We start from the raw sequence: 54508 nt of genomic DNA on the forward strand, positions 1-54508 counted from the left end.
TTCCAGCGCATAGGCGGCGATCTGGGTCAGCCGCTTGGGCAACTGTTCGGCGCGCTGCGCAATCAGAGCACGCAACGCCTGATAGTCTTTTGGGCCGCGATCCTGGTCATTCATGGGATTCAGCGCTCATTCTTCCGCCAATCTTGTTTTAGGCCTTGACGCAGAAAACCAGAAATGGAATAAAAATTCCACATAAAATTTTGAATGCACCATTTGTTCCAAATTTGAGGAACTGGACAGGGAGGAAACCAAGCCATGTCCGAAGTGACCGGTCAAGCGATCGAGCCTTTGCTCGAGGCGCGCGACATCAAGAAGTACTTCGGCGCCATCACGGCGCTCAACGGGGTGAGCTTCCATGTCTCCGCCGGCGAGGCGCTGGGCGTCGTCGGCGACAATGGCGCCGGCAAGTCGACACTGATGAAGATCCTGTCGGGCCTCTACAAGCCGAGCGAAGGCTCGCTGTTCTTCCAGGGCCAGCCGGTGCGGTTCGACTCGCCGCGTGACGCGCGCCAGATGGGCATCGAGATGGTCTATCAGGACTTCGCGCTCGCTGGAAACATGCCGATCTACGAGAACATCTATCTCGGCCGCGAGCCGGGCCGCAAATTCGCAGGCATCACCATCATCGACCGCGAACAGGCGCGGCAGATGGCGAAGGACCACCTCGACAAGCTGAAGATCCATGTGAAGTCGATCGACCAGACCGTCGAGGGCTTGTCCGGCGGGCAACGCCAGGCGGTGGCCATCGCCCGCGCGACGGCGTTCGACGCCAAGGTCGTCATCATGGACGAGCCGACCGCGGCCCTTGCCATCAAGGAAGTCGGCAAGGTGCTCGACCTGATCAAGACGCTGAAGGAGCATGGCGTCGCGGTCATCATCATCTCGCACCGCATGGACGACATCTTCTATGCCTGCGACCGCGTGATGGCGCTCTACCAGGGCACCAACTTTGCCGAAGCGCCGCTCGACAAGACCCACCGAAACGAGGTGATCGGCTGGATCATGGGCACCAAGGGCCACACCGAAGCACTGGCGCACGACAAGGTTCACTGAGTTATGATCAGCAACAATCCCAGACTCGCCAGCTTCCTCGAACACTACGGCATTGTCGTCATCGTCGTCGTCATGATGGTGCTGCTTTACGCCTCGCGTCCAGACGTCTTCCTGACGCTCGCCAACCTCACCAACATCATCAAGCAGAACGCCTCGCTGGCGCTTTTGGCGCTCGGCATGTTCGTGGTCATCGTGACCGCCGGCATCGACCTTTCCGTGGGATCGGTGATGGCGCTTGCCATGATGTGCCTGGCGGTGGCCGCGAAGGCGGGCGTGCCGTGGCCGATCGTCATCCTGATCGGACCGGCAGTCGGCATCGCCTGCGGCCTGGTCAACGGCTTCGGCCTGACCATCCTGCGCCTCCCGCACCCCTTCATCATGACGCTCGGCACGCTGAACGTCGCACGCGGCCTGTCCAGCCTGATCACCAACGGCGCGCCGGTCTCCGGCCTCGGCCCGCAGGTGCGCTATCTCGGTCAGGCCAACTACGATTTTGGCATCTTCCCGCCGCCGACCGGCCTGCCGGCCAGCCTGTTCGTGGTCGTCATCTGCGCCGCCGCCTTGTGGTTCTTCCTCAACCGCACCTCGCTCGGCCGCCACATCTTCGCCATCGGCGGCAACCCGCACGCCGCCCGCGTCTCCGGCATCAATGTCGACCGCGTGCTGGTCTATGTCTACGCGATCAGCGGCTTCTTCGCCGGGCTTGCCGGATTGCTGCTTGCGGGCCGCACCGATTCCGGCTTTCCGCTGGCCGGCCAGAACGCCGAACTCGACGCAATCGCCGCAGTGATCATCGGCGGCGCCTCCTTCTTCGGCGGGCGCGGCACCATTCTGGGCGTGCTTGCCGGCGTACTGATCATGGGGCTGATGCGCAACGGCCTCAACCTCAACAACATCAGTCCGTTCTGGCAGCAGATCCTGATAGGCCTGGTTATCATCCTTGCCGTCTACATCGACGTCATCCGACGGCGTGCAGCGGTGCGGACTTAAGTTTAGCATAGCCATGCCCGGCGCCGTCTCCGCGCCGGGCATGGCCCGTTTATCGGAGACGAACTGTTCCTTGGGAGGAAAGCAATGAAACGATTGATCCTGGCCAGCACCGCGTTGGCGATGATGATGGGCAGCACCTTGGCCGCCGACAAGTTCCTGGTCGACATGAAGGGCCCCGGCGCCGGCAACCCGTTCTGGGCGGCGGTGGAAGCCGGCGCGATGGAAAAGGGCAAGGAGCTCGGCGTCGAGGTGGTGGTGATGTCACCGCCGGCCGAATCCGACGTCGCCGCGCAGATCGCGCAGATAGAAGACATGATCACCCAGGGTCTCGCCGGCATTGCGCTGGCGCCGACGGATCCGAATGCGCTCGCTCCGGTGGTCGATGCCGCCAAGGCCAAGAACATCCCGGTGGTGTTCGTTGACACCAAGGGCACCAATGAAGGCATCACCTTCATCGGCACCGACAATGCCGCCGGCGCCAAGCTTGCCGCCGACTACATCTGCGGCAAGATCGAGAAAGGCTCGGAAGTCGCCATCCTGCAGGGCATCATCACGCAGTCGACAGGCCAGGCTCGCGCCACCGGCGCCAAGTCCGGCCTCGAAGGCTGCGGCCTGAAGGTGGTCGCCGAACAGACCGGCGAATGGGACCGCGCCAAGGGCCAGGCCGCGATGGAAAACATCATCACCGGCAACCCCAACATCAAGGCGGTGTTCGCCTCCAACGACAACATGGCGCTGGGCGCTGTTGAAGCGCTGAAATCGGCCGGCAAGCTGGCCGACGTCATGGTCGTCGGCTTCGACGCCAATCCGGATGCGGCAGCCTCGGTTCTGGCCGGCGAAATGACCGCGACGGTCGCGCAGGCCCCGAAGAACATGGGCGGCTTCGGCATCCAGGCGCTGGTCGACCTGAAGGCCGGCAAGACCATCGAAGCCGTCATCGATACCGGCACCGTGCTGGTCGATAAGAGCAACGCCGAGCAGTACAAATAGGCGTCAGCTTCTGGGAGCGGCCGGAGCCGTGCCGGGCTCCGGCCGTTTTCTATCCTGGCGATGAAGGAGACAGAATGGAATCGATCGGCGTCGGGCTCATCGGGACAGGCTTCATGGGCAAGGCCCATGCTATCGCCTGGAATGCCGTAAAACCGGTCTTCGGCGACGTGCCGTCGATCAGGCTGGCGCATCTTGGTGAAACCAGCGACGAACTCGCCAGCCTGAAGGCGGTCGAGTTCGGTTTTGCAAAATCGTCCGGCGACTGGCGCAAAGTGATCGCCGACCCGGAAGTCGACGTCGTCTCAATCACCACCCCCAACAGGTTCCACGCCGAAATGGCAATCGCAGCCCTCAAGGCAGGCAAGCATGTCTGGTGCGAAAAGCCGATGGCGCCAAAGCTCGCCGAGGCTGAAACCATGCTTGCCGCGCAGCGCCGCTCGGGCAAGGTCGCCGTGCTCGGCTACAACTATATCCAGAACCCGGCGATACGGCACATCAGGAAGCTGCTCGACGAGGACACGATCGGCGCCGTGAACCACGTCCGCATCGAGATGGACGAGGATTTCATGGCCGATCCGGCCGCCCCCTTCCAGCAGCGGCACGAAGCCGTGAACGGCTGGGGCGCCATCGACGATTTCGGCGTGCATCCGCTGTCGCTTGTCCGCACACTGTTTGGTAGTGTTGCCCGCGTCATGTGCGACATGGCGAAACCCTACCCGACGCGCAAGACCGAGAATGGCGACCGCGACGTCGAGGTCTACGACATCGCGACGATCCTGATGCGGCTGGAGAACGGCGCCTCGGGACTGATCGCGCTCAGCCGCACCGCCTGGGGCCGCAAGGGCCGCATCGCCATCCAGATCGTCGGCGCCAAGGGCTCGATCCTCTACGATCAGGAGCGGATGAACGAATTCCAGCTCTACGTGACCTCGGACCGCGCCACCGAACAGGGGTTCCGCACCGTGCTGACAGCTCCGCACCACAAGCCCTACGACCGGTTCGTTCCCGCCGCAGGACACAGTCTCGGTTTCAACGATCTGAAGATCATCGAGTGCCGGCAATTGATCGGCCGCATGCGCGGCGAGGAGACGGCTGCGATCACCTTCGACGAGGGCATCCTGATCGAGCGCACTGTCGCGGCGATGGCGCGGTCGTTCGAGGAAGGTTGCTGGATCGACATCTGATCCGGTCGCAGCCAGCAGGGCCGGCCCAACGAAACAGGGCCTGTTCTGGAACAGGCCCTGCGGAAATCTCCGGGAACAGAACGCCGCAGGCGGGGCTTACTCCGCCGGACTGGGTTTCTTCTTGAACATTGCGATCAGATTGTCCCAGAGCTCTATCTTGGCGCCCTGGCGCTTCATGATGACGCCCTGCTGCAGGATCGACAGGAAGTTGTTCCACGCCCAGTAAATCACCAGGCCGGCCGGGAAGCTGCCCATCATGACGGTGAACACCAGCGGCATCCAGTTGAAGATCATCGCCTGCGTCGGGTCCGGCGGCGCCGGGTTCATGCGCATCTGCAGGAACATGGTGATGCCCATCACCACCGCCCAGACGCCGAGAAGCGGCAGGAAGGCGGGCGGCGTGAACGGCAACAGTCCGAACAGGTTGAAAATCGACGTCGGATCGGGCGCCGCCAGATCCTGGATCCAGCCGAAGAACGGCGCGTGCCGCATTTCGATGGTGACGTAGAGCACCTTGTAGAGCGCGAAGAACACCGGGATCTGGATCAGGATCGGCCAGCACCCCGCCAGCGGATTGATCTTTTCCTTCTTGTACAGTTCCATCATCGCCTGCTGCTGCTTCATCTTGTCGTCCGCATATTTTTCGCGGATTTCCAACATGGCGGGCTGCACCTTCTTCATGTTCGCCATCGACACATAGGACTTGTTGGCGAGCGGGAAGAAGACAGCCTTGACGATGACGGTGGTCGCCAGGATGGCGAGGCCGAAATTGCCGAGGAAGCGATAGAGCGTATCGATCAGCCAGAACATCGGCTTGGTGATGAAATAGAACCAGCCCCAGTCGATCAGCAGGTCGAACTGACGGATCTTGCGCTCGGTCTCGTAGGACTGGATCTTGGCCACTTCCTTGGCGCCGGCGAAAACCAGGGTCTCGACCGTCGCGGACTGGCCGGGCGCTACCGTGATCGCGTCGCTCAGATAATCGGATTGGTAGCGCGGGCGCTGGTCGGAAAGATACGAAAAGCTGGGTTGGAATTCACGTTCGGCGGAAGGAACAAGTGCTACCGCCCAATATTTGTCGGTGATGCCAAGCCAGCCGTCCTTGGATTTGCCCGGCTTGACCTGCTTGTCTTCCTCGATCGTGGAATAGTTGATTTCCTGGAGGCCTTCCTCGCCCGTCACGCCGATCAGGCCTTCGTGCAGCACGTAGGTGCTGGCATGCGTCGGCTTGTCGAAGCGGGTGACGCGACCGTAGTTCGACAGCGAGACCGGTGCGGTTCCGGCATTCGACACCGTGTCGGAGACCGTGAACATATAGTTGTCATCGACGGCGATGGTGCGCTTGAAGGTCAAGCCCTTGTCGTTGGTGTAGGTGAGCACCACCGGTGTCGACGGCGTCAGCGTCTGGTTGCCTTCGACGGTCCAGACCGTATCCGGCCCCGGCACGGTGCCGGTGCTGGCGTCGCCGACAAAGCCGATCTCGGCATATTGCCCGTTGGGCAGGGTCGAGGGATTGAGCAGTTCAATGGTCGGCGAATCCTTCTCGACCGTCAGCCGGTAGTCCTTGAGCCGCACGTCGTCGATACGGCCGCCCTTGAGGTTGATCGAGCCCGAAAGGCTCGGCGTGTCGATCTGGATGCGCGGGGTAGCGGCGATCGCCGACTGGCGGTCAAGCGCGAGCGAACCCTCGGCGCCGGGCACAGCGGCACCAGGCGCTGCCGCTCCCGGAAGGGCGACGCCTTCACCGCTTGCCGCGGGCGCCGCCGTCTTCTTCTCCGCTTCGACACGCTCAGCCTCGATGCGCGCGGCCTCGCGCTGCGACTCGATGCGCGGGTTCATGTAGAACACCTGCCAGAGGGTCAGGATCAGCACGGAAAGCGCGATGGTGATGAAGAAATTGCGGTTGTTTTCCATCAAGTGGTCCTAACGCGATCCGCGAATTCGGCGTGAAAGTTCGGATGTCAAGGTTCCGAAGGGGGCGGTGAGTATCTCCGTCCGCCCGACGATGACATAGTCATTGCCGGGGGCCATGTCACCTGCGGCATGAAGACGAACGGCTTCCTTGAGGCGCCGCCGGATGCGGTTCCGCTGCACGGCGTTGCCCGCCTTCTTGGTAACCGTGAAGCCGACGCGCGGTGTCCCGCCGTCGCCGCGGTCCATCGTTTCCAGCAGGAAAAGCCGCCCGCGGCGCTTTTCACCACGCCGGACGGCCAGGAACTCCGCGCGCTTGCGAAGCCTTCGGAAAACCAAGGTTCCGGGCTTGCCGGCCACCGGCAAGGTGGTTGGCTTCCGCTTTAGGCGGACAGCCGCTTGCGACCGCGGTTGCGGCGGGCGGCGACCACTCCGCGACCACCCTTGGTGGCCATGCGGGCACGGAAACCGTGCCGGCGCTTGCGGACGAGCTTTGAGGGTTGATAGGTGCGCTTCATTTGTTTGATACCGCGGCGTGCGGCCCTTCTTGGTGCTGTCGCTATGAACAGGAGCTGTGCCGGGGCAGGCCGTAGCGCAATACAAATTGCGCCGGACCACGGACCCGAGCGTGAGCGGGCTTATAGAAAGAAGGTTTCTGGAAGTCAATTCCCGGCTGCAAAGCAGTGGTCGAGACGCATCAAGCAGCCGGACTTGGCTGCTTGCAGGGAGTAAGACTTTTGTTCCGCTGCACTGCAAACCCGTTTCACGCAAGGGTGAGTATATCTCGCGAAGAGGTCAAAACCCGGTGAGACAATGCGCGAAGCGCTTGCTCCTGCCGCCCCACTGGGCTCATGTGACAGGAACCGGACGGGCTGTCGAACTTCCGGACAGCAGGCATGCCCGGAGGGCGGGAGAAACAATGACCAAGGCTGCGGGTCCGACCGCAACGAGCGGCGACGGGCGAGCCAGGAAATCCGCTTTCTGGCGGTTTGCGCCGATCGTCCTGATCGTCGCCGGCCTCGCGCTTGGTTATGCGATGGACTGGCACCATTTTCTGACGCTGCGCTACCTCGGCAAGAGCCAGGACGTGCTGAAGGCGTTCGCCGCCGCCCATCCCGTGCTGGCGCCGTTCGGTTTTGTCACCTGCTATACGCTTGCCGTCGCGTTTTCCTTTCCGGCGGCGTCGGTGCTCACTATTTTCGGCGGCTTCATGTTCGGCTGGGCATTTGGCGCCACACTTGCGGTGATCGGCGCCACCAGCGGGGCGACGCTGCTGTTTCTGGCGGCGCGGACGGCGTTTGGCGACTATCTGAAGCGCCGTCTCGGTGGTGTCTCGGCCCGCCTTGCCGAGGGTTTCGAAAAGGATGCGTTCGGCTTCCTCCTGGCGCTGCGCCTAGCGCCCTTCATCCCCTTCGTCGTCGTCAATGTCGCCCCGGCATTGTTCAATGTGAAGCTTCGTACCTTCGTCGCGGCGACGGCGATCGGCATCGTGCCCGGCGCCATCGCCTATGCCTGGCTGGGCGAAGGCGTCGACAGCGTGCTCACCGCCGCCAAGGCCGCCGGCCGCCATGCCAAGGTCAAGGATCTGGTGACGCCGCAGATCACCATCGCCTTTGCCGCGCTTGCGCTTGTGGCTCTCATCGCCATCATCGTAAAGAAGCGCTGGAAACGCGATGCCGGTGCCGACAGCGCCGGCAAGGACGGCACCTCGTAGACGAGCCGGGAAAGCATGCCATGGCGAACCCTCTTACGCCCGACATCTGCGTGATCGGCGCAGGCTCCGGCGGCCTCTCGGTCGCGGCGGCCGCGGCCGCCTTCGGCGTGCCGGTGGTGCTGATCGAGAAGGGCGCGATGGGCGGCGATTGCCTGAATTTCGGCTGCGTACCCTCCAAAGCCATCATCGCCGCGGCCAAGCACGCCGAGGCGATGCGCAACGGCGCCGGGTTCGGCATCGGCAACATCGAGCCGGAAATCGACTTCGCCGCCGTGAACAGGCACGTCCATGCCGTCATCGCCGCGATCGCACCCAATGATTCCGTCGGGCGTTTCACCGCGCTCGGTGTGCATGTGATCAAGGCAGAAGCCCGTTTCACGGACGCAGGCACCGTGGTCGCCGGCGATGTCGAGGTTCGTGCCCGGCGTTTCGTCATCGCCACCGGCTCGTCTCCCACGATACCGTCGATACCCGGCCTCGATGGTGTCCCCTACCTCACCAACGAGACGCTGTTCGACCTGGTTGAGCGGCCGCAACATCTCGTCGTCATCGGTGGGGGGCCGGTCGGCCTGGAGATGGCGCAGGCGCACCGGCGGCTCGGCTCCGCCGTAACGGTGATCGAGGCGGCAACCGCGCTGGGCGCCGAAGATCCCGAAATGGCGGCGGTCGTCTTGCGACGGCTGCGCGCCGAAGGGGTGGCGATCCACGAGGCTACGACAGTCAAAAGCGTCGAGCGCCAGGGCGAAACCGGCATTCGCGTCAACATCGAGGATAATCATGGTGCTGCGGCCATCGATGGCACCCATCTGCTGGTCGCAACCGGCCGCACCGCCAATATCGAAGGGCTCGGGCTCGACAAGGCCGGCATCGCTTTCGACGCCAACGGCATAAAAGTCTCGAACAAGCTCAGGACCGCCAACAGCCGCGTCTACGCCATCGGCGATGTCGCCGGCCCGCTGCGCTTCACCCATGTCGCCGGCTATCACGCCGGCCTGGTGGTCAGGGCGCTGCTCTTTCGGCTGCCGGCCAGGGAAAACCGCCGGATCATTCCGCGGGTCACCTTCACCGATCCGGAACTCGCCCATGTCGGCCTCACCGAAGCGGAGGCGGCGCAAAAGTACGGTCCGGTTAGCGTCCTGCGCTGGCCTTACGCCGAAAATGATCGCGCCCAGACGGAACTGAAGACCGAGGGCCACATAAAATTGCTCGCCGGCAGACGCGGCAGGATCCTCGGCGTCTCGATCGCCGGCGCCAATGCCGGCGAGATGATCAACATGTGGGCGCTGGCGCTCGCCAAAAATATGACGGTCGGGGATGTCGCGGCCTATATGCCGCCCTACCCTACCATGGGCGAAATTGGCAGACGCGGCGCTATCGCCTATTTTGTCGAGGTGGCGCGCAAGCCGCTGGTTCGCAGTGTCATCCGCTGGCTGCGCAATTTCGGCTGAGCGAACGACACGGATGCACGCTGGCTGACCGGATTGTCGCCTGGAATCACCTGGCGTCGCATGTATGTGGCAAAACGCACAGATTGAGTAGGATGGCCGGTTCAAACTGAACGCATTCTCCTCCCAGGAATGCATGGAATGAGCGATCAAGCGGCGGCCAAGGCGGCAGAGGCTAACCAGCGCGACCGGCGGATGGTGCCGCTGTCGCGCGGCCTGTCGACCAAGCTGCTGCTGTTGACCATCCTGTTCGTGCTTCTGGCCGAAGTGCTCATCTTCATCCCGTCCATCGCCAATTTCCGCTTGCGTTGGCTCGAGGAGAAGCTCGGCACCGCGGCGACCATCAGCGGCGTGCTGATGCAGGGCAACCCGGCCAGCCTGCCGCGTGCCGCGCAGGACGATGTCCTGATGTCGATCGGCGCCAAGGCGATCGCGGTGCGCGACGGCGACATTTCGCGGCTGCTGGTCGTGGCCGACATGCCGCCCCAGGTCGACGAGCACATCGACCTCGCCAATACGGGAGCCCTGGCGGCGATGCGGGACGCACTCGACACTGCCCTGTTCGGCGGCGACCGGATGCTGCGCGTCTTCGGCAAGGTCGGCGACAGCGACAAGCAGTTCGAACTGGTCATTCCCGACAAGAAACTGCGTGGCGCGATGCTGATCTATTCGCGCAACGTGGCGCTCCTGTCGCTGCTGATATCGCTGATCACCGCGGGGCTGGTGTTCTGGGCGATCAACTGGATCATGATCCGGCCGGTGCGCGACATGACGCGCTCGATGCTGGCGTTTTCCGAGGCGCCGGATGATCCCGGCCGTGTCATCCTGCCGGAGGACCGCGGCGACGAGATCGGCGTTGCCGAACGCGAACTGGCCGACATGCAGACACGTCTGCAGAAGACGCTCGCCGAGCAGAAGCACCTCGCCGACCTCGGCCTCGCCGTCTCCAAGATCAACCACGACATGCGTAACATCCTGGCATCCGCGCAGCTGATGTCAGACCGCCTCGCTTTGGTGAGAGATCCCTCCGTCCAGTCGTTCGCGCCGAAGCTGGTGCGCACGCTGGACCGCGCCGTCGCCTACACCGAGGGCGTGCTCGCCTATGGCAGAACGCAGGAGGCAGCGCCCACGCGGCGACTGCTTCGGCTTCGCCAGCTCGTGGACGACGTCCACGGCCTGCTCGGCATCGATCCGGCCGGCGGCATCGAGTTCGACAATGCAGTCGACACGGCCTTCGAAGTCGATGCCGATTCAGACCAGCTGTTCCGCGTTCTGAGCAATCTCTGCCGCAATGCCGTCGAGGCGATGGCCGCGGACCGGGAGGCGGCGCTGGTGCGCAGGCTGGCGATATCGTCCGAGCGCACGGGAAGCGTATGCCGGATCTTCGTGACCGACACTGGGCCCGGCCTGCCGCAGAAAGCGCGGGAAAACCTGTTCACCGCCTTCCGCGGCTCGGCTCGCAGCGGCGGCACCGGGCTTGGCCTGGCGATTGCCCACGAACTGGTGCGTGCGCATGGCGGCTCGCTGGAACTGGTCGAAAGCATCGGCGGCCGCACCGTCTTCGCCATCACCATCCCCGACCAGCCGGTCAGGCTCGACGAAGCCCGCTCGGCGATGCGCCGCCCGGCTTAAGAGCGTCTTGCAGTCAAATGGAATCATTTGGCGTCCGCATAAATGCGACTGGAACTCGGCAGCACGCATTGCGGCATCGCGGCCATGCGTCGCTAAGCTGCCGCGGCCATGCCTCGTCCTTGCGTGGAGCGGGTCGTTCTGTCGCAAAAGTTTTCGTGACGGGCGGCTTGCTTTTCCATCCGCCACTCGTTAGGTAGCGTCACATTCGCGGCCGGGCCGAAAGCCTGGCATGCGTGGGTTGTGTCGATCACGGCCCGTTGCGCGCCCGTAGCTCAGCTGGATAGAGCACCAGACTACGAATCTGGGGGTCAGGAGTTCGAATCTCTTCGGGCGCGCCATTTCAACAGACTGAAATCTCTAAATTTTTCGCATTTCATGAAGACCCGGAGCCGGCCTAATTTGCGAAATTAAGCCGGTTTTGGAAGCGCGGCTACTCTCGCGAACTGCAGCGTGGTTGTTCGCAGACCTTTCAGGCCGCAAAGGCTCGGCCCAGACGTACACCGTCGTATTGGCCTTGACCACTTCCTGTCGCTTGTGAATTTGCGTCTGAACGACGTCAACGTGGGTTGCGGGAAACTGACGTCCCGAACCCGCGATGATCGTGGTGCGCACATCCGGCGACTTGACATCCAACGCGTGAGTCGATACTAACGCGTTAGTGGAAACTAACTTGAATAGCGGCTGGACGGCCCTCGGCGATACGACGAGGCGAGCGATCTTTGAGATGCTGGTCGAGCACCCAAGCTCGGTGACTGAGTTGGCAGGCGCTCTGCCGGTCACCCGGTCAGCGGTCTCGCAGCATCTGAGAGTGCTGAAGGACGCCAGGCTCGTGACTGACACGGCCGCTGGCAAGCACCGTATCTATCGCGTCGATCCCGACGGGCTGGCGGCTCTGCGCGCGGACCTGGACCGGTTCTGGATGAAAACGCTCGCGGCATACAAGGAAGCCGTTGAGCAGCAGCCAAAGGAGTGATGATGAGTACGCAAGCAGCAGATACGATCGTCAGGCATTCGATCGTGGTCGAGGCACCGATCGAGCGCGCCTTCAAGGTTTTCACCGAGGACTTTGGCAAGTTCAAACCCAAGGAGCACAATCTGCTCCGTGTGCCCATCGTCGAAACGGTGTTCGAGCCGCGCGTCGGTGGCAGCATCTACGATCGTGGCGCCGACGGCAGCGAGTGCCGCTGGGCGAATGTGCTGGCCTACGAGCCGCCGCACCGGCTGCTGCTCAGTTGGAACATTACGCCGCAATGGCGGCTCGAGACCGTTCTCAACAAGACCAGCGAATGGGAGGTGCGGTTCACCGCCGAGACGGCGAGCCGGACCCGAGTCGATCTGGAGCATCGGAAGCTCGAGCGCCACGGCGCGGGCTGGGAAAGCGTGCGCGACGGCGTTGCGGCCGATCAGGGCTGGCCGCTCTACTTGCAGCGGTACGCCGATCTGTTTGGCCGGTGAGTTTTACGGTCGCGCCAGACGGGACGCGCTACGGCAGCCGGATCGCTTTCTCAGGCTGGAGGCGCCTGCCTTGATCGAGGTTGATCACGGTTCTGATCGGGATGAAGACCCTTCAGCGCATCGAATGCTGTTGACCTTTGACGAGCAGGCCAACGGCAAAACAATCGTCACCTTGCGCCAGATGCATTCCACCAAGGCGCGGCGCGACGAGGCGATTGGATCTGCAGCTGTCGAGTACGGCGCCCAGACGCTCGCCAACTTCGCGCGACATGTGCAGGCACGGGGATAATAAGGCGCAGCGTAAAAGCCGAATTCCGCGCGAGACTACGATCACCTACCGGTTCCCAGTTTCATATCTTCGGGCGCGCCATTCTCAAGCTGCGGCATCCTAATAGATCGGTTGCGCCATGTGGCGCGGCGCCGGCCACTCCTTCGTCGCGCCCGGCTGCACCGGGCGTTCCAGATAGGTCGACAGCGCCACGTAGCTGCGCGTCGTCACCACTCCGGGCACCTCGTAGATGCGGGCAAGCAGGCCTTCCAGCGCCCGGGTGTCTTCGGTGCGCACTTTCAGCAGCATGCAGGTATCGCCGGCGACCGAATGGATCTCCTCGACCTCCGGATACTTCGAGATCGCCATCAGCTCCGGCGTCTTGCCCCAGCCCCTCGTATCGACGTGAACAAAGGCCAGCAGCGGCTTGCGCACCGCCTTCGGATCGATGATCGCCGAGGTCTGCCGGATGGCGCCCGAACGGCGAAGCCGCTTCACCCGTTCATGCGCGGCCGGCGCCGAAAGCCCGGCGCGTTCGCCGAGTTCGGCATAGCTGACGGTTGCGTCGTCAACCAGAACGCCTAACAATCTTCGGTCTGCGGCGTCGAGTTCACGGGTCGGAAGCCTGCTCGGCCGAATGCCATCTGTTTCTTCATCCATTGGTGAAAATCCCCTTGTTGCCGAATGCCATTCCGGCATCATGCCGATATGACGAAGATCGATCAACCCTTTGAACACTATGCCGGCGAACAGGGCGGCATTCCGCGCGCCGCTTATGTGCTGACCGGCTGCATCGGCGTCATCGGCTCCAACTCGCTGGTGCTCGGCCCGATCGCGCCGGCCGTGTCGCAGTCGCTGGGCGCCGGCGTGCCGGCGGTGATGATGGCGTCGGCGGCGTTCGGTCTCGGCACCGCGGCAAGCGCCCTGTTCCTGGCCCGCCACATCGACCGGCTCGGCGCGCGCCGCATGCTCAGGCTCGCCATGGCGGTGCTCGCCACCGCCATGCTGCTCAGCGCCGCCGCCCCCATCGTCGCGGCGCTGATTGCCGCCCAGCTGGTCGCCGGCATCGCCTCGGGCGTCGCCCTGCCGGCGATCTATGCAAGTGCCGCGGCGGTGGCGCCGCCCGGACGCGAGAGCCGCACCATCGGAGTGGTTCTCACCGGCTGGACCTTGAGCATGGTCGCCGGCGTGTCGCTGTCGGCAGTCCTGGCCGACTTCATACACTGGCGCGCAGTCTATACCGCAGTCGCAATCCTTTCAGTCGCTGCGATGGCCGGGCTGTCGCTGATGCCACGCCGCGACGCGCTGGCGGCAGGTCCGGCGCCGATGCCGCTCGCGGCGCTGGCAATAGCGGGCGTCAAGCCGCTGCTGCTCGCCTGCGGCGCTTTCATGACGGCCTTCTACGGCGTCTACGGCTATCTCGGCGACCATCTGCACAACGGGCTTGGCGAACCGGTGAGCGCCAACGGCCTGGCAGCACTCGTCTACGGCATCGGCTTCGGCGGTGCTGCCCTGCTCGACGGCGTCGCCGATCGGGTGGGCGCACGCCGCCTGATGCCGCTCGCCTTCCTTGCCGTGGCGGCCGTCTATCTGCTTTTCGCGATGGCCGGCGACAACTTCGCGACGGTGCTGGCAACCGTCTTCCTATGGGGCCTGTTCAACCATTTCGGCCTCAACCTCCTGATCTTGCGGCTGACGGCTATCGATCCGGCGCAACGCGGCACCATCATGGGTCTGAACAGCGCCGTCACCTATCTGGCGGTGTTTGCCGGCACCAGCGGCTTCGGTCCGCTCTATGCGGGCTACGGTTTCGGCGTCGCCGCCTTCGTCGCCATGGTGTTGACGCTGCTTGCCGCGGTCGCGGGTTCGTTCAGGTAGCGCCTGTGCCGGCCCCCAGGCCGAGCAGCGCCTGCAGGCCGAACAGCACCGCCAGCGACACGGCAAACATGCCGACAAAGACGGCTGAGGCCAGGGCGGGACCCTTGCCCAGGACCGCGTTGGTGAGACGCCAGAACAGCACCATCGAAATCAGGAACAGCACCAGCGACATTAGCGATGCGGGCTCGCCCGCCGCCGGGACGAACAGCCGCAGCAGTGCCGGCGGCAGCATCAGCCAGATCAGCAGCGCCGATCCCCAGTTGCTGGCCACCACATAGTGGACGAAACGGCTGCCGATGCCGGCCGGGCGCGCCACCAGCGCCAGCACGCCAATCGGAATGAGCCAGGAGCCAAGATCGGCGAGCCCCAGCCGCAGGAAGATCGAGAAGCGGCCGCCGGCGATGTCGGGGTCCTGGCTGAGGTCGTTGGCGACCACCACCCAGCCGACGACAAGCACCGGCAGCGAGATAACGATGGCGAAGAACGAATTCCAGAAGCCGTCAGCCGAAATATCCATGAGCCGGATGCCGTCCGGCTTGCCCATCATCAGGCGCCACGCCCCGGTAAGAAACTGCTGGATGTCTTCGGCGGGCGGCATGTCGGTGCTCTCAGCCGAACCAGTCCTGGAGGAAACGCTCGTAGATCTGCGTCAGCGTCTCCAGGTCGGCAAGTGCTGCGCGTTCGTCGACCATGTGCATCGTCTGCCCGACGAGGCCGAATTCGACCACCGGGCAATAATCCTTGATGAAACGGGCATCCGATGTGCCCCCAGAGGTGGAGAGGCCCGGCGTCCTGCCGGTGACCGCCTTGACCGAGCCGCTCAGCGTTTCGATCAGCCGGTCGTCGCGGGTCAGGAACACATGGCTCGGCCGATCGCGCCAGACGATCTCGTAGTCGATCGGCTCCTTGCGTCCCGGGCGCAGCTTGCGCCGGCCGGCGGCGCGGTCGAGGCGGTTGTGAATCTCGGCCTGCAAGCTCTCGACGGTCCAGCTGTCATTGAAGCGGATGTTGAAGGCGGCGGTCGCCTTCGCCGCGATGACGTTGGTCGCCGGGTTGCCGATGTCGATCGACGTCACTTCGAGATTGGTCGGCTGGAAATCCCCGGTTCCCTTGTCGAAGGCCGGCGCCATAAGCGCGTCGAGGAGCGTGACGATGCCGCGCGCCGGATTGTCGGCCAGATGCGGATAGGCGGCGTGGCCCTGGCGACCGTTGACGGTCACGATGCCCGACAGCGAGCCGCGGCGACCGATCTTGATCATGTCGCCGAGCGCGTCGGGATTGGTCGGCTCGCCGACGATCGAGGCATCCCATTTCTCGCCCTTTGCGGCGGCCCATTCCAGCAGCTTCACCGTGCCGTTGATGGCCGGACCTTCCTCGTCGCCGGTGATCAGCAAGGAGATCGATCCCTTCGGCCGGCCGTGCTTTTCTACATGCCGTGCCACAGCGGCAAGGAAGCAGGCGATGCCGCCCTTCATGTCGACCGCGCCGCGTCCGTACATCTCGCCATTGGCGATCTCGGCGGCGAAGGGCGGATGCGTCCATGCCGCTTCGTCGCCTACCGGCACCACATCGGTGTGGCCGGCAAACATCAGATGCGGGCCGTTGCCCGGCAGCCGCGCGTAAAGGTTTTCGATGTCCGGCGTGCCGTCTTCGGCAAAGACCGGGCGCTCGACATTGAAGCCCAGCGGCTTCAGCATGGTCTCGAGCGCCGTCAGCGCACCGCCCTCGGCAGGCGTCACCGACGCGCAGCGGATGAGGGAAGCGAGATTGGCGGTGGGGTCGACAGGCAGACTCATGGCTGGAGGATTAACGGAAAGTGCCGGGGCTGTCACCGGGATGGTGGGGCGCTGGCATAGAGCATTTTGCAGCCAGGTGGAATCACCTGGCGTGGCACAAATGCGGCTAAAACAGCCAGATGGAGCGGAATGCCCGGTTCAGCCTGAGTGCGTTCCGCTCTAAGCGGTTTCGGCGAATGGTCGACAGGCCTGGCGGACGGTCCTGCCAACGCGCAGTCGAAATAGACGGGGATTGCCGGACAGGTCCATTGGCATGCCGACGCGCCTCCGCCACCTTGGATCGAGGGACGGAGCAACCAGGAGGAGGGACATGCGCACGCAGGTCGCCATTGTCGGCGCCGGGCCTGCCGGGTTGATGCTCGGCCGCCTGCTGGAACGCGCCGGCATCGACACGGTCGTGCTGGAGCGCAGGAGCGCCGAGCACGTCTTGTCGCGCATCCGCGCCGGCGTCCTCGAGCAGGGTTCGGTCGACCTGCTCCACCGGGCCGGCGTCGGCGCACGCGTCCATGCGGAGGGGCTCGCCCATAACGGGGTCAAGCTCAGCTTCGATGGAGACGCCGCGCGCATCGATTTTCCGTCGCTCACCGGCAGGCACGTGACCGTCTACGGCCAGACCGAGGTGACGCGCGACCTGATGGATGCGCGCAACGCATCCGCCGCGCCGACCGTCTACGAGGCCGAGGATGTCGCGCTGCATGATTTCGCCAGCACCCGCCCGCGCGTCAGCTGGCGACAGCAGGGGCAGCAGCGGGAACTCGGCTGCGACTTCATCGTGGGGTGCGACGGCTATCACGGCGTCTCGCGCGCCAGCATCCCCGGCGATGCGCTGACCATCTTCGAGCGCCACTACGATTTCGGCTGGCTGGGCCTGCTGGTCGAAAAACCGCCGGTCGACGACGAACTGATCTACGCGCATCACCAGCGTGGCTTCGCACTGTGCTCAATGCGCTCGCACAGCCGCAGTCGCTACTACATCCAGGTTCCCGCCACCGAACGCACACAGGACTGGCCCGACAGTCGTTTCTGGGACGAATTGCGGTCGCGGCTCAATCCCGAATTCGCGGCACGGCTGCAAACCGGGCCGTCGATCGAAAAATCCATCGCGCCGTTGCGCAGTTTCGTCGCCGAGCCGCTGCGCTTCGGCTCGCTGTTTCTTGCCGGCGACGCCGCCCATATCGTGCCGCCGACCGGCGCCAAGGGCCTCAACCTGGCCATGCACGATGTCGGCCTGCTGGCCGACGCCCTCATCGAATTTTACTCGGAGCATTCATCGGCGGGCATCGACGCCTATTCCGGCCGGGCGCTCAGCCATATCTGGAAAGCCGAGCGCTTTTCCTGGTGGATGACCTCGCTGCTCCACACCTTTCCCGAAACAGGCCGGTTCGGGCGGCGTATCCAGCGGGCGGAGTTCGACTATCTCGTCGGCTCGACAGCGGCGCGGACCAGCTTTGCGGAAAATTACACCGGCCTGCCCGGCTGATCCCCGGCGCCGGCGAGCGAGGCGAGGAGGCTGGCCGCAACGCCTCAGTCCCCCTCTCCCCGTTCTTCACGGGGAGAGGGTTCGGGGTGAGAGCTGTTTCGGTATAAGTCGAAAATTGTCTAGCGGTTGGACCGCGGCTTCATCGTACCGATATCGACGATGACGCTGCCCGAAATTCTTACGTCCCAGTCGCCGACCTTCAGCACACCGTCCTGCGAAGGCGGCGTGTCGGGCTCCGGTTGCAGCACTTCCTCGCGCGGCTTGACGATGCTGTAGCCACCTTCGACGCCCGGCAGGGCCTTCTGCGCTTCAGCCGCATGCGCCAACGCGCCTGTGCCGGGCAGGCCAACGAAGGCTATGCCAGCGAAAAGTATCGATATCCGTGAGAGCGGCGTGAATGCGAGGCGCATATGCAATCTATAGGGTTGCCGCGCGGCGATTTCAAATCACGGTGCGGTGCAGCCGCCCGCACCGCAGGTCATTACCGGTAAACAAAGGGTGGGAAAGATTTGGTGGAGCCAAGCGGGATCGAACCGCTGACCTCTTGCATGCCATGCAAGCGCTCTCCCAGCTGAGCTATGGCCCCACACACGCCGGTTCCGGCGGAAAGTCCAGCAAGGTCTGGTCCCTCGCTGCAGTCGAGGCGGCTTCTAACCCCGCCTCTCACCAAGATCAAGCCCGCCTGTCAGCCTTTTTCGGCAAATTTGCGAGCGGACCGGCGTGGCGGCAGCCTAACTCAGCCGCGCCGGCGAAAATCAGATTTCGTCTTCGTCGTCGCCGACGCCAATGATGTCGGCAACGTCGTCGTCTTCCTCTTCCTCGTCGGCGAGGAAGGTATCGTCGTCATCGTCGTCGCCGAGATCGACATCTTCGTCGTCCTCTAGATCCGGCAGGTCGTCGCCGCCCTTCACCTCATCGTCGGCTTCTTCGAGCGATACGACTTCGGCGCCTTCCTCCTCGGCGTCCAGTTCCTTCTCTTCGACTTCCTCTTCGTCCTTGAGGGCCGTCTCGGAGGCGGTTTCGAAGTAGGTGCGCGGATAGGATTTGCCGGTATACGGCGAAACGATCGGATCCTTGTTCAGGTCGTAGAATTTCCGGCCCGTCTCCGGGTCGATGCGTTTGGTGCCAAGTTCGGGTTTAGCCACGGGTCCAGCCTCGTCAAAAAAGAGTTGGTCCCCATAGCCAAGCTTTGCCGGCCTGTCAAAGCTAAAAGGAGTTCCGCTGGAAACGCCGGTTCCGGCGGGTTTTTTTGGGATGACGGGTCGATACGGCCATGTTAGGAACGCCATGCAAAAAGATCCACGCCCGGCTTTGAGCGGATGCTCGGCCGAACAAATCCAGGACATCCCAAATGGCGCATGACGCCAAACCACACCCTGCGACGGCGCGGCGCTCGCCGGCGCTCACCGGAACCGCGCGCGTGCCCGGCGACAAGTCGATCTCGCACCGCTCCTTCATGTTCGGCGGACTGGCCTCCGGCGAAACCCGCATCACCGGCCTGCTGGAAGGCGAGGACGTGATGCGCACCGGCGAGGCGATGAAGGCGATGGGCGCACATATCACAAAGACCGGCGACGAATGGGTGATCCGCGGCACCGGCAACGGCGCCCTGCTTCAGCCGCAGGCGCCGCTCGACTTCGGCAATGCCGGCACCGGATCGCGGCTGACCATGGGCCTGGTGGGCGTCTACGACATGGAAACCACCTTCGTCGGCGACGCCTCGCTGCAAAGCCGGCCGATGGCGCGCGTGCTCGACCCGCTGCGCGAAATGGGCATGCAGGTGCTGAAGTCGTCGCCCGGCGACCGCATGCCGCTGACCTTGCGCGGCCCGAAGGTCGCCGCTCCGATCTCCTACCGGGTGCCGATGGCGTCGGCGCAGGTGAAGTCGGCCGTGCTGCTTGCCGGCCTCAACACGCCGGGTGTCACCACCGTCATCGAGCCGGTGATGACCCGCGACCACACCGAAAAGATGCTGAAGGGTTTTGGGGCCAACCTCGAAGTCGAGACCGACAGCCTGGGCGTGCGTCATATCCGCATCGAGGGCCAGGGCAGGCTGACCGGCCAGACCATAGCGGTGCCGGGCGATCCCTCGTCCGCCGGCTTTCCGCTGGTCGCGGCATTGATCGTGCCGGGCTCGGACATCACGATTGAAAACGTGCTGATGAACCCGACCCGCACCGGCCTTCTCTTGACGCTGCAGGAAATGGGCGGCCGGATAGAAATCCTTAATCCGCGCAATGCCGGCGGCGAGGATGTCGCGGATCTGCGCGTGCGCGGCTCCGAACTCAGGGGCGTAAAAGTGCCGGCCGAGCGCGCGCCCTCGATGATCGACGAGTATCCGGTCCTGGCCGTCGCTGCCGCCTTCGCCGAAGGCGAGACGCTGATGGAAGGCCTCGACGAACTGCGCGTCAAGGAAAGCGACCGGCTGTCGGCGGTGGCCAACGGGCTGAAGGCCAACGGCGTCGATTGCACCGAGGGCGAGGCGTCGCTCAGCGTGAGAGGCCGTCCGGACGGCAAGGGCCTCGGCGGTGGTACTGTCGCGACACATCTCGATCACCGCATCGCCATGAGCTTCCTGGTGCTCGGGCTGGCAACCGAAAAGCCGGTCAGCATCGACGACGCCAACATGATCGCCACCAGCTTCCCGGAATTCATGGGACTGATGAAGGGGCTGGGCGCGGCGATCGGGTAAGACGAAGCCGCCCTTGTCCGGTTCCTGCGCTAACAGCAATTTATCCACCTAGGTATTTGTTCCTATATTCTTGGACGCTTCACTAAGGAGCGTCCAATGCCGAATTTCAAAGATTATCGACCCCAGTTTCCCAGTGAGCTTCGGGCGAGACTCGCCGCCCTGCAATTTAAGGCTGCTCTTCTTCGGCTGTGTCTAAAAGCCAATTTCAATCCGAGCCAACCACGGGTGCCTGCGGGTAATGCAGAAGGCGGTCAATGGACCGCCAATACCGGAGGCGCGCGCACTTCGCTCCGGCCCGAGGCCGCAGTACGCGTTGTTCGCGACCCGTCAGGCGAAAAACCTTGGCGAACCTATGCCGAGCGCCGCCGCAGCGATGGCTCGCTCGCCTCGACCACCGTCTACAATCGCAACGGCAGCGTGATCGTTTCCGAGCGCACAAACGCAGACACCGAGCGCAACGTGGTCACTCTCGGGGACGGTTCGCGTTTCACCTTCGAAAACAATGATGATACGCAGCGTATCTATGACGCGGCTGGAAAGTTAGTCAGCGAAACTCTTTGGGCGTCCGAAGGACCTATCGCTCAGCCCATCGTACAACAAGCGCTCTTTGACTCCCGCAAACCAAAGAAAGGCCCTTTTTCAAGTCCGGCAGAAGTAGTCCGGGACGCTGCGATCGAGCTTTACAATTGGTGGCTGAATTCCAGAGACCCGGGTGAAGAGGTTATCTTTTCGTTCAGAGCCGACAAGCTTGTGCCGGTTCCGGGAGAACCACCACTTTGGACCTCAAAATTGACCCGTGAAGAGGTCGAAGATGCATGCCCCAGATTTCCGCTTGTCCAGAATATAACGAATCAGGTTGCGAAATCGCTGAACCCTGTTTTATTCAAAAATAAAGGCGCTTATGGAACAGCCGTACATATGGGCGTTAAAGCGAGTATCGATGCGCTACGCGACTCAAATCTGATGACCGAAGTATCGATATTTAAATCCGATATAGACATATCGCGATACGCCCTCAAAGGCACGGTTCGGATCGATATCCTGGAGAAACGAGAGGATAATTTTGTTTGTGTATATGATTTGAAAACAGGTTTCTATCCTATGCCTACCAAGCGATTCTTGGAGATTTATCAGAACGTTATCGCTAGGTATCCAAAAGTGACTGGGGTAATAATCGTAGAAGTCAGGCCTGCGTTGCGTCCATGACGACAACGCGTGGTTTCGGAGGGCTGGCGCAATGGCTTCTCCGATAGGCGGGGAACACTGGCTGACGCGGCGGCTCGAGCAGCAGCATGGCTTGATCCATACCGGTTTATGGACGGTGGTAAAGCCGGTTCGTCATTTCGTCAGGAGAATGATGGCGTACGACGTCCCGGAGAAAGGCGCGTTGTACGGGGTGTGGAGCATCCAGAGCCTATGGGCGCCACTTTTCCCAACGGAGCTGGAGGATACGATCGGCTTCAGCACGTCGCTTCCTCAGGGAGAAGCAATTCTTATCTCTCCGGAACTGATGCCTCCGCCGATAGGATATGAAGCCTTCCAGGAGCATATCGAAACCGCGGTCCTACCTTTTCTCCGCTCCGTCGATTCCTTAGAGCGGTTCTACCGGGTTGCCGCTAGGCAAGCAAACCCGGTCACACCGCATTCGAACTTTTGCCTTGAGCTTGCGATGGGAAATTTTGACGGCGCGAGTAAGCTGATGGCGCGGCAGCGCAATGACTGGTTCCAAAAGCAGGACGACTATTTCGATGAGGATGAGTTCGAGCAGATACGGCAGCTCTGCCACCTGCTCGATGATGCGAACTACGGTGCGATAGCTCGGACCTTGCACGAATGGGAAGCTTTAACCGCAGAACATTCGAACCTCGAAAAAATCTGGGAACCCTCTCCTTTCCCCTTCGAGCCGGGCTATGATGATTGGCTGCGCCGGTCACGCGGCAAACCAGGCTGACCGACAGCAGCCCCTTGCCTTCGCCGCGCATCTCGGCTTGAAGCTTCGTTCATGACCCGCTCCATTCTCATCGCCATCGACGGTCCCGCGGCTTCCGGCAAAGGCACGCTCGCGCGCCGGCTTGCCGACTACTTCCATCTGCCGCATCTCGACACCGGCCTCACCTACCGCGCCGTGGCGCATGCGCTCATCAGCCACGGACTGCCGCTCGACAACGTCTCGGCGGCGGAAACCGCCGCCCGCCAGGTCGATCTCTCGCGCCTGGACAAGCACGCTCTGTCGGCGCACGCCGTGGGCGATGCCGCCTCGCGGGTCGCCGTCTTCCCAAGCGTGCGCAAGATCCTGGTCGACAAGCAGCGCGCCTTTGCCGCGACGCCGCCGGGCGCTGTGCTCGACGGGCGCGACATCGGCACCGTGGTCTGCCCGGACGCCGACGTGAAGCTCTATGTCACCGCGAGTGCTGCGGTGCGCGCAGGGCGGCGGCTGCGCGACATCGAATCGCGCGGCGGCACCGCCGATTTCGGCGAAATCCTTGCCGATATCGAGCGCCGCGACGCCCGCGACACCGGCCGCGCCGACTCGCCGTTGAGGCCCGCCGCCGACGCGCACTTGCTCGATACGTCGGAAATGTCTATAGAGACCGCGTTTCTGGCGGCCAAAGCCCTGATCGACGAGGCCTTGGCGACCGGAAACACAGCCTGAAGCCTCGAATTGTCGGTGAGCCGCTGCGGCGGTGACGCGATCCATTTCCGGGCTTCGGGGAAAACCGCCTGCCAGCATTCTTATGCGCCGGAACCGCCGCTTCGAAAGCGGCACCAGGCCCCAACGGGCCGGAATGTCTGGTCAGGTCAACGCAACTCGAACCCACGGCGCCGGTCCCGCTCATGCGGGGCCCTCCAGGAGAACATATGTCACAAGCAAATCCCACCCGCGACGATTTTTCCGCGCTGCTCGAAGAGTCGTTTTCCGACGGCCACTCGGGTGAAGGCCAGGTCGTCAAGGGTCTCATCACGGCCATCGAAAAAGACATGGCCATCATCGATGTCGGCCTCAAGGTCGAAGGCCGCGTGCCGCTGAAGGAATTCGGCGCCAAGGCCAAGGACGGCCAGTTGAAGGTCGGCGACACCGTCGAGGTTTATGTCGAGCGCATCGAAAACGCGCTTGGCGAAGCGATGCTTTCGCGTGAGAAGGCTCGCCGCGAAGAGAGCTGGGTCCGCCTCGAAGAGAAGTTCACCAAGGGTGAGCGCGTCGAAGGCGTCATCTTCAACCAGGTCAAGGGCGGCTTCACCGTCGATCTCGACGGCGCCGTGGCCTTCCTGCCGCGTTCGCAGGTCGATATCCGTCCGATCCGCGACGTCACCCCGCTCATGCACAACCCGCAGCCCTTCGAGATCCTCAAGATGGATCGCCGCCGCGGCAACATCGTCGTGTCGCGCCGCACCGTCCTCGAGGAGAGCCGTGCCGAACAGCGTTCGGAAATCGTGCAGAACCTCGAAGAGGGCCAGGTTGTCGAAGGCGTGGTCAAGAACATCACCGACTACGGTGCGTTCGTCGACCTCGGCGGCATCGACGGCCTGCTGCATGTCACCGACATGGCCTGGCGCCGCGTCAACCATCCGACCGAGATCCTCAACATCGGCCAGACGGTCAAGGTGCAGATCATCCGCATCAATCAGGAAACCCACCGCATCTCGCTCGGCATGAAGCAGCTCGAGTCGGATCCGTGGGAAGGCATCGGCGCCAAGTACCCGCTCGGCAAGAAGATCTCCGGCACGGTCACCAACATCACCGACTACGGCGCGTTCGTCGAGCTGGAGCCGGGCATCGAGGGCCTCATCCACGTTTCGGAAATGTCGTGGACCAAGAAGAACGTGCACCCCGGCAAGATCCTGTCGACCTCTCAAGCTGTCGATGTGGTGGTGCTCGAAGTCGATCCGGCCAAGCGCCGTATCTCGCTCGGCCTCAAGCAGACGCTTGAGAACCCGTGGGAGGCTTTCGCCCGCAACCATCCGGTCGGCAGCCAGGTCGAGGGCGAGGTCAAGAACAAGACCGAGTTCGGCCTGTTCATCGGCCTCGAAGGCGACGTGGACGGCATGGTCCACCTGTCCGACCTCGACTGGAACCGTCCGGGCGAGCAGGTGATCGAAGAGTACAACCGTGGCGACATGGTGAAAGCGCAGGTTCTCGATGTCGACATCGAGAAGGAGCGCATCTCGCTCGGCGTCAAGCAGCTGGCGCGTGATGCCGTCGGTGAAGCCGCCTCTTCGGGCGAGCTGCGCAAGAACGCGGTCGTCACCTGCGAAGTCATCGGCGTCAAGGACGGCGGCCTGGAAGTCCGGCTCGTCGACCACGACATCGAGACCTTCATCAAGCGGTCCGACCTGTCGCGCGACCGTGACGAGCAGCGCCCCGAGCGCTTCTCGGTCGGCCAGAAGGTCGACGCGCGCGTCATCGCCTTCGACAAGAAGACCCGCAAGCTGCAGGTCTCGATCAAGGCGCTGGAAATCGCCGAAGAGAAGGAAGCGGTTGCCCAGTACGGCTCGACCGACTCCGGCGCTTCGCTCGGCGACATCCTGGGCGCGGCGCTCAAGAAGCAGGGCGACAAGTAAAATTGTCGCCGGCCGCTTTCCGCGGTCCCCAAATCAAAAACCCGCCGGAGCGATCCGGCGGGTTTTTTTGTCACTCGGCATTATGCCGGTGGCGGGCCGACAGTTCCCGTCAGCCGGCGATCGCGGATTTTTCATCCCCCGGACAATCGACATGGATGCGGTCGCGCCCGGCAAGCTTGGCGGCATAGAGCGCCCTGTCGGCGCGCGCGCAGAGGCTGGCTGTATCGTCGCCGGGATGGCCGGACGCGATGCCCGCGGAGAACGTATAGCCAACGTCGGCCCTGTCCTTCAGCGGCCGCGACCGGTGGATCGAAGCCAGCATCCGCTCGACGATCAGTACAGCTGTCGCGACCGTCGTGTCCGGCAGAACCAGCATGAACTCCTCTCCGCCGACACGGCCGAAACAGTCGGAGCGGCGCAGATGGCGCAGGATCGTGGCGGCGAAATCGCGCAGGATGACATCGCCCGCCTGATGGCCGAACCTGTCGTTCACGTATTTGAAGTTGTCGAGGTCGATGACGCCGATGCAGCCGAGTACGCCATTCGCGGGAACCGGTCGCCGCAGCATTTCGTCCATGCGCGCGTAGACGAACCGGCGATTGGCGACGCCCGTCAGTTCATCGGTGTGCGCCGCCTTGATGGCGGAGTCGCGGTCCTGCCGCAGCGAACGCCCGTCCGCCTTGAGGTGGGTGATGTCGCTGGCGATGCACAGCATCCAGCCGTCGCTCTGGACGGTCTCCGTCATCCACAGCCAGCGCCCGTCATAGAGGTCGGTCTCGAAGGCGCGGAACCCGGTCTTGCCGCGGCGCGAATAGGTTGATGTCAGCCAGGCGTCAAAATCCGGCCGGCTGATAACGGTTCCCCGGCGTGCGATGAAATTGCGGCGCATCAGGTCCGGCCACAGCGGCGCCTCGTCGGGCTCGATGAAGAAAGCGGCGCGGAACGCACGGTTGGCATAACGCAGCCGATCGAAGCCGTCGTATGCCGCGACCAGCACCGGCGTCGTATCGTACATCTCAGATAGCTTCGCGACGGTTTCGTCCATTCCCCCACTATCGATCATCGCGGACTACAAGCAATTAACGATTTGTTCTTTTCAAGAGTTTCATCGCCTCACATCGGCAAAAGGGAGTAGATGCGGCCTGAGCTGGCGGCGGCGTCCGTAATGGTTCATGCACGCCCGTATATCGATGCGACCACCCCGCTCGTCACAAGGTTGATCGGCGAGGCAAGATGCACGATCGCCTCGGCAGCCGCTTCGAGGCTCACCCATTTCGAAAAATCGGCCTTCGGCATCGCCGCGCGGTTGACGGCGGTGTCGAGCGTCGACGGCGCCACGGCGTTGACCAGGATATCGGCGGCCTTCAGTTCCTCCGCCAGCGCCACCGTCATTGCCGCCACCGCTGCCTTGCTCGCCGCATAGGCCACCATGCCGGCGCCCTTGCGCGGCTCCAGCGCCGCGCGGGCCGCGACATTGACGATGCGGCCGCCATTCTGCGCCGCCAGCATGGCGCGCGCGGCGGCGCGGCTGCAGAGAAACACCGTCTTGGCGTTGATATCCATCATCGCCGAGAAATCGTCGGCCTGCGTCTGGTCGATCGGCGCCATGGCGAAGCCGCCGGCGATATGGATCGAGGCCCAGAGCTGCGGGATGCCGGAATAGAACGCATCGACGGCCTCAGCGTCGGTAAGGTCGACATTGCCGGCTATCCTCACCCTCTCATGGCCGGCATGGGCAAAATTCGCCGGCGCCGAACCGTGATTGACGGGCACATGGCATGTCGCCCCCTCATCGAGCAGCAGCACCACCACCGCCGCACCCAGCGCCCCAGTTCCACCGGTCACCGCGACATGCCTGCCCTCGAATGCCTTTGCCATTGTCCGTCATCTCCTCGACCGGTGCGGTGATGGAATCGCCGCTTCAACACCATCCTGATCGCAGCCGGGCGGCGCGTCGAGCCACCGGTTCGCCGACACTCTGTTCAGCGCGCCTACCTCAGCCCTGCTTCTTCTTCATCAGATGCCGGTGCGCCTTCGCCCGGTTGCCGCAGGAAGACATGTCGCACCACCGCCTTGTGCCGTTCTTGCTTTCATCGATGAACAGGAAGCGGCACTTTTCGTTGGCGCATTGGCGGATCCGCCTGTCCTTGCGCGAGAGCAGCAGGTCGGCGGCCGACCAGAGCACCGGGGCAAGCAGCGCGCTCACCGAAACGCCCGGCAAGCAGACTTCCCAGCCACCATCGGGAGATGCCAGCCTGCCGCGCGCCGGTGCAATCGCCAGCGTGGCGTTCAGTGCATCGAAATCGGCCACGGGCAACGCCGCCTCGGATGCAGCCGCGGCAAACAGCCGGTGGATCGTCTCGCGCAACGCAATTGCCTCGCCGAACAGTTCGCCGGCTTTGGCCGGAGCCTTGGCTGCCCAGGCGCCGGCGGCATCGAGCGTCTTTTCCTCGTGCCCGCCTTTCTCCTTCAGCCAGCCGTGCAGCGGCTGGAAACCGGTCAGTTCGTCGGTCGGGACAGCACTTCCCCGCCAGTAGCGCGTGTTGACGAAATCGAGGCAGAGCCCGTCGCCGGGCGCCGCGATCGCCGCCATGACCGAGGCCGGATGTCGGGAGGCTGTCATGAGCGAGCTATAACTAACCCCCATGCCGGTTGACAAGCTCAATTCCCGCCTATTTAACCAGTATAGGGGTTAGTAGATGGAGGAAAAAATGCTCAACCATGTATCGATCGGCGTCCGCGACATCGGCCGCGCCAAGCAGTTTTACGACGCGGCGCTGGGTCCGCTGGGCTACCGCTGCCAGCATGAAGACGATGCCGCGCTCGGCTACGGAGCCGAGTCGTCGGTCTTTTTCGTCGAAAAGGCTGAGCGGCCGGTCCAGGCAGACACGGGTTCGCATCTGCACTTCTGCTTCGACGCGCCGAGCCGCGACAGCGTCGACGCCTTCCACGCCGCAGCGCTCAGGGCCGGCGGCAGCGACAATGGCGGACCCGGCCTGCGCGACAATTACGGGCCCAATTATTACGCCGCCTTCGTGGTCGATCCCGACGGCTACCGCATCGAAGCCTATTGCGGCAAAGACGGCTGATTGGAAAGGCCGGGAAGATGGCTTCGATCTGCAAGGAAGTCTTCATCGAGGCGGCGCCCGAGCTCGTCTGGGACGCCGTCCGCGATGTCGGCGCGCTGCATACGCGGCTGGTACCGGGTTTCGTCACCGATACGCGGCTCGAGGGCGACGCCCGCATCGTCACCTTCGCTTCCGGGCTTGTCGTCCGCGAACGCATCGTCGACGTCAATGACGCGGAGCGCCGGCTTGTCTGGTCGGTGGTCGAAAGCCAGCCGACACATCACAACGGCGCCTTGCAGGTGTTTGCCGAAGGCGAGGGCAGCCGCGCCGTCTGGATCGCCGATCTCCTGCCGCACGAACTGGCGCCGGCGATAGCGGCGATGATGGAGCAGGGCCTGGCGGCAATGAAGAAGGCGCTGGAAAGACAGGCTGCCGGCGTCCCCAGAGCATCATCCCGAAAAGTGTGAAGCGGTTTTCGGAAAAGATCATGCTTGAACAAGAAGTTAAAGCGTGATGGAACGAAACACCGTCACGCTTTAACCGCCAGCAGCTAGAAAAATCAGAATTCGCGGCCGATGCGCGCGTCGACCGAATGGCGGTTGCCGCCGCGGATGACGAAGAACAGGAAGATCGCCGCCCATAGGATCGATTTTTCCGCGCCGCCATAGCCCTGGCCCTTCGTGATCCAGTGGAACCAGACGGTGACCAGCAGCACGAAAAGCGCCGCGAACGATGCCGGGCGAGTCAGGAAGCCGACGGCGATCAGGATGCCGGCGAAGAATTCGGTGAACGAGAGCAGCGGCGACCAGAACACGCCGGGGTAGAAGCCGAGGCTTTCGACCATGCCCGCGGCGCCGAAGGGATCGCCGATCTTGCCGAGGCCATGGGTGACGAGCGCCGCTCCGGCGACGACCCGCAGGATGGTTTCGACGCCTTCATGGGCTGCGGCATAAAGGCCCCGGAAGGCAGGAATGATCAGGCGGCGGTTGGTTGTCTCGGTGGTTTGGCTCAAGGTTCCCATCTCCAATGTTGATCCAGCACCACTTGTCGTTGATTCCCTAACAGTCAAATCAACACGTTTTGACAATTGCGTGATTGTCCGCACTTCGAGGCTGCGAGGGCCACCCCGCAAAAGTTTGGAACCCATCCCAGGAAGTGGCGTTTCCAGACCAGGCAGGCATTTCAGCCGCCGGAAAATCTCGAAAGGAAAACCGGATGAACTGGAACCAGATCGAAGGCAATTGGGAACAGGTCAAGGGCAAGGTGCAGACCCAATGGGGCAAGCTCACCAATGACGACCTCGACGTCATCAAGGGCAATCGCCGCCAACTCGCCGGCCGTATTCAGGAGCGTTACGGCAAGGCCGAGGAGGAGGCGGAGAAGGAAATCGACACCTGGCTGTCGAAGCACTGACGGACCGTCCCGGCAACGAAAAGGCCCCGCTTCCGGCGGGGCCTTTTTCACGCCGGGCGCTGCGTCAACGTCCCGGCCATTCGGCAATGCGCCGATAGATCGCGTCGGGTACGGAAATGCCTTGGTCGGCGGATCGTTGCCGTGCCGCAGCCTTGGCGAGACCCGGAATGTGGACGCCGTATTCGCCGCCAAGCCGCTCGATCTGCGAGCGCATGCGCTTGCCGAAGCCAGGTCCGAAAACCTGCGGATCGATCGCCAGCACGAACATGCCGGTGCCCGGGCCGTCGGAGCCGGTGCCGAAGGGCGGCGCTTCGACCGACCAGTTGGCGCCCGGCAGCCCCGCCGACAGCACATCCACCATCAGCGCGATGTTGGCGCCGCGCTCGCCGCCGAAGGCGAGCAGAACGCCCTTCATCGCCGCGTTGGCGTCGGTGGTGGGGCGACCTTCACTGTCGAGCGCCCAGCCAGCCGGGATCGGCCTTCCCTCTGCTGCCGCCTTGCGGACATTGACGAAGGCGGTGGCGCTCGACGACTGGTCGATCAGCAGCGGCGGGCCGCCGTCCTGGGGCGCCGCGAAAGACATCGGGTTGGTGCAGTAGACCGCCCTGGTGCCGCCCGATCCCGCCACGATCGGCGGCCCGTTGGTCGTCGCCAGCGCCACGAAGCCGGCCTCCACCAGCCGTCCGGTGAAGTAGCCGAGCGCGCCGCAGGTGTAGGAATTCTTCTGGCTGAAGATCGCCACGCCGCAGGCTCTCGCCGCCGCGACAAGATCGTCGAACGCCATGTCGAAGCCGGGATGCGCGGCGCCGCCGTGCGCGTTGGATAAAACGATCGCCGGCGCCGGCCTGGTGATCTCTGGCGCCGCCTTGCCCTTGATGCGGCCGGCCTGCAGGTCGGTGAGATAGTCGATGAAATGCGCCAGCCCCACCGAAGCCTGTCCGTCCGCTTCCGCAGCCACCATGGCGCGGGCGATCGACTGCGCCGTTTCAGCACTCGCGCCGGCTGACATCGCCGCTTGTTCGCAAAGCGCCCGCGCCTCGTCGAGACCGAGTGTCTTCATATCCGTCATTTCAACTATCCCAATCGTGCCGGAATCCGTGCCTCAAGCCGGCGGAAGATGAACACGAGGATGCCGGTGATCGCCAGATAGATCAACGCCAGAAGCAGCAGCGGCTCGTAGGTGATGAACGTATCCTGCCGCACCCGCGAGGCGACCGCATAGATGTCGACGACGGTTATCGTCGCCACCAGCGGCGTCGCCTTCAGCAACAGCACCGCTTCGCCGCCGAGCGTCGGCAGCGCACGCTGCACGGCCTGCGGCAGCCAGATGCGCCGGAAGATCTTGCCCCGCGCCATGCCGAAGGCGCGCGCAGCCTCGAGCTGGCCGCGCGGCACGCCGGCAAAGGCGCCGCGCATCACCTCGCCGATGTAGCCGCCGGTCGACAAGGTCAGCGCCAGCACCGCGTAGGGCCATGCCTGCCGGAGATAGGGCCACAGCCATGAGTGGCGTATCCAGGGATATTGCGGAAACAGCGATCCCAGCCCGTAGTAGAGCAACCACAGTTGCAGGAGCAGCGGCGTGCCGCGGATCACCGTGCAGAAAGCCTTTGCCGGCCACGCCAGCCAGCGCGGCCCGGCCGCCTGGGCGAGCCCCAGCGGCACCGCTAGCATGAAGCCCAGCGCGCCGGTCACCACCATGATCCAGATCGTGCGCCAGATGCCGGCGAGCGCAAGGTCGTAATAGTTGGGAAGCCAGTCCCAGCGCATGAAGCGCATCGCAGCCACGAGCAGCCCGATGCCGATGGCGATCAGCACCAGCCGGTGCGGCTGCAGCCAGCCGAGCACGCGGGTCCTGAGCGGCAGCCGGTTTTCCATCAGCGCCCCTCGGTCACCGGCGGCAGGCCGCGCCGCGCCCAGTTCTCGATGCGGCCGATGATGACTTCGGAGAACAGGGTGAGCAGCAGGTAGAGCGCGCCGGCGGCCATGAAGAAGGTGAAATAGGCCTTGGTCGTTCCTGCTGCCTGGCGGGTCGCCAGGGTGAGCTCGTTGAAGCCGACAACGGCCAGCAGCGCAGTGTCCTTGGTGGCGATCAGCCACAGATTGGCAAGGCCGGGAATGGCGAAAGGCAGCATTGCCGGCAGCGTGATGCGCCGCATCAGCAGCCATGGCGACATGCCATAGGCGCGCGCCGCCTCGATCTGTCCCTGCGGCACCGCAAGGATGGCGCCGCGCAGCACTTCGGTGGAGTAGGCGCCCTGCACGAAGCCCAGCGACACGATGCCGGCGACCAGCCCGCTGATGTCGACGCGGGCGTAGCCCATGGCTTCCAATGCGCGGTTGAGAAGATCGGTGCCGGCGTAGTAGAGCAGCAGGATCAGCACCAGCTCGGGCACCGCCCGCACCACGGTGGTGTAAAGTTCGAGCAGATCGCGCACCACCGGACCGCCATAGAGCTTGCCATAGGCGCCGGCGGCGCCCAGCGCGAGGCCCAGCCCGAACGCGCCGGCCGCGATCTCGATCGAGCGCAGGAGCCCGGTCAGCAGCGTTCCGCCCCAGCCCGGCGGGTAGGGGGAGAGCAGCTCGAAAACCCCGACCTGGAGAAGCGGCGAGAGGATCGTTTCGATCAGCGTTGCTCCCGCGGCTGGATCGGAGGGGCATCGGCGAGACCCGGCGCTGCCCCTTCCCGCGCGCGGCGGGAAGAGAGGGCGCCAAAGGCGCGATCGGCCTCCTTCTCCCCGTTTACGGGGAGAAGGTCGTGGCGACGGGATGAGGGCCAGGCGCCTCGCACGCGATCAGCCGTGCTCAGCTGCCATAGATGTCGAAGTTGAAGTACTTCTTGGAAATCTCGTCGTATTTGCCGCTGTCGCGGATACCCTTGATGGCGGCGTTCAGCTTGCCCTTGAGCTCCGTGTCTTCCTTGCGCAGGCCGACGCCGATGCCCGGCCCGAGAATTTCGAGGTCTTCCGCGACGTTCCCCTTCATGTCGCAGCATTCCTTGCCCTGATCGGTGGCGAGGAAAGCATCCAGCGCGATCGCATCGGCCTGCACCGCGTCGACACGGCCGGCGGCGAGGTCGGCATTGGCCTCATCCTGCGTCTGGTAGATCTTGATCTCGGCGGCGGTCGGGCCGAAATGCTTCTTGGCGTAGGCCTCGTGCACCGTCGACACCTGCACGCCGATGATCTTGCCCTTCAGATCCTCCGGCGTGGCGCCGAACGTCTCGCCCTTCGCTCCCATGATCCCGGTCGGCGTGTTGTAGTACTTGTCGGAAAACGCAATCGTCTTCTCGCGCTCGGCGGTGATCGACATCGAGCTCATGATCATGTCGATCTTCTTGGTGGTCAGCGCCGGAATGATGCCGTCCCAGGCAACCGGCGTGATGACGCATTCGAGTTTCGCCTCGGCGCAGACGGCGTCGATGATCTCGGCCTCCCAGCCGACCCACTTGCCCGACGCGTCAGGCGAGGTGAACGGCGGATAGGGCTCGGCGGCGACGCCGACCTTCAGCGCTTCCGCACTTGCCGCACCCATGCCGGCCATCGCCAGCAGGCCCGCCGCGATCGCGGTTTTCAGCAGTTTCTTCATTTCGGCACTCCCTTTTGTTGTGTTCCCGTTTTTCTTCCAGCCGTCAGCTGACGCTGCGGATGAACTGTTTCAGCCGTTCCGATTTCGGCGCGCCGAAAACCTCGGCCGGCGTTCCCTCCTCCTCCACCTTGCCGTTGTGAAGGTAGACGACATGGCTCGCCACTTCGCGGGCGAACTTCATCTCGTGGGTGACCAGGATCATGGTGCGCCCCTCGCGCGCCAGGTCGCCGATCACCTTCAGCACCTCGCCGACGAGCTCGGGGTCGAGTGCGGAGGTCGGCTCGTCGAACAGCATGACGCGCGGCTGGATGGCGAGCGCGCGCGCGATGGCGCCGCGCTGCTGCTGGCCGCCGGAAAGGAACGCCGGGTAGACGTCGCGCTTTTCGGCGAGGCCGACGCGCGCCAGAAGCTGCTCGGCCAGTGCCACCGCCTCTTCGCGCTTGACGCCCAGCACATGCACCGGAACCTCGATGACGTTTTCGAGGAGCGTCATGTGGCTCCACAGATTGAAGCTCTGGAACACCATGCCGAGCCTGGAGCGGATGCGCTCGATCTGGCGGCGGTCGGCCGGCACGGTGTTGCCGTGGCTGTCGGCCTTCAGCCTTATCTCCTCGCCATTGACGCGGATGACGCCGCTGGTCGGGTTCTCCAGGCAGTTGATGCAGCGCAGCAGCGTCGACTTGCCGGAGCCGCTGCCGCCGATGATGGCCACCACGTCGCCGTCGCGCGCCGACAGCGACACGCCCTTCAGCACATGCAGCTGGCCGAATTTCTTGTGCAGGTCCTCGATGTGAATCGCTTCGGCGGCGTCCTCCGCCCCAACGCGGCGCGAGACGGCTGGAACAGCCACGCTCATCGGCGCTCGCCCCAGCGCGGCATCCTGGTTCCGTCAGCGTGCAATCGACCGGTCATTGCCCCTGTCGCCACTTCCCCTGGAGCGGCTCTAAGCGTTTTTCAACGCGCAAAGGACGCTCCAAAACCAAGAAACTCCGTAGGATGGACCAGCCGGCTTTGCCGCGTCAACCGGACCACCTTCGCTCTTGTCCCCTCCATTACGGCACTTGCGGCCTTGTTATGCAAGTGTATAAATATTCTTCCTCATCCGCTTCAGCCACTTTTTCCGGGGAAAGACCAAGTGAACGCTTACGGCTCACAGTCCATGGCGGCGCCGCTGCGGCGCGTCCTGATGCGTTCGGCGGCCAACGCCATGCGCGGCGCCGACCGAGCGCAGTGGCACTACGGCGCCGGCTTCGAACCCGCGAGGGCTGCCCGCCAGCACGCAGCGCTTGCCGATCTGGTCGCTGCTTCGGGCGCGACGATTGAATGGATCGACGACGGCGAGGACGGGCTTTCGGATTCGGTATTCACCCACGATCCGTCGCTGATGTCCGACCACGGCGCCATCATCCTTTCCATGGGCAAGGCCCTGCGCGAGCCCGAGCCCGCGCTGCACGAACAGACCTACACGCGCCTCGGCGTGCCGATCCTCGGCCGCATCGAGGCGCCCGGCCAGGTCGAGGGCGGCGATTGCGTCTGGGTCGACGCAAGAACCCTCGCCATCGGGCGCGGCGTGCGCACCAACCAGGCCGGCATCCAGCAGATGGCCAACCTGCTCACCCCGCACGGCATCGACGTCCTCGGCTACGATCTGCCGCTCTGGCATGGCGAGGAGGCGTGTCTGCATCTGATGTCGGTCATTTCGCCGCTCGCCGACGACCTGGCGCTGGTCTACGCGCCACTCCTGCCTGCCGCCTTCTACCAGTTGCTCAAGGCGCGCGGCATCGGGCTGGTCGAAGGCGATGCCGACGAATTCTTCGCCTCCAACGGCCTCAGCCTGAATGTCCTGCCCACTGCGCCGCGCGAGGTCATCGCCGTGGCCGGCTTCCCGAAGACGAAAGCCGCCATGGAAGCGGCGGGCTGCGTGGTGAAAACCTTCGAGGCCGACGCGCTCTGCATCGCCTGCGAAGGCGGCCCGACCTGCCTGACCCGGCCGATCCTGCGCCAGTGACGATGGAGGGCCGGCGCAAATTCCGCCGCGAGGGCGAGGAGCGGCGGCGGCAGGACCTGATCGAGGCGACGCTCGAATGCGTCGCCGAGCGCGGCCTGCAAGGCGCCACCGTGCGCGCCATCGCGCTGCGCGCCGGCGTGACGGCCGGCCTCATCCGCCATTATTTTCCCAGCAAGGAGGAACTGCTCCAGGCGGCCTACGCCGCCATCATGGGCCGCATGACCGAACAGTCGAAGGCAGCGCTCGCCAAGGTCGCGCAGGAGCCGCGCCGCCGTCTCGCCGCCTTTGTCGAGGCAAGCCTCCAGCCGCCGGTCATTGACGCGCGCGTGTTCTCGCAATGGGCAAGCTTCATCGGCCGCGCCAGTTCCGACCCGGCGCTGGCGGTGGCCCATCGCGCCGGCTATCTCGGGTTCCGCGACGAGGTCGAGGCGCTGGTGGCCGAGGTGCTCACCGCCACCGGGCGCGACGCGCCCAAGGCGGAGCTGCGCCGTTACGCCATCGCCATCAACGCCATCATCGACGGGCTGTGGATCGAGGGCTGCCTTGCCGGCGATTTTTTCGAACCGCGCGAACTCGCCGAAATAGGCATTGGTTCGGTCGAAGACATGCTGGGTTTGAAACTGCGGCAGCCGACGGCACCGCCACTCCCTCCCCTCGACGGGGAGGGTGCCGGCGCCCCCACGTCGCCGGTGTTCGATGTCGCTGTGCAAAAGCAAAAGAAGAAAACGCCATGACCACCACCGGCGAAGCGCTGATTTCCCTGCTCGAGGCGCATGGCGTCGACATCGTGTTCGGCATTCCCGGCGTCCACACGATCGAGCTCTACCGCGGCCTTGCCCGCTCGAACATCCGTCACATCACGCCGCGCCACGAACAGGGCGCCGGCTTCATGGCAGAGGGTTACGCCCGTGTCTCCGGCAGACCCGGCGTCGCCTTCGTCATCACCGGGCCCGGTCTCACCAACACCATCACCGCGATGGCGCAGGCGCGCGCCGATTCCGTTCCCATGCTGGTGATTTCCGGCGTCAACAAACGCGCCTCGCTCGGCAAGGGCCTCGGCTACCTGCATGAACTGCCGGACCAGCGCGGCATGATGCAGAAAGTGGCGCTTTCGTCCGAGCGCATCGAGGATCCGGCAGCGCTTCCCGCCGCACTCGCCCGTGCCTTCACCCTGCTGACCTCCGGCAGGCCGGGTCCGGTCCATATCGAAATCCCCACCGACGTGATGGGCCTGCCTGCCGGCGACGTCGCTTTCGCGCCGCCGCCGCTGAATCTCCCCACCGCAAAAGCCGCCGCCATTGAGGAAGCGGTAAAACTTGCCCGCGCCGCCAGACGCCCGCTGATCCTTGCAGGCGGCGGCGCCAAGCGCGCCGAGGCCCAACTAAGTCGCCTCGCCGAGCAGCTCGACGCACCGGTGGTCACCACGGCCAACGCGCGCGGCCTGATGCATACTCACCCGCTCGGCGTTCACGCCAGCCCCAGCCTGAAATCGATCCGCGCCCTGATGGCGGATTCGGATTTCGTCATCGCTGCTGGCACCGAATTCGGCCCCACCGACTACGACATGTATGCCGATGGCGGCTTTTCCCTGCCAGCCAATCTTGTGCGTATCGATATCGATGCGGGACAACTCGGCCGCTGGCCGGCGGCAGTCGCGATCGAGGCCGATTGCGCGGCATCGCTCGATACCCTGCTCGGCGTTCTGCCCACGCGGGCAACCGGCGAGGGTGCCGCCCGCGCCGCTGCCGCGCGCGATGCTGCCTGGCAGGAGATCGGCCCGGCCATGCAGGCGCAGGTCAAGGTCGTCGAGATGATCCGCGAGGCGCTGCCGGGCTCCATCATCGTCGGCGACTCCACCCAGCCGGTCTATGCCGGCAACCTTTTCTACGATCACGACCGCCCCGGCGGCTGGTTCAACGCGGCCACCGGCTTCGGCGCGCTGGGTTATGGCCCGCCCGCCGCGGTCGGCGCCGCTCTTGCCGATCCTGCCGCGCCGGTCGTCTGCCTGTCCGGCGACGGCGGCTTCCAGTTCACCTTCCCGGAGATGGGAGCCGCGCTCGATGCCGAGGCGCCGGTGATCTTCGTCGTCTGGAACAATCGCGGCTACCGCGAGATCGAAACCTCGATGCTCGACGCCGGCGTCGAGCCGGTCGGCGTCTCTCCCGCGCCGCCGGATTTCTGCCGCATCGCCGACGCCTACCGCATGCCGGCCGAACGGCTGATGTCGACGGACGGCCTGCCCGCCGCCCTCGCCCGCGCCCGCAAGCTCGGCAAGCCCTGCCTCATCGAGATCATCGTGGAGTAGCGCCGGCGGCGTATCTCCCCCCTTGTTGTGGGGGAGAATGGATTTTCACGGTCTTAGCAGCGCTCGGCCGTCAGGCCGATCTTGGCGGCGCTCAAGTCGTCTTCTTGCCCGGCACCTCTATCACGAACCTCACGGCATGGATCCTCGGGTCAAGCCCGAGGATGACGAGGTTGAGAGGTTTGCGGCAATCGCCAACGTCTGCACGGCGACATCCCTCCCTTCGTCATCTACGGGCGAAGCAGGCCGAAGGCCGTCGCGGAGACCCGAGGATCCATGCCGTGACAAAGCGGCAGTGCGAAAGCGGTGCAGAACCAACCAGCCCGCCAGCCAACCTTCACACTTGTCAGCATCTGTCAGCAGTCTTTGTTCTTCTTTTATCCACACCCCTTTTCGTCTCCCGCATAATGCAGCCATCGCCCCTCACGGGAACCTGGTGCGCACTGGGTATCAGGGAGGGCGACGGTGCCGGATCGGCAGTGCTGACGGTGGCGCTGCTAGGGGAATGAACCCGTAGGTCCGGGCCCTGACCGAGGCTAGTTCGCGGGCCTAAGAACCCACGCTCCCTGCGGTAGGGCAAGAACACCGGCGGCGCCTGGGAGACCGGGCCTCGTATAAATTTGAAACGGCACGGTCCCAGGCGCCGCCTCCCACTTACCCACGACGCCTCGACTGCCGAAGCCAGGTCGAGAAAGCGAGTCGTGGGCAACAGGAAACCCCAATGGCCGGACTGCTTTGCAGGGCGTGGCGACGGAGACGCTTGTGCTGATGAAAAGACCCCCTCTCCGTCTCGGCTTCGCCTCGACACCTCTCCCCCCGCTTCGCAGGGGCGAGGAACCCAAGCTGGAAGGGCGCTTGCGTCGCCGCAGCGGTTCCTCGCCCCTGCGAAGCGGGGGAGAGGTGGTTTGCGCAGCAAACCGGAGAGGGGGTCTTATAGACAAGCCGGCAGACCAGAGCGGAGCGAAGGCGGTCGGCCACAACGCCGACGCCCCTCCTCCCCCTCGATGGGGGAGGTGTCGAGGCGAAGCCGAGACGGAGGGGGTGATATAGGAGGAAGTGATATCCGCACATCAGCCATCCCCCCACCCGGCCCTGCGGGCCACCCTCCCCATCAAGGGGGAGGGAGACAGGTGGAGACCACAACGCCTCATTCCCCATCTCCCTGCCTGGGCGGCGGTTAGCGGACCGAGAAAAATCCGGGCGGTACGGGGTGAGAAGGCATGTTCAACAGTCTTTGCCTTCCCGGCAAAAGCGACTATGAAGCCACAAAAGGCCAGCAGCCGGAGCAAGCCATGACCACGATCACTGAAATCCCGAAACTCGTCACCGTATTCGGCGGATCGGGCTTTATCGGGCGGCATGTGGTGCGGGCGCTGGCGCGGCGCGGCTACCGGGTGCGCGTCGCCTGCCGCCGCCCCGACCTCGCCAACTATGTCCAGCCGCTCGGCAATGTCGGCCAGATCCAGCCGGTGCAGGCCAATATCCGCGTCCGCTGGTCGATCGACCGCGCCGTCGAAGGCGCCGACCATGTCGTCAACCTGGTCGGCATCCTCTACGAGGGCGGCAAGCAGAAGTTTTCCACCGTGCATGTCGACGGCGCCGGCGCCGTCGCCGAGGCGGCAGCCGCCATCGGCGCCGGCCTCACCGTCAATTCGGCGATTGGCGCCAGCGAGAACTCCGCCTCCATCTATGCACGCACCAAGGCGCGCGGCGAACAGGCCGTGCTCGCCGCCGCGAAAGACGCCGTCATCTTCCGCCCGTCGATCGTGTTCGGCCCGGAAGACCAGTTCTACAACCGCTTTGCCGACATGGCGCGGTATTCGCCATTTCTGCCGCTGCTCGGCGGCGGCAACACCCGCTTCCAGCCGGTCTTTGTCGGCGACGTCGCCGAAGCCATCGCGCTTTCGGTCGACGGCAAGGTCAAGGGCGGCACGATCTATGAACTCGGGGGCCCCGAAGTGCTGACCTTCCGCGAATGCATGGAGGAGATGCTGGAGGTCATCGGCCGCAAGAACCGCCTGATCTCCATCCCCTGGTGGCTGGCGGAACTGCAAGGCTCGATCCTCGGCATGCTGCCCAACCCGTTGCTCACCACCGACCAGGTGACGCAGCTGAAGAGCGACAACGTCGTCTCCGCCGAAGCCGAGAGAGAAGGGCGCACCATCTCTGCATTGGGCATCGAGCCGCAGACGACGGCTGCCATCCTGCCATCCTACCTCTGGCGCTACCGCACGGCCGGCCAGTTCACCCGCAAGACGCTCGCCTGACCGGAGCCGCCCAGGGTTGGAAGCGATCGCCGGCTGGCTGCCCGAACACCTTGGCGCGGCGCCTGCGGCGCTGCTTGTCGTCGCCAGCTTCTTCACCTCGGCGCTGACAGCCGCCTTCGGCGTCGGTGGCGGCCTCGCCATGCTGGCGTTGATGGGCCTGTTCGTGCCGGTCGCGGCACTGATCCCCGTGCATGGCGCGGTGCAGCTCGGCTCCAACACCGGCCGCACCTGGCATCAGCGCGCCAATGTGCGCATGGACATCGCGCTGCCCTTCATCGCCGGCAGCCTGCTTGGCGCGTTCGTCGGCGCCTTCATCGTCGTGCAGCTCCCCGACGCCGTCCTGAAGATCGTGCTCGGCGCCTTCATCATCGCCATCACCTGGGCGAAGGTCCCCGGCATCGGCACGCTCGGCAAGCTCGGCATGGCCGCCGCCAGCGCGGTGCTGGCCGTTGTCACCATGCTGGTCGGCGCCACCGGGCCGCTGCTCTCGTCCATTCTGGCGCAGATCCTGCCCGACGACCGCCGGGCGCTGGTCGCCACCCATGGCGCGGCGATGACCGTTCAGCACGGGCTCAAGATCGTCGTCTTCGGGCTCGCCGGCTTCGCCTTCTGGCAATGGCTGCCGCTGATCGCGATAATGGTCGTGTCGGGCTTTTTGGGCACGGTGTTCGGCACGGCGTGGCTCGACCGCATTCCGGAAGCCACCTTCCGCAAATGGTTCCGCCTCGGCATCACCATTCTGGCGTTCGATCTGTTGCGCCGCGGCCTGATGGACCTTTTATGAGCGCCTCAGCCCCAGATCAGCAGCGCAATCAGCCCGACGCCGCCAACGATCAGCCGCCACCAGCCGAACAACGCATAGCCGTGTCGCGAGACGTAATCGAGCAGGTAGCGCACCACGATCACCGCCATCACGAAGGCGGCGATGAAACCGACGGCGATGACCGGCAGGTCTGCCGCGGAGAGGATGCCGCGGTTCTTGAACAGATCGTAGCCGAAAGCGCCGGCCATCGTCGGCATGGCGAGGAAGAAGGAAAACTCCGCCGCCGAGCGCTTGTCCGCGCCCAGCAGAAGTCCGCCGACGATGGTCGAACCCGAGCGCGACGTGCCCGGTATCATGGCCAGGCACTGGATCAAGCCGATACCCAGATAGATCTTCAGCGGGAAATCCATGACATCGTGGTATTTCGGCTGCAGAGCCCAGCGGTCCAGCCACAACAGCACGATACCGCCAAGGATCAGCATGATGCAGATCAGCATGGGCGTCTCGAACAGCACGGTCTTGATGAACTCATGCGCCAACGCGCCGATCACGGCGGCCGGCAGGAAGGCGATCAGTATGCCAAGGACGAAACGCCGCGCCCGCGGGCTCGACGGCAGGTCCGCCGCCAGCCGCAGCAAGCGCGCGGCATAGACGCTGAGGATGGCGAGGATGGCGCCGAGCTGGATCAGCACCTCGAAAGCCTTGCCAGTCGACTTGAAGCCTAGGAAATGGCCGGCAAGCAGGATGTGGCCGGTCGACGACACCGGAATGAACTCGGTCAGCCCCTCCAGAAGACCGAGCAGCAGTGCGTCGACAATTGTCTGATGTTCCATAGAGACCTCATACAGCGCCACACAACGGCCGCTTGCTTGTCATGGCGGCCATCTGCCCGTATAGCTCGGGTGGCCTCATCTGCCCGCAGAATCGGGCGGGCCAAGACTTACTGGCGTGGCCTTGAATTGGCCAGAGCCGTTCAATAATCGCGGTATTATGCTGACCCTTTTCCACCATCCCCTCTTTGCCAACAGCCGGTTTGTCCGCCTCGCTTTCGGGGAATACGGGGAGGAGCTGGCGCTCATAGAGGAAAAGCCGTGGACGCGGCGCAAGGAATTCCTCAACCTCAATCCGGCCGGCACCCTGCCGGTGCTTCTGGCCGAAGGCGACGTGCCGATCGTCGGCGCCACGGTGATTGCCGAATATCTCGATGAAACGCGCGGCGTCCTGAAGCGCGAGCGCCGGCTTTTCGCCGAAGATCCGATGGAACGCGCCGAAATCCGCCGGCTCGTCGACTGGTACCTGCAGAAGACCGAAGGCGAGGTTACCCGCCATCTGGTGCGCGAACGCGTGCTGAAGCCGCTGATGCCCGGCACCGAAGGCGGCGGCTCACCGGACGCCGGCGCGATACGCGCCGCCCGCTCCAACATCAAGCAGCACATGAAATACACCAACTGGCTGTCCGGCACGCGCAACTGGCTGTCCGGCCCCCGGCTTTCCTACGCCGACCTCGCGGCCGCCGGCACGCTGTCAGTGCTCGACTATCTCGGCGAGATCGACTGGACCGACTACCCCTCGGCCAAGGACTGGTACACGCGGCTGAAATCGCGGCCGTCCTTCCGTCCGCTGCTCGGCGACCGGGTGCGTGGCCTGACCCCGGTTTCGCATTACGCGGACCTGGATTTCTAGATGCGCACCGCCGGGGCCATCGCCGATCCGGCGCGCCTCCGGGATCTCATCGACCGCGAGGCGAAGAAGGCCGGCTTCGATCTTGTCGCCGTCACCACGCCCGACGCCATTCCGCTGGCGCCCGAACGGCTTGCGCAATTCGTGGCGGAAGGGTTGCACGGTTCGATGGAGTGGCTCGCTGAAACCGCGCCCCGCCGCGGCGATCCAAGCATTTTGTGGCCGGAAGTCCGCTCGATCATCGTGCTTGCGATGAACTACGGACCCGATTCCAACCCTCTCGACATTCTCGACAGGCCTGATCGCGGCGCGATTTCGGTCTATGCGCGCAACCGCGACTATCACGACGTCATCAAGGGCCGGCTGAAGGAAATCGCCGGCAAGCTCGCCGTGCGCGGCGGCGCCGACGTGAAGGTTTTCGTCGATACCGCGCCGGTGATGGAGAAGCCGCTGGCCGAAGCCGCTGGCATCGGCTGGCAAGGCAAGCACACCAATCTCGTCAGCCGTGAATTTGGCTCGTGGCTGTTCCTAGCCTCGATCTTCACCACCGCCGAGCTGACACCGGATACGCCCGAAGGCGACCACTGCGGCTCCTGCCGCGCCTGTCTCGACATCTGTCCGACCAATGCCTTTCCGGCGCCTTATCGGCTCGATGCGCGGCGCTGCATCTCCTACCTGACGATCGAGAACAAGGGGCCGATCCCGCACGAATTCCGCAAGGCGATCGGCAACCGGATCTATGGCTGCGACGATTGCCTCGCCGCCTGTCCATGGAACAAATTCGCCCGCTCCGCCTCCGAAATGAAGCTTGCGTCGCGCGACGAACTGCGCGAGCCGGCTTTGGCGCAACTGCTCCAGCTCGACGACGCCGCCTTCCGCGCGCTGTTTTCCGGCTCGCCGGTCAAACGCATCGGCCGCGACCGGTTCATCCGAAACGTGCTGATCGCCGCCGGCAACTCCGGCGAACCCTCGCTGGTCGAAAGCTGCCGCGAACTGGCGCGCGATCCCTCGCCGCTGGTGCGCGGCGCGGCCGTCTGGGCGCTGTCATGTCTGTTGCCGCCGCCGGCTTTCGCCGACCTCGCGTCGGACCGCGCGGGCGAAGAAACCGATGCCGAAGTGCTGGCCGAGTGGGATGCCGCCCGCGGCGCTGCCGCCGGATCGCCCGCCCGCCATGGAATTCATGCATGACAGATCGTTTTTTCGTGTTCGGCGCCGGCTATTCCGGCAAGGCTTTTGTCGCGGCCAACGCCTCTGGCGCTCGGATCGCCGGCACCACGCGCTCGCCGGAGAAGTTCGACGCGCTGCGCAACGCAGGCATCGCGCCGCTGCTATTCGATGGGTCCGGCCTTGGTGGTGAAATCTCCCACGAACTGCGGCAGACCACCCACCTCATCATCTCCATCGCGCCGGGCGATACCGGCGATCCCGTGCTCAATGTGGCGGGGGACGTCATTATCCAGGAAATGCCCAATCTCCGCTGGATCGGCTATCTCTCCACGGTCGGCGTCTATGGCGATCACTCCGGCGCCTGGGTCGACGAAACCAGCGAATGCCGTCCGGTGTCGCGCCGCTCGACCGATCGCCTCCAGGCCGAACGGCAATGGCTGGCGTTGGGGGAAGAGGCTGGGCTGCCGGTTGCGGTGCTGCGCCTTTCCGGCATCTACGGCCCCGGCCGCAATGCCTTCGTCAACCTCTCGAACGGCACGGCCAAGCGCCTGATCAAGCCGGACCAGGTGTTCAACCGCATCCATTGCGCCGACATCGCGGGTGCGCTGTGGCACCTCGCCGGCCGCGATATCGGCGGGGTCTTCAACGTGACCGACAACGAGCCGGCGCCGCCTCAGGACGTCGTCACCTATGCCGCGACGCTGATGAATGTCGCGCCGCCGCCCGAAATTCCTTTCGAAACCGCAGAGCTTTCGCCCATGGCCCGGTCTTTCTATGGCGAGAACAAGCGCGTCTCGAACGCGGCGATCAAGGCGGCGGGCTACGATTTCCAGTTCCCGGATTACCGTTCGGCCTTTGACTACATGTGGGCGACAGGCGCCTGGAAGGGTGCAGGCGAAAGCGATGCCCGCAGTCCGATGCGCAAGGGCTGATCCGCGCAGGCGCGAGGCGTGATATGATGAGCCCGCGTTTACCTCCCGGTAACCAGGTTGGCTCAGGCTTGTGGCAGGACAATCTTCCATGGAAACGCCAATGAAATCGTTCCTTCGAGCCGCCCGGCGTCTGGCGGCGGCCGCAGCGACGCTCGCGGCAGTCACCGCAGCTGGCGCCTCTGTCGGCAACGCGGAAGAACTGGCGAAAAACCTTTTCGGCGCCGAAAGGCTGCCGGCGGCAACCGCCGCCCGCTCGATCGGCTTCTACAGCAAGGGCTGTTTCGCCGGCGGCGTCGCCATCGCCACCGACGGGCCGAGCTGGCAGGCCATGCGCCTGTCGCGCAACCGGCGCTGGGGCCACCCGGTAATGATCAACCTGATCGAAAAACTGTCGCGCGACGCCACCGCAGACGGCTGGCCAGGCCTGTTGATCGGCGACATCTCGCAGCCGCGGGGCGGGCCGATGCTGACCGGCCATGCGTCCCACCAGATCGGCCTCGACGCCGACATCTGGTTCACGCCGATGCCCGGCCGCCGTCTTTCCGCGCAGGAGCGCGAAAACATGAGTGCTGTCTCGCTGGTCAACGAAAAAACCCATCTGGTGAAGGAAAAACTCTGGCGGCCGGAGCACGCGCGCCTTCTGAAGCGAGCCGCGAGCTATCCGGAAGTCGAGCGCATCCTGGTCAATCCCGGCATCAAGAAGAAGCTCTGCGACACGGTGAAAGGCGACCGTTCCTGGCTGCGCAAGGTGCGGCCGTTCTGGGGCCACGACTACCATTTCCATATCCGCATCGGCTGCCAGCCCGGCTCACCCGGCTGCAAGCGGCAGGAGGCGACGCCCGCCAGCGACGGCTGCGACAAGTCGCTCGCCTGGTGGTTCACCGAGGAGCCGTGGCGTCCCAACAAGAACCCGGACGCGCCCAAGGCACGCGACCTGATGACGATGGCGAGCCTGCCCAAGGAATGCCGCGTGGTACTTTCTGCACCATCTCCGGAATCCGAGATGGCGGTGACGGTCGGCGGCAACGGAACCGCGGTCGCGGCCGTATCGGCGCCGACGGAGCCTGCCACCATCGACCCTTCGGCAGCACTTCCCGTTACCGCCAACTCCTTCGCGCCGACGCCGAAGATCGGCATTCCGATGCCGCGGCCGCGGCCGCATGACTGATCCGTTGCGGGGAAACCTCTTTCCTCTCAACGCGCCATTGGCTATACGGCTTCAAACGATTTAAATCAGCCAGCAATTGCAGGAGCCGGATGGCTTCAGGACTTCGCCTCGCCCTGATCGCGCATGACCAGAAGAAGGACGACATGGTGGCGTTTGCCGCCGCCCATGCCGGCTTCCTCGCCGATTGCGATATCGTCGCCACCGGCACGACAGGCCAGCGTGTGCTCGAAGCCTGCCCGCAACTTGCGATTCGCAGGCTGAAAAGCGGTCCGCTCGGCGGCGACCAGCAGATCGGCGCGCTGATCGCGGAGGGATCGATCGACGCGGTGATTTTCTTCGTTGATCCACTGACGCCGATGCCGCATGACGTTGATGTCAAGGCGCTGATGCGGCTGGCGATTGTCTACGATATCCCGATGGCGCTCAATCTCGCCACTGCCGAGATCTTCGTCGACGGGAAGAAGACGGCTGAACGCCGCATATGAGGGGAACGGAAGCGACCATGGCAAACCAGAACGGCGACGAGAGCGTCCTGCAGTTTCCGATCCTGATCGGCGATATCGGCGGCACAAACGCCCGTTTCGCCATCCTGATCGATGCCTATGCGGAACCCAAGCAGTTCCCCATCGTGCAGACCGCGGATTTCGCCACCATAGACGACGCCATCCAGGCCTCCATCCTCGACCGCACCTCGATCCAGCCGCGTTCCGCGGTGCTTGCCGTTGCCGGCCCCGTGGACGGTGACGAAATAGAACTCACCAATTGCCCCTGGGTGGTGCGGCCGCGCGTGATGATCGAAATGCTTGGCCTGCGCGATGTCGTCATCCTCAACGATTTCGAGGCGCAGGCGCTGGCCGTCGTGGCGCTTGGCGAAGAGCACATGGAAAAGATCGGCCCCGGCACGCCGGAACCGACCGCCGGCCGCGTTGTGCTCGGCCCCGGCACCGGCCTCGGCGTCGCCGGCCTCATCCACGCCTGCCATCGCTGGATCCCGGTGCCCGGCGAAGGAGGCCATATGGATATCGGCCCGCGCACGCCGCGCGATCACCAGATATTCCCGCACATCGAGCCCATCGAAGGCCGCATTTCCGGCGAACAGCTCCTGTGCGGCCGCGGCCTGGTCAACATCTACCGTGCCGTCGCCAAGGCCGATGGCGCCGCGCCACGCTTCTCCACGCCGGCGGAAATCACCGGCGCCGCGCTGGAAAAATCCGACAAGGTGGCCGAGGAAGCGCTGTCGCTGTTCGTCACCTGCCTTGGCCGCACCGCCGGCGACCTGGCGCTGGTGTTCATGAGCAGGGGCGGCGTCTATTTGACCGGCGGCATAGCCCAGAAGATCGTGCCGGCCCTGCAGAACGGCGAATTCCGCGCCGCCTTCGAGGACAAGGCGCCGCACAAGGAGCTGATGCGCGACATGCCGGTCTATGTCATCACGCATCCGCTGGCGGCACTGTCGGGGCTCGCCGCCTACGCCCGCACGCCAGTCCGTTTCGGCGTCGAGACATCGGGCCGTCGCTGGAAAGCCTGACCCGAACAGAGGCATTTGCCGGGCGGCGTTGCGCATCGGCCATAGGCAAGCCCCGCCGATGCGTTTAAGAGAGGCCCGCGCCGCGATACGGCGCGCGTTTCTACTGCGGACGTGAACGGGCCGGAATTTGACACTGCCAGAGACAAGGAAAAAGCGCGCGGACCCCGGCGAAATCGTCGCGGTCATCCGGCGCATTCTCGCCGAAAACGGCCACGACTACCGCTGGCACTACATCCTGGCGACGCTTTGCCTGCTCGCGGTCGCCGCCACCACGGCCTTCAGCGCCTGGATCATGAAGGACGTCATCGACGAGCTTTTTTATGAACGCCGCCAGGACCTGATCCTGATGGTTGCCGGCTCCATCGCGCTTGCCTTCATCATCCGCGGCTTCGCCACCTACGGCCAGTCAGTCATCCTCGCCAAGGTCGGCAACAATCTCGTTGCCCGTTACCAGCGCCGCATTTTCGACCACCTGATGAAGCTCGGCGTCAACTTCTTCAACGACACGCGTTCGGGCCAGCTCGCCGCGCGCATCAACGAAAACGTCAACGGCATCCGCGACCTGCTCGGCATGACGCTGAAATCGGTCGCCGGCGACGCCGTATCGCTGGTGGCGCTGGTCACCGTGATGTTCATCCAAGAGCCGATTCTTTCGGCAATGGCGCTGCTGATCGGCCCGCCGCTGGTCTACACCGTCAACTACCTGATGCGGAGGCTGCGGCGCATCACCCGCGAATCGGTGGAGATCAATTCGCGGCTGATCGGCGCCATGCAGGAAGCCACCCAGGGCATCGCCATCGTGAAGGCCTTCACGATGGAAGACCAGCTTTCGCGCAAGATTTCCGAACTCGTCGGCAATGCCGAGGCGCGCGCCAACAAGATCGCGCGGGTCTCCGAGCGGGTGACGCCGATCGCCGAAATCCTCGCCGGCTTCGCCATCGCCGGCGTCATCGCCTATGCAAGCTATCGCAGCGCAGCGGGCGTTCAGCCGCCCGGCTCGGTGTTCTCCTTCATAACGGCGCTGCTGCTCGCCTACGACCCGGCGCGGCGTCTGGCGCGCGTCCAGGTCAATCTGGAGCGCTCGTTGGTCAATGCGCGCATGATCTACGAGATTCTCGACCTCAAGCCCCGGCAGGGCGACGCGCCGGACGCGCCCGCGCTGAAGATCGCCAAGGGCGAAATCGTCTTCGACCTCGTGTCCTTCTCCTATGCCGAATCGCTGCCGGTGCTACATGGCGTCAGCTTCGTGGCGGCCGCCGGCAAGACGACGGCCATTGTCGGCGGTTCCGGCGCCGGAAAGTCGACATTGACGGCGCTGCTGCAGCGTTTCTACGACCTCGACGCAGGCACGATTTCGATCGACGGCCAGGACATTTCGAAAGTCACAAAGCATTCGCTGCGCCAATCGATCGCCTATGTCTCGCAGCAGCCCTACCTGTTCGAAGGTTCGATCCGCGACAACATCCGCTACGGCCGCGCCAACGCCACCGACGCCGAGATCGAGATCGCTGCGCAGCAAGCGCAGGCCGACGACTTCATCCGCCAGCAGGTCAACGGCTACGATACGCTGGTCGGCGAGAACGGCGTCACCCTCTCGGGCGGCCAGCGCCAGCGGCTGTCGATCGCCCGCGCCATCGTGCGCAACGCGCCGATCCTGGTTCTCGACGAAGCGACGTCGGCGCTGGACAACGAGTCGGAGGCGCGGGTGCAGGTGGCGCTTGCCGAGGTGATGAGAAATCGCACCACCATCGTCATCGCGCACCGGCTCTCGACGGTGGTCAACGCCGACAATATCGTTGTCCTGGAACACGGCAGGCTGGTCGAACAGGGCACGCACCGCGCGCTGCTCGCCAACCCCCATGGGGTCTATGCCCGCTTCCATCGCCTGCAGAATGAAAAAGGTCTCGGCATCGTCAACGACATCAAGGCTGCGCCGGAGAAGCCGAAGCGGGCCAGAGTGAAGGCCGTCGCCGCAAGGAGCACGTCATGAGCGAAATGGGTCTGGTTGTCGTCGGTGCTGCCGGGCGCATGGGGCAGGCGCTGATTCGCGCCATTCATGCCACCGACGGCGCGCGGGTCGCCGGCGCCATCGAACGACCGGGCTCGCCCCACCTCGGCAAGGATGCAGGGGAACTTGCAGGCGTCGGCTCCATCGGCGCGGCAATTTCCGACGACCCGCTGCCGGTCTTCGCCAAGGCCGACGGCGTCCTGGATTTCAGCGCGCCTGCGGCATCGGTCGAATTCGCCGGCTATGCCGCCCAGGCGCGCATCGTGCACGTCATCGGCACCACCGGCTGCACGCAAGCCGACGACGCCAAGATCGCCGCCGCGGCGCGCCACGCGACCATCGTCAAATCGGGCAATATGAGCCTCGGCGTCAACCTGCTCGCCGTGCTGGTGGAGCAGGCGGCGCGTGCGCTTGATGCGGCGGATTTCGACATCGAGATCCTCGAAATGCATCACAAGCACAAGGTCGACGCGCCCTCGGGCACGGCGCTGTTGCTTGGTCAGGCCGCCGCCGCAGGGCGAGGCATTCCGCTCGCCGGCAACGACGTGCGCGTGCGCGATGGCAATACCGGCCCGCGCAAGGCCGGCTCGATCGGCTTCGCCACCTTGCGGGGCGGCTCGGTCGTCGGTGACCACACCGTGATCCTTGCGGGCGCCGGCGAGCGCATCACGCTTTCCCACCACGCCGAGGACCGCTCGCTCTTCGCCAGCGGTGCGGTGAAGGCAGCCCTTTGGGCGCGCGGCAGGAAGCCCGGCCTCTATTCGATGCGCGACGTGCTCGGGCTGGGCTAGCCTCGTCAAAACAATACTTCTCTCCGCCAACCGGCATCTGGAAAGGAAAAACATGTCTGGAACTCTCGTCCTCGTCCGCCACGGCCAGAGCGAATGGAACCTGAAGAACCTGTTCACCGGGTGGCGCGACGTCGACCTTAGCGAACAGGGCCTCGCCGAGGCCAAGGCGGCCGGGCAGAAGCTCAAGGCGCGCGGCATGAAGTTCGACATCGCCTTCACCTCCGCGCTGATGCGCGCGCAGAAGACCTGTCAGTACATTCTCGACGCGACCGGCCAGAGCGATCTGAAAACTATCCGCGACAAGGCGCTCAACGAGCGCGACTACGGCGACCTCAACGGCCTCAACAAGGACGACGCGCGCGCCAAGTGGGGCGAGGAGCAAGTGCATATCTGGCGCCGCTCTTACGACACGCCGCCGCCCGGTGGCGAAAGCCTGAAGGACACTGGCGCCCGCGTGTGGCCCTACTACATGTATGAGATGCAGCCGTACGTGCTGCGCGGCGAGACCGTGCTGGTTGCCGCGCACGGTAACTCGTTGCGCGCCCTCATCATGGCGCTCGAAGGCATTTCGGGTCCCGACATCGTCAAGCTCGAACTCGGCACCGGCGTGCCGATCGTCTACAGGCTCAATGCCGATTCGACCGTCGCCTCGAAAGAGGTCCTCGAAGGCTGAGAAACGGTTCCACAGAATTACAAACTCATGTTGGAAACAACGCTTACCGGACGTCAGCCGGCCAAATGTCGCGGGATGGCAAAAAGCGCGTTGACACTGCAACCCCGCCCGCTTACATGGGCGGCGCTGCCCAGATGGCGGAATTGGTAGACGCGCACGGTTCAGGTCCGTGTTCCGCAAGGAGTGGAGGTTCGAGTCCTCTTCTGGGCACCATCTTTTCGAGCAGCTTCCTTAAGTTGTTGGAAGCCCTAGCAAAAAGCCGCCGCTCTGGCGGCTTTTTGCTTTTGGGTCGCCGAAATCACCAGGCCTGACGAGGCAACGTCGAGACCCCGCGACGGCAGGGCGTCTCCCGCCGGCAAGGATCCACGACACTCACTTGATGCAGATTGAATCGCTGCGCAGCAAGCGCTGGCACTCGCAAAGTTCGCGGCCAATCAACGGTTAAAATTGCATCAACAAGACAGCGCTTCCGCTGCCGATAAACTTCAATTCTCCTGACAAACTGTGTCCCATGGACTCCAAACGTGTTGCCTTGCCTTGGAACCGACAGATCAAGGCCACATTTGCTGCCTCAATTGCTCCCTAGGCGCCGGGGATCGTCAATAGGTAGGGACTTCTCCGCATGCAGAACAAACTCGCCGCGCTGGCAGCGGTCACGCTGATGTCTGGCCTCATGGTCACTGTTTCGGCACAAACCGCATCGGCTCAGTGCGGCCGTGCTTCCTGGTATGCACTCACCTCCAAGACCGCATCGGGCGAACGCATGAACCCGTCGGCGATGACCGCGGCGCATCGCAGCCTGCCTTTCGGCACCAAGATCAAGGTCACCAACAAGCGCAACGGCAAGGCTGTCGTCGTCCGCATCAACGATCGCGGACCGTTCATCAAGGGCCGCGTGCTCGATGTTTCCAAGGCAGCCGCCCGTCAGCTCGGCTTCATCGGTGCCGGCCACACCGCCGTCTGCATGGCCAAGGTTTAAGCGAAAAACCGGTTTGCCGCCGTTTCTGCCATCGCCTCGGCGAGGTTCATGCCCCATTGCGAACGGCAATAGGCGCGGAAATCGAAACACGACAGGCCGGGACAGACTTCGAATTCGATGAGGTGGACAGCACCATCCGCCTCCACCCTCAGGTCGAACGAAAAGACGTCGCGCAGCCCGAGTTTTGTCATCAGGGCCGCGCCAATCTCGCGGACGCTGCGGTCGGCGTCTGGCTGCACGGCAAGAACCGGCTGCAATTCAGGCTCATCATAAACGCCTTCGGCCCTGGCGCCCGCGCCGGTGTCGCCATAGAGCGCCATGCTGTCTTCCATGGTCTGGAAGTCGCCACCCGAATCGACGAAGAACGCCCCCATCTCCCCGGGCCCGGCGGCCGGCGACACGGCGAGGAAGCTTGCCCGCACATTGCGCCCGGCGACATAGGCCTGCACTATGGCATCGTCGCCGTAGTCTGCAAAAATGCGCCGGCTGAGCTCCAGCGCCTTCTCCAGAGTTTCACAACGCGAATCGGCATAGATGCCGATCTTGGCGCCGAGCCGGTTTGGCTTGACGAAATATCCCGCAGGAGAGGCTGGCGGCGGCGCGATCCAGGCGCCGTTGCGCGCGATGCCGGCTTCCGGGACCGGCAGGCCGAGCGCCCGCAACACGGCGCCGGAACGGAACTTGTCCTGGCAGAGCGCAAACAGCGTGTCGTCCGAACCGATGGTTGGCAGGCCATTGAGGCGTGCCAGTGCAGGCGCCGCGCCGCCGCGGAAATAGGCGATGCCGTCTGTCAGCGTCCAGACAAGGGTGTGCGCAGGATTGGCGTTTTCGAGACGCGCCGAAGCCTCATCGAGCGTCACCGGCGCGAAGGAGAGGCCACGAGCGGCGCACGCGGTGGCGATCTCATCGAATTCCAGCGCCAGGTCCGTCGATTGGGCGAGATAGGAGGAAATTTCCAGCGCCTGGCGTTCGCCGCAGCCGCCGGCAAGCAAAAGCCGTCGGCAGGCTTGCTCCGGCTCATAGATCAGCACGAGATCGTGGGTGGGCTGCGGCATTGTGATCTCCGGGCCGTTGCGACGGCGTCGCCACAATCGCATCGATGGCAAAGCCCGCTTTTGGGAAACCGACGCGGCAAGCCGCCCTGTCGCAAATGCCCCTGCGGGAAGGCAAATCAGAGCAGGACTTTAGGCTCGAACCGCCCCCTGACCGGGATATCCAGAAGAAATGTCTTGCCGGCCTCGGGGTCGGCCGCCCGCGCCGCCACGTCCAGGCCCTTCCAGGCCGAGGTGACGGCAATGCGCGAAGCGTCGGGGCCGACGAAGGCCGGGCAGGAGGATTGCCCTGCCGGCGTCCTGATCGAGCGCAGCAGCGTCCCGTCCGGTGCATAGGCATCGATGCGCGCCCCGCCCCAGCGTGCATTCCAGAGCACCCCTTCGGCGTCGACCACGGAGCCGTCCACCCAACCGCCGGCGCCCTTGGTGTCGGCGAAGACCTTCAGCTCGCCGGTCGGCAAGCCGGTTGCCGGATCGCATTCGACGCGGTGGATGACATTGGCGGACTTGCCGGTGAGATAGGCGGTGGCGCCATCGGCGGCAAAGCAGATCGAATTGGGCACGGTGATACCGTCGTAGAGCCTGCGGATTTCTCCACGTGAGAACCAGTATATGGCGCCTGCCTTCGGCGCCTCGTCCTTGGCCATGGTGCCGATCCAGAACGATCCCGAGGGATGGACCCGCGCGTCGTTCGAGCGCGTTGATGCGTTGTCGGCTTCGAGCGGCGTGTGCAGCGCCAGCGAGCCGGTTCTTGCATAGCGGACATAGATGCCGTCCTCGGCGACCAGCAGTTGCCTTTCGGCGTCGACGGTGGCGATGGCGCTTCCCATGAAGGGCAGGTCGTGGACGACGGTCCGCCCGTCCGGGAATTTCTTCTGCAGCAGTTTCTTGCCGGTGATGTCGAACCAGAACAGGGTTTCGCTGGCGGGATCGTAGGATGGCCCTTCGCCGAGTTCGCAGACCACATCGGAAAAGACGCTGACTTTTTCCATGTTCATTCCTGTCCGAACACACGGTCCCACGCGGCGACAGCGGTGATCGCCCGCTCCCGCACGGCATCGACCGTCATGCCCGGCTTGTAAAGGCTCGATCCAAGCCCGAAGGTCCGTACGCCGATCTTGCCATAGGCTTCGAAATCCTTCTCAGACACGCCGCCCACCGCGCCCGTGACCGTGTCCGGCGGCAGCACTGCGCGGATGGCGGCTATGCCATTCGGGCCGAGCGCGATGGCCGGAAAGAATTTCAGCCCGCAAGCGCCGAGCCGCAGCGCCAGCAGCGCCTCCGTCGGAGTGAACACGCCAGGCATGGTGACCAGGTTCAACTCGCCCGCCCGGACCATCACGTCGACATCGATGTTGGGGCTGACCAGCAGCCGCCCGCCGGCGCCGGCGAGGTCGTCCACCTGCTGCACCGTCAACACCGTGCCGGCGCCGATCAGCGCCGCGGCCGGCAGCGCCGCGACGATGCTTTCGATCGAAGTGAAAGGGTCGGGGGAATTCAGCGGCACCTCGATCGCCTCGATGCCTGCTTCGAAAACCGCCCTGCCCACCTCAACCGCCTCTGCCGGCTGGAGGCCGCGCAGGATGGCAACGAGGCCGCGCCGCAACGCCGGCCATTTCGCTTCGCCAGTGCTCATGCCTGAACCTTTCGCGTCTCTCTGGGTCCGAAATTTTGCCTGGCGGCTACGAGCAGGCCCGCGCGCACGGCGGTTTCGGCATCGATCGGCCTAACCCGGTATCCGGCGATGCCCAGCGCGGCGCCGTAGAGGTCGCTGAGCGGGCCCGACGCCACCAGCGCGATCTCACCCTCTTTCCAGCCGAACTGAGCGCCCGCCGAACCGATCTCGGTTCCGATCAGAAGGCCCGACAGTGCCGCGGCCGCGTCTTGCGGGGTAAGGTCCAGAAGCAATGTCGAGGCGCGTATCTTGAACAGCCGGGAGGTCATGTCGCCGGGCGAAGCCAGGGCCTGCTCCAGCCAGTGGCGGAAGGTCTTGTTGCTTGCCGAAACGGCGGCTACCGGGTCGCCGACCGCGTGGCGAAGAATGGACTGTTTCGACAGCACAGAAAACAGTTCCCC

The 54508-nt window shown here is 64.4% G+C and carries 58 protein-coding genes and 3 tRNA genes (2 of these 61 running past the window's edge); 37 read left to right on the forward strand and 24 right to left on the reverse strand.

What is annotated here, in order from left to right:
• A protein-coding gene (locus F3H98_RS06050; protein WP_149759202.1) for a MurR/RpiR family transcriptional regulator crosses the window boundary here: on the reverse strand, positions 1-114 show its 5' portion. 720 nt of this gene lie to the left of the window's left edge; the window shows 114 of its 834 coding nt (coding positions 1-114); it begins with the start codon at positions 112-114; its stop codon lies off the left edge, out of view.
• A gap of 141 nt (positions 115-255) precedes the next feature.
• Between F3H98_RS06050 and F3H98_RS06055 the strand changes: the two genes are divergently transcribed.
• The 4 genes from F3H98_RS06055 (at position 256) to F3H98_RS06070 (ending at position 4217) form a co-directional block, all read left to right on the forward strand.
• On the forward strand, positions 256-1053 hold the full coding sequence (locus F3H98_RS06055; protein WP_149759203.1) for an ATP-binding cassette domain-containing protein: 798 nt from the start codon (positions 256-258) through the stop codon (positions 1051-1053).
• A gap of 3 nt (positions 1054-1056) precedes the next feature.
• Complete coding sequence (locus F3H98_RS06060; RefSeq protein ID WP_149759204.1) at positions 1057-2043, forward strand: ABC transporter permease; 987 nt, start codon at positions 1057-1059, stop codon at positions 2041-2043.
• A gap of 84 nt (positions 2044-2127) precedes the next feature.
• Positions 2128-3033, forward strand: coding sequence for a sugar ABC transporter substrate-binding protein (locus F3H98_RS06065; protein WP_149759205.1), 906 nt, complete (start codon positions 2128-2130; stop codon positions 3031-3033).
• Between the two features lie 74 nt (positions 3034-3107).
• On the forward strand, positions 3108-4217 hold the full coding sequence (locus tag F3H98_RS06070; RefSeq protein WP_149759206.1) for a Gfo/Idh/MocA family protein: 1110 nt from the start codon (positions 3108-3110) through the stop codon (positions 4215-4217).
• 96 nt (positions 4218-4313) lie between these two features.
• On the opposite strand, the gene yidC is transcribed toward F3H98_RS06070, so the two are convergent.
• The 3 genes from yidC to rpmH are packed head-to-tail and all read right to left on the reverse strand — an operon-like array spanning position 4314 to position 6646.
• Positions 4314-6131 (reverse strand): membrane protein insertase YidC, encoded by a 1818-nt coding sequence (yidC, locus tag F3H98_RS06075; RefSeq protein WP_149759207.1) that lies wholly within the window; start codon positions 6129-6131, stop codon positions 4314-4316.
• A gap of 9 nt (positions 6132-6140) precedes the next feature.
• Positions 6141-6494, reverse strand: coding sequence for a ribonuclease P protein component (rnpA, locus tag F3H98_RS06080; RefSeq protein ID WP_149759208.1), 354 nt, complete (start codon positions 6492-6494; stop codon positions 6141-6143).
• A gap of 17 nt (positions 6495-6511) precedes the next feature.
• Complete coding sequence (rpmH, locus tag F3H98_RS06085) at positions 6512-6646, reverse strand: 50S ribosomal protein L34 (protein WP_008833937.1); 135 nt, start codon at positions 6644-6646, stop codon at positions 6512-6514.
• A gap of 401 nt (positions 6647-7047) precedes the next feature.
• Here rpmH and F3H98_RS06090 point away from each other — a divergent pair, with 401 nt between their 5' ends.
• From F3H98_RS06090 to F3H98_RS06120, 7 genes are all read left to right on the forward strand, one after another.
• Complete coding sequence (locus F3H98_RS06090) at positions 7048-7842, forward strand: TVP38/TMEM64 family protein (protein ID WP_149759209.1); 795 nt, start codon at positions 7048-7050, stop codon at positions 7840-7842.
• Positions 7843-7862: 20 nt separating this feature from the next.
• Positions 7863-9290, forward strand: coding sequence for a dihydrolipoyl dehydrogenase family protein (locus F3H98_RS06095; RefSeq protein WP_149759210.1), 1428 nt, complete (start codon positions 7863-7865; stop codon positions 9288-9290).
• Positions 9291-9428: 138 nt separating this feature from the next.
• A complete protein-coding gene (locus tag F3H98_RS06100) occupies positions 9429-10919 on the forward strand; it encodes an ATP-binding protein (protein WP_149759211.1) in 1491 nt (496 codons plus the stop codon).
• A 261-nt stretch (positions 10920-11180) separates the two neighbouring features.
• Positions 11181-11257, forward strand: a tRNA-Arg gene (locus F3H98_RS06105).
• Positions 11258-11589: 332 nt separating this feature from the next.
• Positions 11590-11892 (forward strand): ArsR/SmtB family transcription factor, encoded by a 303-nt coding sequence (locus F3H98_RS06110; RefSeq protein ID WP_280177972.1) that lies wholly within the window; start codon positions 11590-11592, stop codon positions 11890-11892.
• Positions 11893-11894: 2 nt separating this feature from the next.
• On the forward strand, positions 11895-12374 hold the full coding sequence (locus tag F3H98_RS06115; protein ID WP_149759316.1) for an SRPBCC family protein: 480 nt from the start codon (positions 11895-11897) through the stop codon (positions 12372-12374).
• Positions 12375-12444: 70 nt separating this feature from the next.
• Positions 12445-12663: an SRPBCC family protein gene (locus F3H98_RS06120; RefSeq protein ID WP_188130342.1), complete on the forward strand. Its 219-nt coding sequence runs from the start codon at positions 12445-12447 to the stop codon at positions 12661-12663.
• 99 nt (positions 12664-12762) lie between these two features.
• On the opposite strand, the gene F3H98_RS06125 is transcribed toward F3H98_RS06120, so the two are convergent.
• Positions 12763-13302, reverse strand: a complete 540-nt coding sequence (locus F3H98_RS06125; RefSeq protein WP_149759213.1) for an Lrp/AsnC family transcriptional regulator — start codon at positions 13300-13302, stop codon at positions 12763-12765.
• 48 nt (positions 13303-13350) lie between these two features.
• Here F3H98_RS06125 and F3H98_RS06130 point away from each other — a divergent pair, with 48 nt between their 5' ends.
• Positions 13351-14520 carry an MFS transporter gene (locus F3H98_RS06130; protein WP_149759214.1) on the forward strand — a complete coding sequence of 390 codons (1170 nt, stop codon included), beginning with the start codon at positions 13351-13353 and terminating at the stop codon, positions 14518-14520.
• Here the strand turns inward: F3H98_RS06130 and F3H98_RS06135 are convergent.
• A complete protein-coding gene (locus tag F3H98_RS06135) occupies positions 14513-15118 on the reverse strand; it encodes a transporter (RefSeq protein ID WP_149759215.1) in 606 nt (201 codons plus the stop codon). The two genes, F3H98_RS06130 and F3H98_RS06135, sit on opposite strands and share 8 nt — an antisense overlap.
• A 10-nt stretch (positions 15119-15128) precedes the next feature.
• Complete coding sequence (gene dapE, locus F3H98_RS06140) at positions 15129-16316, reverse strand: succinyl-diaminopimelate desuccinylase (protein ID WP_149759216.1); 1188 nt, start codon at positions 16314-16316, stop codon at positions 15129-15131.
• A gap of 310 nt (positions 16317-16626) precedes the next feature.
• On the opposite strand from dapE, the gene pobA reads away from it, so the two are divergent.
• The gene (gene pobA, locus F3H98_RS06145) at positions 16627-17796 is read left to right on the forward strand and encodes a 4-hydroxybenzoate 3-monooxygenase (RefSeq protein ID WP_149759217.1); all 1170 of its coding nucleotides are present in this window, start codon (positions 16627-16629) and stop codon (positions 17794-17796) included.
• Positions 17797-17915: 119 nt separating this feature from the next.
• On the opposite strand, the gene F3H98_RS06150 is transcribed toward pobA, so the two are convergent.
• The 3 genes from F3H98_RS06150 to F3H98_RS06160 form a co-directional block, all read right to left on the reverse strand.
• A complete protein-coding gene (locus F3H98_RS06150; RefSeq protein WP_244621614.1) occupies positions 17916-18206 on the reverse strand; it encodes a hypothetical protein in 291 nt (96 codons plus the stop codon).
• A gap of 100 nt (positions 18207-18306) precedes the next feature.
• A tRNA-Ala gene (locus F3H98_RS06155) sits at positions 18307-18382 on the reverse strand.
• Positions 18383-18551: 169 nt separating this feature from the next.
• Positions 18552-18941, reverse strand: a complete 390-nt coding sequence (locus F3H98_RS06160; protein WP_149759218.1) for a TIGR02300 family protein — start codon at positions 18939-18941, stop codon at positions 18552-18554.
• Positions 18942-19147: 206 nt separating this feature from the next.
• Here F3H98_RS06160 and aroA point away from each other — a divergent pair, with 206 nt between their 5' ends.
• The 5 genes from aroA (at position 19148) to rpsA (ending at position 25048) form a co-directional block, all read left to right on the forward strand.
• Entirely contained in the window at positions 19148-20488 is a 1341-nt protein-coding gene (aroA, locus tag F3H98_RS06165) for a 3-phosphoshikimate 1-carboxyvinyltransferase (RefSeq protein ID WP_149759219.1), read from the forward strand.
• Between the two features lie 96 nt (positions 20489-20584).
• A complete protein-coding gene (locus F3H98_RS06170) occupies positions 20585-21694 on the forward strand; it encodes a cysteine peptidase family C39 domain-containing protein (protein ID WP_149759220.1) in 1110 nt (369 codons plus the stop codon).
• A 31-nt stretch (positions 21695-21725) separates the two neighbouring features.
• Positions 21726-22439: a hypothetical protein gene (locus F3H98_RS06175; protein ID WP_149759221.1), complete on the forward strand. Its 714-nt coding sequence runs from the start codon at positions 21726-21728 to the stop codon at positions 22437-22439.
• A 51-nt stretch (positions 22440-22490) separates the two neighbouring features.
• On the forward strand, positions 22491-23141 hold the full coding sequence (gene cmk, locus F3H98_RS06180; RefSeq protein ID WP_149759222.1) for a (d)CMP kinase: 651 nt from the start codon (positions 22491-22493) through the stop codon (positions 23139-23141).
• Between the two features lie 206 nt (positions 23142-23347).
• On the forward strand, positions 23348-25048 hold the full coding sequence (gene rpsA, locus F3H98_RS06185; RefSeq protein ID WP_149759223.1) for a 30S ribosomal protein S1: 1701 nt from the start codon (positions 23348-23350) through the stop codon (positions 25046-25048).
• Positions 25049-25157: 109 nt separating this feature from the next.
• Here rpsA and F3H98_RS06190 read toward each other — a convergent pair whose 3' ends face one another.
• The 3 genes from F3H98_RS06190 to F3H98_RS06200 all read right to left on the reverse strand — a co-directional run bounded on the left by F3H98_RS06190 (position 25158) and on the right by F3H98_RS06200 (position 27671).
• Complete coding sequence (locus F3H98_RS06190; RefSeq protein ID WP_149759224.1) at positions 25158-26093, reverse strand: GGDEF domain-containing protein; 936 nt, start codon at positions 26091-26093, stop codon at positions 25158-25160.
• A gap of 125 nt (positions 26094-26218) precedes the next feature.
• Positions 26219-26926, reverse strand: a complete 708-nt coding sequence (locus tag F3H98_RS06195) for an SDR family NAD(P)-dependent oxidoreductase (RefSeq protein WP_149759225.1) — start codon at positions 26924-26926, stop codon at positions 26219-26221.
• Between the two features lie 118 nt (positions 26927-27044).
• On the reverse strand, positions 27045-27671 hold the full coding sequence (locus F3H98_RS06200) for a CGNR zinc finger domain-containing protein (protein ID WP_210249661.1): 627 nt from the start codon (positions 27669-27671) through the stop codon (positions 27045-27047).
• 88 nt (positions 27672-27759) lie between these two features.
• Between F3H98_RS06200 and F3H98_RS06205 the strand changes: the two genes are divergently transcribed.
• Both F3H98_RS06205 and F3H98_RS06210 read left to right on the forward strand, forming a co-directional pair.
• Positions 27760-28137, forward strand: a complete 378-nt coding sequence (locus F3H98_RS06205; protein ID WP_149759227.1) for a VOC family protein — start codon at positions 27760-27762, stop codon at positions 28135-28137.
• A 17-nt stretch (positions 28138-28154) separates the two neighbouring features.
• On the forward strand, positions 28155-28583 hold the full coding sequence (locus tag F3H98_RS06210; RefSeq protein ID WP_149759228.1) for an SRPBCC family protein: 429 nt from the start codon (positions 28155-28157) through the stop codon (positions 28581-28583).
• Between the two features lie 92 nt (positions 28584-28675).
• Here F3H98_RS06210 and F3H98_RS06215 read toward each other — a convergent pair whose 3' ends face one another.
• Positions 28676-29128, reverse strand: coding sequence for a DoxX family protein (locus F3H98_RS06215; protein ID WP_244621615.1), 453 nt, complete (start codon positions 29126-29128; stop codon positions 28676-28678).
• A 203-nt stretch (positions 29129-29331) separates the two neighbouring features.
• Here F3H98_RS06215 and F3H98_RS06220 point away from each other — a divergent pair, with 203 nt between their 5' ends.
• A complete protein-coding gene (locus tag F3H98_RS06220) occupies positions 29332-29529 on the forward strand; it encodes a CsbD family protein (RefSeq protein WP_149759230.1) in 198 nt (65 codons plus the stop codon).
• 64 nt (positions 29530-29593) lie between these two features.
• Here F3H98_RS06220 and F3H98_RS06225 read toward each other — a convergent pair whose 3' ends face one another.
• The 5 genes from F3H98_RS06225 to F3H98_RS06245 form a co-directional block, all read right to left on the reverse strand.
• Positions 29594-30598: an Ldh family oxidoreductase gene (locus tag F3H98_RS06225; protein ID WP_149759231.1), complete on the reverse strand. Its 1005-nt coding sequence runs from the start codon at positions 30596-30598 to the stop codon at positions 29594-29596.
• Positions 30599-30603: 5 nt separating this feature from the next.
• Positions 30604-31404 carry an ABC transporter permease gene (locus F3H98_RS06230; RefSeq protein ID WP_149759232.1) on the reverse strand — a complete coding sequence of 267 codons (801 nt, stop codon included), beginning with the start codon at positions 31402-31404 and terminating at the stop codon, positions 30604-30606.
• Complete coding sequence (locus F3H98_RS06235) at positions 31404-32069, reverse strand: ABC transporter permease (protein ID WP_210249664.1); 666 nt, start codon at positions 32067-32069, stop codon at positions 31404-31406. Before F3H98_RS06235 ends, F3H98_RS06230 begins: the two co-directional genes overlap by 1 nt.
• A 262-nt stretch (positions 32070-32331) precedes the next feature.
• Positions 32332-33114, reverse strand: a complete 783-nt coding sequence (locus F3H98_RS06240; protein WP_149759234.1) for a transporter substrate-binding domain-containing protein — start codon at positions 33112-33114, stop codon at positions 32332-32334.
• A 43-nt stretch (positions 33115-33157) separates the two neighbouring features.
• Positions 33158-33970: an ABC transporter ATP-binding protein gene (locus tag F3H98_RS06245; protein WP_149759235.1), complete on the reverse strand. Its 813-nt coding sequence runs from the start codon at positions 33968-33970 to the stop codon at positions 33158-33160.
• Positions 33971-34273: 303 nt separating this feature from the next.
• Between F3H98_RS06245 and F3H98_RS06250 the strand changes: the two genes are divergently transcribed.
• The 5 genes from F3H98_RS06250 (at position 34274) to F3H98_RS06270 (ending at position 40475) form a co-directional block, all read left to right on the forward strand.
• On the forward strand, positions 34274-35122 hold the full coding sequence (locus tag F3H98_RS06250) for a dimethylarginine dimethylaminohydrolase family protein (RefSeq protein ID WP_188130352.1): 849 nt from the start codon (positions 34274-34276) through the stop codon (positions 35120-35122).
• A 2-nt stretch (positions 35123-35124) separates the two neighbouring features.
• Positions 35125-35856 (forward strand): TetR family transcriptional regulator C-terminal domain-containing protein, encoded by a 732-nt coding sequence (locus F3H98_RS06255; RefSeq protein WP_149759318.1) that lies wholly within the window; start codon positions 35125-35127, stop codon positions 35854-35856.
• On the forward strand, positions 35853-37427 hold the full coding sequence (locus F3H98_RS06260; protein WP_149759237.1) for a 5-guanidino-2-oxopentanoate decarboxylase: 1575 nt from the start codon (positions 35853-35855) through the stop codon (positions 37425-37427). The genes F3H98_RS06255 and F3H98_RS06260 overlap by 4 nt, the downstream gene beginning before the upstream one ends.
• Before the next feature lie 1289 nt (positions 37428-38716).
• On the forward strand, positions 38717-39691 hold the full coding sequence (locus F3H98_RS06265) for a complex I NDUFA9 subunit family protein (protein WP_149759238.1): 975 nt from the start codon (positions 38717-38719) through the stop codon (positions 39689-39691).
• A 16-nt stretch (positions 39692-39707) separates the two neighbouring features.
• A complete protein-coding gene (locus tag F3H98_RS06270) occupies positions 39708-40475 on the forward strand; it encodes a sulfite exporter TauE/SafE family protein (protein ID WP_149759239.1) in 768 nt (255 codons plus the stop codon).
• 5 nt (positions 40476-40480) lie between these two features.
• On the opposite strand, the gene F3H98_RS06275 is transcribed toward F3H98_RS06270, so the two are convergent.
• Entirely contained in the window at positions 40481-41287 is an 807-nt protein-coding gene (locus F3H98_RS06275) for an undecaprenyl-diphosphate phosphatase (protein WP_149759240.1), read from the reverse strand.
• Positions 41288-41444: 157 nt separating this feature from the next.
• Between F3H98_RS06275 and F3H98_RS06280 the strand changes: the two genes are divergently transcribed.
• From F3H98_RS06280 to F3H98_RS06330, 11 genes are all read left to right on the forward strand, one after another.
• Positions 41445-42137 carry a glutathione S-transferase family protein gene (locus F3H98_RS06280; RefSeq protein WP_149759241.1) on the forward strand — a complete coding sequence of 231 codons (693 nt, stop codon included), beginning with the start codon at positions 41445-41447 and terminating at the stop codon, positions 42135-42137.
• Positions 42138-43322 carry a tRNA epoxyqueuosine(34) reductase QueG gene (gene queG / locus F3H98_RS06285; RefSeq protein ID WP_149759242.1) on the forward strand — a complete coding sequence of 395 codons (1185 nt, stop codon included), beginning with the start codon at positions 42138-42140 and terminating at the stop codon, positions 43320-43322.
• On the forward strand, positions 43319-44233 hold the full coding sequence (locus F3H98_RS06290) for an SDR family oxidoreductase (protein ID WP_149759243.1): 915 nt from the start codon (positions 43319-43321) through the stop codon (positions 44231-44233). The genes queG and F3H98_RS06290 overlap by 4 nt, the downstream gene beginning before the upstream one ends.
• Before the next feature lie 100 nt (positions 44234-44333).
• Positions 44334-45401 (forward strand): penicillin-insensitive murein endopeptidase, encoded by a 1068-nt coding sequence (gene mepA / locus F3H98_RS06295; RefSeq protein ID WP_244621616.1) that lies wholly within the window; start codon positions 44334-44336, stop codon positions 45399-45401.
• A gap of 89 nt (positions 45402-45490) precedes the next feature.
• Complete coding sequence (locus tag F3H98_RS06300) at positions 45491-45886, forward strand: methylglyoxal synthase (RefSeq protein ID WP_149759245.1); 396 nt, start codon at positions 45491-45493, stop codon at positions 45884-45886.
• A gap of 17 nt (positions 45887-45903) precedes the next feature.
• A complete protein-coding gene (locus tag F3H98_RS06305) occupies positions 45904-46929 on the forward strand; it encodes a glucokinase (protein WP_149759246.1) in 1026 nt (341 codons plus the stop codon).
• A 127-nt stretch (positions 46930-47056) separates the two neighbouring features.
• A complete protein-coding gene (locus tag F3H98_RS06310) occupies positions 47057-48919 on the forward strand; it encodes an ABC transporter ATP-binding protein (RefSeq protein ID WP_244621617.1) in 1863 nt (620 codons plus the stop codon).
• The gene (gene dapB, locus F3H98_RS06315) at positions 48916-49728 is read left to right on the forward strand and encodes a 4-hydroxy-tetrahydrodipicolinate reductase (RefSeq protein WP_149759247.1); all 813 of its coding nucleotides are present in this window, start codon (positions 48916-48918) and stop codon (positions 49726-49728) included. The genes F3H98_RS06310 and dapB overlap by 4 nt, the downstream gene beginning before the upstream one ends.
• Positions 49729-49780: 52 nt before the next feature.
• Positions 49781-50401, forward strand: a complete 621-nt coding sequence (locus F3H98_RS06320; protein WP_149759248.1) for a 2,3-bisphosphoglycerate-dependent phosphoglycerate mutase — start codon at positions 49781-49783, stop codon at positions 50399-50401.
• Positions 50402-50529: 128 nt separating this feature from the next.
• A tRNA-Leu gene (locus tag F3H98_RS06325) sits at positions 50530-50614 on the forward strand.
• Positions 50615-51023: 409 nt separating this feature from the next.
• Complete coding sequence (locus tag F3H98_RS06330) at positions 51024-51380, forward strand: septal ring lytic transglycosylase RlpA family protein (RefSeq protein ID WP_149759249.1); 357 nt, start codon at positions 51024-51026, stop codon at positions 51378-51380.
• Here F3H98_RS06330 and F3H98_RS06335 read toward each other — a convergent pair.
• From F3H98_RS06335 to F3H98_RS06350, 4 genes are all read right to left on the reverse strand, one after another.
• Positions 51377-52435 (reverse strand): D-alanine--D-alanine ligase family protein, encoded by a 1059-nt coding sequence (locus tag F3H98_RS06335; RefSeq protein ID WP_149759250.1) that lies wholly within the window; start codon positions 52433-52435, stop codon positions 51377-51379. The genes F3H98_RS06330 and F3H98_RS06335 overlap by 4 nt on opposite strands.
• A gap of 116 nt (positions 52436-52551) precedes the next feature.
• The gene (locus tag F3H98_RS06340; protein WP_149759251.1) at positions 52552-53430 is read right to left on the reverse strand and encodes an SMP-30/gluconolactonase/LRE family protein; all 879 of its coding nucleotides are present in this window, start codon (positions 53428-53430) and stop codon (positions 52552-52554) included.
• The gene (locus F3H98_RS06345) at positions 53427-54068 is read right to left on the reverse strand and encodes a 2-dehydro-3-deoxy-6-phosphogalactonate aldolase (RefSeq protein WP_149759252.1); all 642 of its coding nucleotides are present in this window, start codon (positions 54066-54068) and stop codon (positions 53427-53429) included. The genes F3H98_RS06340 and F3H98_RS06345 overlap by 4 nt, the downstream gene beginning before the upstream one ends.
• A protein-coding gene (locus F3H98_RS06350) for a 2-dehydro-3-deoxygalactonokinase (protein WP_244621618.1) crosses the window boundary here: on the reverse strand, positions 54065-54508 show its 3' portion. The gene runs 513 nt beyond the window's last position; the window shows 444 of its 957 coding nt (coding positions 514-957); the start codon falls outside the window, past its right edge — the gene reads right to left on this strand; its stop codon occupies positions 54065-54067. The genes F3H98_RS06345 and F3H98_RS06350 overlap by 4 nt, the downstream gene beginning before the upstream one ends.

The organism is Neomesorhizobium albiziae (assembly GCF_900114255.1).
Taxonomy (GTDB): Bacteria; Pseudomonadota; Alphaproteobacteria; order Rhizobiales; family Rhizobiaceae; genus Neomesorhizobium; species Neomesorhizobium albiziae.

Excerpts from the sequence above, each read along its gene's own strand:
- F3H98_RS06100 (WP_149759211.1), top strand. The coding sequence starts at position 9,429 with ATGAGCGATCAAGCGGCGGCCAAGGCGGCAGAGGCTAACCAGCGCGAC.
- F3H98_RS06260 (WP_149759237.1), top strand. The coding sequence starts at position 35,853 with ATGACCACCACCGGCGAAGCGCTGATTTCCCTGCTCGAGGCGCATGGC.
- F3H98_RS06195 (WP_149759225.1), bottom strand. The coding sequence starts at position 26,926 with ATGGCAAAGGCATTCGAGGGCAGGCATGTCGCGGTGACCGGTGGAACT.
- F3H98_RS06230 (WP_149759232.1), bottom strand. The coding sequence starts at position 31,404 with ATGGAAAACCGGCTGCCGCTCAGGACCCGCGTGCTCGGCTGGCTGCAG.
- mepA (WP_244621616.1), top strand. The coding sequence starts at position 44,334 with ATGAAATCGTTCCTTCGAGCCGCCCGGCGTCTGGCGGCGGCCGCAGCG.
- F3H98_RS06345 (WP_149759252.1), bottom strand. The coding sequence starts at position 54,068 with ATGAGCACTGGCGAAGCGAAATGGCCGGCGTTGCGGCGCGGCCTCGTT.
- F3H98_RS06240 (WP_149759234.1), bottom strand. The coding sequence starts at position 33,114 with ATGAAGAAACTGCTGAAAACCGCGATCGCGGCGGGCCTGCTGGCGATG.
- F3H98_RS06305 (WP_149759246.1), top strand. The coding sequence starts at position 45,904 with ATGGCAAACCAGAACGGCGACGAGAGCGTCCTGCAGTTTCCGATCCTG.
- F3H98_RS06200 (WP_210249661.1), bottom strand. The coding sequence starts at position 27,671 with ATGACAGCCTCCCGACATCCGGCCTCGGTCATGGCGGCGATCGCGGCG.
- F3H98_RS06125 (WP_149759213.1), bottom strand. The coding sequence starts at position 13,302 with ATGGATGAAGAAACAGATGGCATTCGGCCGAGCAGGCTTCCGACCCGT.
- F3H98_RS06190 (WP_149759224.1), bottom strand. The coding sequence starts at position 26,093 with ATGGACGAAACCGTCGCGAAGCTATCTGAGATGTACGATACGACGCCG.
- F3H98_RS06245 (WP_149759235.1), bottom strand. The coding sequence starts at position 33,970 with ATGAGCGTGGCTGTTCCAGCCGTCTCGCGCCGCGTTGGGGCGGAGGAC.
- F3H98_RS06170 (WP_149759220.1), top strand. The coding sequence starts at position 20,585 with ATGCCGAATTTCAAAGATTATCGACCCCAGTTTCCCAGTGAGCTTCGG.
- F3H98_RS06330 (WP_149759249.1), top strand. The coding sequence starts at position 51,024 with ATGCAGAACAAACTCGCCGCGCTGGCAGCGGTCACGCTGATGTCTGGC.
- F3H98_RS06060 (WP_149759204.1), top strand. The coding sequence starts at position 1,057 with ATGATCAGCAACAATCCCAGACTCGCCAGCTTCCTCGAACACTACGGC.
- F3H98_RS06340 (WP_149759251.1), bottom strand. The coding sequence starts at position 53,430 with ATGAACATGGAAAAAGTCAGCGTCTTTTCCGATGTGGTCTGCGAACTC.
- F3H98_RS06255 (WP_149759318.1), top strand. The coding sequence starts at position 35,125 with ATGGAGGGCCGGCGCAAATTCCGCCGCGAGGGCGAGGAGCGGCGGCGG.
- F3H98_RS06335 (WP_149759250.1), bottom strand. The coding sequence starts at position 52,435 with ATGCCGCAGCCCACCCACGATCTCGTGCTGATCTATGAGCCGGAGCAA.
- F3H98_RS06280 (WP_149759241.1), top strand. The coding sequence starts at position 41,445 with ATGCTGACCCTTTTCCACCATCCCCTCTTTGCCAACAGCCGGTTTGTC.
- dapB (WP_149759247.1), top strand. The coding sequence starts at position 48,916 with ATGAGCGAAATGGGTCTGGTTGTCGTCGGTGCTGCCGGGCGCATGGGG.
- queG (WP_149759242.1), top strand. The coding sequence starts at position 42,138 with ATGCGCACCGCCGGGGCCATCGCCGATCCGGCGCGCCTCCGGGATCTC.
- dapE (WP_149759216.1), bottom strand. The coding sequence starts at position 16,316 with ATGAGTCTGCCTGTCGACCCCACCGCCAATCTCGCTTCCCTCATCCGC.
- F3H98_RS06220 (WP_149759230.1), top strand. The coding sequence starts at position 29,332 with ATGAACTGGAACCAGATCGAAGGCAATTGGGAACAGGTCAAGGGCAAG.
- rpmH (WP_008833937.1), bottom strand. The coding sequence starts at position 6,646 with ATGAAGCGCACCTATCAACCCTCAAAGCTCGTCCGCAAGCGCCGGCAC.
- F3H98_RS06175 (WP_149759221.1), top strand. The coding sequence starts at position 21,726 with ATGGCTTCTCCGATAGGCGGGGAACACTGGCTGACGCGGCGGCTCGAG.
- pobA (WP_149759217.1), top strand. The coding sequence starts at position 16,627 with ATGCGCACGCAGGTCGCCATTGTCGGCGCCGGGCCTGCCGGGTTGATG.
- F3H98_RS06095 (WP_149759210.1), top strand. The coding sequence starts at position 7,863 with ATGGCGAACCCTCTTACGCCCGACATCTGCGTGATCGGCGCAGGCTCC.
- F3H98_RS06320 (WP_149759248.1), top strand. The coding sequence starts at position 49,781 with ATGTCTGGAACTCTCGTCCTCGTCCGCCACGGCCAGAGCGAATGGAAC.
- yidC (WP_149759207.1), bottom strand. The coding sequence starts at position 6,131 with ATGGAAAACAACCGCAATTTCTTCATCACCATCGCGCTTTCCGTGCTG.
- F3H98_RS06115 (WP_149759316.1), top strand. The coding sequence starts at position 11,895 with ATGAGTACGCAAGCAGCAGATACGATCGTCAGGCATTCGATCGTGGTC.
- F3H98_RS06150 (WP_244621614.1), bottom strand. The coding sequence starts at position 18,206 with ATGCGCCTCGCATTCACGCCGCTCTCACGGATATCGATACTTTTCGCT.
- aroA (WP_149759219.1), top strand. The coding sequence starts at position 19,148 with ATGGCGCATGACGCCAAACCACACCCTGCGACGGCGCGGCGCTCGCCG.
- F3H98_RS06265 (WP_149759238.1), top strand. The coding sequence starts at position 38,717 with ATGACCACGATCACTGAAATCCCGAAACTCGTCACCGTATTCGGCGGA.
- F3H98_RS06130 (WP_149759214.1), top strand. The coding sequence starts at position 13,351 with ATGACGAAGATCGATCAACCCTTTGAACACTATGCCGGCGAACAGGGC.
- F3H98_RS06205 (WP_149759227.1), top strand. The coding sequence starts at position 27,760 with ATGCTCAACCATGTATCGATCGGCGTCCGCGACATCGGCCGCGCCAAG.
- F3H98_RS06275 (WP_149759240.1), bottom strand. The coding sequence starts at position 41,287 with ATGGAACATCAGACAATTGTCGACGCACTGCTGCTCGGTCTTCTGGAG.
- F3H98_RS06135 (WP_149759215.1), bottom strand. The coding sequence starts at position 15,118 with ATGCCGCCCGCCGAAGACATCCAGCAGTTTCTTACCGGGGCGTGGCGC.
- cmk (WP_149759222.1), top strand. The coding sequence starts at position 22,491 with ATGACCCGCTCCATTCTCATCGCCATCGACGGTCCCGCGGCTTCCGGC.
- F3H98_RS06090 (WP_149759209.1), top strand. The coding sequence starts at position 7,048 with ATGACCAAGGCTGCGGGTCCGACCGCAACGAGCGGCGACGGGCGAGCC.
- rpsA (WP_149759223.1), top strand. The coding sequence starts at position 23,348 with ATGTCACAAGCAAATCCCACCCGCGACGATTTTTCCGCGCTGCTCGAA.
- F3H98_RS06055 (WP_149759203.1), top strand. The coding sequence starts at position 256 with ATGTCCGAAGTGACCGGTCAAGCGATCGAGCCTTTGCTCGAGGCGCGC.
- F3H98_RS06070 (WP_149759206.1), top strand. The coding sequence starts at position 3,108 with ATGGAATCGATCGGCGTCGGGCTCATCGGGACAGGCTTCATGGGCAAG.
- F3H98_RS06210 (WP_149759228.1), top strand. The coding sequence starts at position 28,155 with ATGGCTTCGATCTGCAAGGAAGTCTTCATCGAGGCGGCGCCCGAGCTC.
- F3H98_RS06290 (WP_149759243.1), top strand. The coding sequence starts at position 43,319 with ATGACAGATCGTTTTTTCGTGTTCGGCGCCGGCTATTCCGGCAAGGCT.
- F3H98_RS06300 (WP_149759245.1), top strand. The coding sequence starts at position 45,491 with ATGGCTTCAGGACTTCGCCTCGCCCTGATCGCGCATGACCAGAAGAAG.
- F3H98_RS06065 (WP_149759205.1), top strand. The coding sequence starts at position 2,128 with ATGAAACGATTGATCCTGGCCAGCACCGCGTTGGCGATGATGATGGGC.
- F3H98_RS06225 (WP_149759231.1), bottom strand. The coding sequence starts at position 30,598 with ATGACGGATATGAAGACACTCGGTCTCGACGAGGCGCGGGCGCTTTGC.
- F3H98_RS06250 (WP_188130352.1), top strand. The coding sequence starts at position 34,274 with ATGGCGGCGCCGCTGCGGCGCGTCCTGATGCGTTCGGCGGCCAACGCC.